A 55713-nucleotide genomic window follows, 5' to 3' on the forward strand; every position below is an offset into this window, starting at 1 on the left:
CAACCTCTGACTCGGGCGGCCTGACGCCTGAGAGATACAACCCGGTTAGAGCTTAAACCCCCTGTCAGGTGGTCCAGCAGATGGGGTCCACTTCAATGAGCTGGGTCGTGTTGCTGGCCATGGATGCCTTTTGGATGGATTCACTGCATTGGAATGGGGTCACGCAAGTGGTTGCCCGCGAGGGGTGCCCCTGCGGGCCAGGCTCCGCCACGGCCGGTTGCCCGGCGGTGGCAGACGCCCGGGGGCATCGGCCAGTCGGGGTCTGCCTGGCCGGCACCCCCGGGCCGCTTTGCCTCACCCGACGCGGGAGTGCACGCTCAGCGCCGTGACCGTGATCAGGATCAGCCCCATGCCCAGGATCTGCAGGGCGGCCAGGCTCTCCCCCAGGACCACGACGCCGAACAGGGACGCGGTGACCGGCTCCACCATGGCCACGATGGAGGCCACGGCCGGGGCGGTGTGGTTCAGGCCGACGATGTAGAAGATGAAGGACAGCCCCGCGCCCAGCACCCCCAGGATGACGAACAGCGGCCAGGTGGGGGCGCCCAGTACCGCCACGGCCTGGCCGGCATCCCCCGTCCAGATGAGGATGGTGACCAGGGCCGCGAAGGCGATCACGAGGATCGCCTGGGGGGTACCGTGGGGGGCCGCATACTTGAAGCCGAAGATGAACAGGGCATAGGACAGGCCGGAGAGCAGCCCGGCGGCGACCCCCAGGGGCGTGACACCGCCGGCCCCGGTCTCCAGGATGCGCGTGAGCAGCACGACGCCGATCATCACCATGACGATGGCGATCCACTTGAACAGGGTGGGCCGCTCCAGCCGGAGGGCAAAGGACACCAGGAAGACGAACACCGGCGCGCAGTACATCAGCGTCGCCGCCACCGCGACGCTGCCCTCGGCGATGCTGACGAAATAGAAGGCGAAGTTCCCGGCCACACCGAGACCGGCGATGGCCGACCAGAACCATAACCGGGGGTTGGACAGGCCGCTGCCCCGGGGGCGCAGGGCCAGCCAGACGAGCACGAACAACAGCCCGATGGCCCCCCGGTAGAACGACACCACCAGCGCATCCCAGCCGTCGGCCATGAGGATCCCGCCGATCCCCCCCGAAAGCCCCCAGCACAGGGCCGCCAGGATCACCATGGCGGTACTCACGCCCGCCGCCTTTTCCGTTTGAATGGTATTCAAACCAGACCTTTATGGGTTCATGGGTTTCTTGCCCCACCACGCGCCGGGCGCGCGGTGTGGTTGCGCAGGCGAGCCTACCGCATTCCGGTGCCGGTTGCAGTGACGGGCCGGGGCGGGACCGGATGCGGTATGATCCGGCCGTCATCCAGTGTATTCCCCGCAATGCCCCCCGAACCCTACGACGTCCTGGTCATCGGCGGCGGCCTGGCCGCCCTGTGTGCCGCCCTCGCGGCCCGCGAGGCCGGGGCCTCGGCGCTGCTGGTGGACCGGGCCCCCAAGGCCCTGCGCGGCGGCAACGCCCGCCATTCCCGCAACCTGCGCATCGCCCACGATGCCCCCTCGCCCCTGTTTCCAGGGCAATACGGCGTGGAGGAGTTCATTGCCGATCTGGAGACGGCCCACGGGGGCCACGGCGACCCGGAGCTGGTGCGCATCCTGGCCCAGGGCTCGGCGGAACTGCCCGGGTGGCTTCAGGCCCGGGGCGTGCGCTTCCAGCTGCCGGAGCGCGGTGCCCTGCCCTGGTCGCGCAAGACCGCCTTCTTCCTGGGGGGCGGGCGCACCCTCATGAACGCCCTGTATGCCGCCGCCGAGGACCGGGGGGTGGCGATCCGCTACGACACCCACGTGACGCATCTGGAGCTGGAGGATGCCCGGGTGCACACGCTCCCCTGCCGGGGGCCGGAGGGGGAGGGCCTCCTGCGGGCCCGGCGCGTGGTCTGCTGCAGCGGCGGCTACCAGGCGGACCGCCGCGCCCTGGCCGCCGCCGGTTGCCCCGGGGCCTTGCACTACATCAACCGCGGCAGCCCCCATGTCACCGGCGACCTGCTGCTGCAGTTGCTGGACCAGGGGGCCGCCCCGTCCGGGGTGCCCGGCACCTGCCACCGGGTGGCGGTGCATGCCTGCTCGCCGCCGGAGGACGGGGGCATCGTCACCCGTGTGGACGGCATGCCCTGGGGGCTGGTGGTGGACACCCAAGGCCGGCGCTTCCAGGACGAGGGGGAGGTGATCACGCCGCGGCGCTATTCCGCCTGGGGCCGCTGGGTGTCGGACACCCCCGGGGCCCGGGCCCACCTGATCCTGGATGACGCCGGCCTGCGGCGGGCGCCGCCCTCCCTGTACCCGCCGCTGACGGCCCAGACCCTGGAGGACCTGGGCCGCAGGCTCCAACTCCCCCCCGGGGCCCTGGAGCGGACCGTACAGCGCTACCACGCCGCCCGGGTGGACGGCGGCGACGACCCCCTGGCCCATTACACCACCGGCCTGACGCCCCCCAAGAGCCACTGCGCCCTGCCCCTGGAGCGCCCGCCCTTCCACGCCTGGACCCTGGCCCCGGGGGTCACCTTCACCGGCCATGGCCTGGCGGTGGACCCCCGGGGGCGCATCCGCCGGCGCCACGCCCCCCCTTGCCAGACCCTGTACGCCGCCGGGATGATCATGTCCCCGGCGGTGCTGGGCCCCGGCTACGTGGCCGGGGCCGCCCTGACCCTGTGCGCCGTGTTCGGCCGCATCGCCGGCGAGGCGGCTGCCCGGGGATGATCGGGACCGCAAGTCACCCCGCCCAAATCCCCGGCGGCGGAACCGTCCGCCCCCGGCGGGTTCCCAATCCAGGACCGCCCCCCATGCCTTCTCTGCCATGACTCAGCCCAAAGCCCCCAACGCAACGGAAACGGAGACGGAGACGCAGACGGACGCCGAGACCCGCCGCACCCTGCACCTGTGCAACATCTGCGGCTTCTGCACCGGCCTGTGCGCGGTCTTTCGCAGTGCCGAGCGGCGCCCGGCCCTGACCCAGGCGGACCTGGACCACCTGGCCCATCTCTGCCACAACTGCCGGGCCTGCTGGTACGCCTGCCAGTACGCCCCGCCCCATGCCTTCGCCATCAATGTCCCCGCCACCCTGGCCCGCCACCGCGCCCGCAGCTACCGGCGCTACGCCTGGCCCCGGCCCCTGGCGGGGCTGCTGGCCCGCAGCGGCACCGCCACCACGGCGGTGGCCCTTTTCACCACCTTGCTGGTGCCCCTGCTCACCCTGCTGTGGGTACCCGGTGAGGTGCTCTTCGCCGCCCACCGGGCCGAGGGGGCGTTCTATCAAGTGATCCCCTGGGGGCTGATGAGCGCGGTGGCGGGCCTTACCCTGGGTTTCTCCCTGCTGGCGGTGGCGGTGGGCCTGGCCCGTTACTGGCGGGACATCGGCCGCGGCGGCCCGCCGGCCGTCTCCGTCTGGCGGGCCCTGCCGGCGGCAGCCCGGGACCTGTTCACCCTGCGCAACCTGGAGGGCGGGGGCGGCGGCTGCAACGACCGCGGCGAGCGCCCCGGTCACGCCCGGCGGCGCCTGCATCACGCCCTGTTCTACGGCTTTTTGCTGTGTCTGGCCGCCACCACCGTGGCCGCCGGCTATCACCACTTCCTGCACTGGCAGGCCCCCTACCCCTTCTTCAGCCTGCCCACCCTGCTGGGCACCGTGGGCGGCCTGTCCATGGTCACGGGGGCGGCGGGGCTGATCCGGCTCAAGCGCGGCGCCGACCCGGCCCCCACCGCCGCCGAGACCCTGCCCGCGGACTACGCCCTGCTGGGCCTGCTGCTGGCCACCGCCGCCACCGGCCTGCTGCTGCTGGCCCTGCGCCAGACCCCGGCCATGGGGCTGCTCCTGGCCCTGCACCTGGGCACGGTGCTGGGGTTTTTCGTGATGATCCCCTACAGCAAGTTCGTCCATGGCGCCTACCGCGCCGCGTCCCTGCTACGGGCCGCCATGGAACGCCCCACCGATCGGCCCACGGGCCTGGATCTGACTTGAGCCAAACCCCTCAGACGGAAGCGGCCTCCTCCGTAGCCGCCAGCCGCTGCCGCAGCCGCTGGGCCAGGCGGGCCGCCGGCTCCGTGGGACGCCCCGGGGCACGGTGCAGGGCGATGTCCACCCAAGGCAGGGGGGGCAACCCCTCCGCCTCCCCCAGGGGGCGCAGCCCCGCAGCCATCATGGAAGGGGTCAGCACCGTCACCGCCAGACCGGCCCGGACCGCCGCCAGCAGACCGGCCAGGCCATTGCCCGTGTAGGCCACTCGCCAGGATCGGTCCGCCGCCTCCAGGGCCTCCAGGGCTTGTTCCCGGAAGATGCAGGTCCCCCGGCGGGAAAGGGCCAGAGGCAAGGGATCCCGCCGGTGCGCGGCGTGATCCGAGGCCCCGGTCCACCACAGTGGCTCCCGGCGCAGGGTCTCCCCTCCGGGGCTGCCGGGCTGTCGGGTCACCACCGCCAGATCCAATCCCCCGGCGCGTACCTTGCGCACCAGATCCATGCTCAGACCGCACTCAACCGTCAACTCCACGCCGGGGAAACGTTCCTCGAATTCCGTCAGCAGGGGCGGGATGAAACCCAGATAGTCATCGGGGATACCGAGCCGCAGCCGTCCCCCCAGACGGGCGGCGCGCAGTTCCTGCCAGGCCAGGGCGTGATGGCGCAACATCTCCCGGGCATGGGCCAGCAGCCGCTCCCCCTCCGGGGTCGGGGTCAAGGTGGTCCGCTCCAGAAGACGGTGACCGGTGCGCCGCTCCAGCCGCGCCAGATGGGCGCTCACCGTGGACTGGGCCCGGTGCAGCCGTCTGCCGGCGGCGGTGAACCCGCCGCTGTCCACCACCGCCACCAGGGACTGTAATTGTTCCAGATCGAGGGGATGCCCCTCACCCATCATGCTTTGTGATTCTTCCATCTCAAAAATTCGTTTCCGTCATGTGTTTTGCATCCCTATCTTCGCCCCCGAAACGGCATATTTCCAGGCATGAGGAGGCAGATGACATGCAGCACGGATCGGAAACCATAAGCGGTATCCTCGGGGGTGTTTTCAGCGTGATTCTCTGGAGCGGCCTGCCGGTGCTGCGGGGGATGACGGACCTGCCCCCCCTGCAAGTGGCCGCCGTCGCCTTGGGAGTGGCGGCCCTGATGAGTGGGGGGGTGACGCGGCTGGCTTCCGCATCCCGCCCCGGGCGCCCCGCGGCCGGTGGGGCCATGTACTGGATCGCCGGCGTGGGTGGCCTGGCGGGGGCGTTGTATTTCTATTTCCTCGCCCTGGGGCTGGGGGACCCGGCCGTGGTGACCCTGATCACCTACACCTGGCCCCTGGGCTTTGTCCTGGCCGCCGAACTCCGCACCGGTCGCCGGCCGCGGCCGGCCATACTCACCGGGGCAACCATCGCCTTTGCCGGCATCGCGCCACTACTGGCTGCAGGGGGCGGCGGCCCAACCCCCGCGGCCGCCTGGCTGGCGGGACTGGCCAGCGGTGGCGCATGGATCGCCTTCTCCCTCTATTTACGTGATGCGGGATCACTGCCCTTCGGTGCCTGGGCAGGCCTGTTCGGTCGCGCCGCCGGGGTGGTGCTGTTCCTCCACCTGGCCCTGGAAACCACCTTCTGGGGAGATGCAGGAGACTGGCTCGCCGCCGCCGCCATCGGCATCGGGCCCTATGGCCTCGCCTTCATGACCTGGGGATACGCCCTGCGCCACGGGCCCGCCGGTCTGTTGGGCACCCTGACCTATGCCGTGCCGGTCCTCGCCAGTGCCGCCCTGGTGGCCCTGGGCCGGAGCCCGGCGGACCCACGTCTGGCCCTGGCTGCGGCGGCAGTGGTGGGCGGCGCCCTGATCGCCTCCGGTGGACCGGGTCCGTTTCGTCCGAGACGCCGCTGGCCGCAGCAGCGGACGAACGCTTGACCCCCGCCCGATCATGGCCCCCGACCCGGCCATGGGGCTATGATCCGGGGATGGACACCTTAAACCTGCCCGCGCCGCCCGACTACGGCGGGCGCAGCCTGGCCAACCTCATGGCCTCCCTGTCGGCGGGCCTGGGCGGCCCCCTGCCGCCCCAGGGGCCGCTGGCGGCGCTGCCGCCGGAGGCGGTGGGTGGCCATCGCCACGTGGTGCTGGTGCTGGTGGACGGCCTGGGGGATGCCTTCCTCCAGGGCCAGCCCGCCCCCTTCCTCAACGGCCACCGCCTGGCGGGGATCGAATCGGTCTTCCCCACCACCACCGCCTCCGGCATCACCACGGTGCTCACGGGGGACACCCCCGCGGTCCACGGCCTCACCGGCTGGCACGTGCACTTTCGCGAACTGGGGGCCGTGCTGGCGGTGCTGCCGGGGGTGCCCCGCTACGGCGGCGTGGGCTATGACCAGGCGCAGGTGGACCTGGGGCGGCTGCTGGGGCACCACAGCCTGTTCGACCGCCTGCCGGTGGCCTCGGCCCTGGTGACGCCGGAGCACATCGCCCGCACCCCCTTCAACGCGGCCCATCAGGGCCGGGCGCGGCTGTACCCCTTCAAGGGGCTGGATCACATGGTGGAGCAGGTGGTGACGGCGGTGCGGGGCGGCGACACCCCCCGCTTCGTCTACGCCTACTGGCCGGATCTGGACGCCCGCGGCCACGAGCACGGCCCCGATGGCGCCGAGACCCGCCGCCACCTGCAGCAAGTGGACACGGCCCTGGCGGCCCTGGCCCGCCGTCTGGCGGGCACCGACACCCTGCTGCTGGTGACCGCCGACCACGGCATGGTGGCGGCACGCCACCGGGCGGACCTGGCGGACCACCCCGGCATCGCCCGCTGCCTGGCCCTGCCCCTGTGCGGCGAGCCGCGGGTGGCCTTCGCCTACGTGCGCCACGGCTGGCACGAGACCTTCGCCCGGCGGGTGCGGGAGGAACTGGGCCATGCCTGTACCCTGGTGCCCAGCCACCGGCTGTTGGAGCGGGGCTGGTTCGGGCCGGGACGGCACCACCCGGAACTGGAGACGCGCATCGGGGACTTCGCCCTGGTCATGCACCCGGGCTGGGTGCTGCAGGACCGCATCCTCGGGCGCGAACCCCACCCCATGGCGGGGGTGCACGGCGGCCTGGACCGGCGCGAGGTGGAGATCCCGCTGGTGCGCGCCCTGTGCTGACCGGGGGCCGCGGCGGCGGGGAGGCCGGCGCGGCGTCGTGTTACCATGGTGGGCCACTCAAGCGGAACAGGAACCCGCCATGTCCGACGCCGATGCCCTGTTCGACCGTGCCGCGAGCCAGACCGTGGAGCTGGCCAACCGCCTGAGCGAGTCCGATCCCAAGGCGGATCTGTGGGATATCGCCGACGGCCTCCTGGCCGGTGCGGTGCACTACTGGCTGTACACCCGCCAGCCCTGCGGCGACCCCCGCTGCGAGCAGTGCGCCCCCATCAGCACCGCCGAGGAGCGCCTGGCCCTGCTGCTGCAGGACGTGGAGCAGTACGCCCGCGACAGCGACTACTACCACGCCCCCACCGACCTCAACGTGGGCCGCGCCTGAGGCCTCAGCCCGGCAGGCGCAGCACCCACGCCGCCCCCCCCCCACTCCGGGCTCCTGTCCAGTTGCAGACGCCCGCCGTAGGCCTGGACGATCTCGCTCACCACCGCCATGCCGATGCCCAGGCTCCCTCTTTGACCCCCTCCCCACGGCTCACGCCGGGGGATTCCTCGTGCGAAACGCGGGTTTTCAGGCGTGAGAGGATTTCATTCGGCAGTGAACTTCTGTTTCCCCATGGTGCCAATAGTGATACCGTTTTGGCATGGCGTCCGTGGGTAAGATCCTTGATCAGATGCGGCGCGAACCGGCTCATGTGCGGTTCGCGGATCTGATCAAGGTATGCGAGGCGTATTTCGGGCAACCCCGTCAGCATGGCACCAGCCATGCCATTTTCAAGACCCCTTGGGCGGGTGATCCTCGAATCAATATCCAGAATGCCAAAGGGGGTGCCAAGCCCTACCAGGTGAGGCAAGTATTGCTCGCCATCGAGAAACTGGAGAGCATGGACAATGCAGAGTGATCACTATACCTACCGCGTTACCTGGTCCCCCGAAGATGGCGAATACGTCGGCCTGTGCACCGAGTTCCCTTCGCTGTCCTGGTTGGCCGACTCCCCGGATGCGGCCTTGCAGGGTGTGCGACGTTTGGTGGCCGATGCGGTAGCCGATATGGAGGCCGCCGGCGAGGATGTTCCCGTGCCATTGGCGGAAAAACACTACACCGGTGAGTTCCGCGTCCGCATCCCCCCTGAACTCCACCGCGACTTGGCGATCCAGGCCGCGGAACAGCGCGTAAGCCTGAACCGGCTGGTGAGTGCCAAGCTTGCGTCCACGCCGAAATAAAATCCCTACAACGCGCTTGGGATATCCAAAGGACGACTACCACGCCCCCACCGACCTCAACGTGGGCCGCGCCTGAGGCCTCAGCCGGGCAGGCGCAGCACCCACGCCGCACCCCCCCACTCCGGGCTCCTGTCCAGCTGCAGACGCCCGCCGTAGGCCTGGACGATCTCGCTCACCACCGCCATGCCGATGCCCTGGCCCGGGACCCCCTCGTCCAGGCGGCCGCCCCGGGCCAGGATCGCCGGCACCTGTGCCGGGTCGATGCCCGGCCCGTCGTCCTCCACCCGTACCTCCAGCCCGCCATCGTCGCCTTCCCGGGCCCGCACCCGCACGCGGCGGCGGCAGAACTTCCAGGCGTTGTCCATGAGGTTGCCCAGCAGTTCCATGAGATCCCCCTCGCTGCCGCGGAATCGTACCGCCTCCGGCACCTCCAGGGTGCATTCCACCCCGCGCCCGGCATAGACCTTGGCCAGGGAATCCGCCAGGCGGCGCACCACCGGCGCCACCGCCTGGGGGGCCGCCAGGGGGCTGCGGCCCGCGGTGCCGGCCCGCTGCAACTGGTAGGCGATGATACGGTCCATGCGCTCCAGTTGCTCCAGGGCCTGCCGGCCCGCCGCTTCCCCGGCCGTGCCCAGGGTCCCCCGCAGCACCGCCAGGGGCGTCTTCAGGCTGTGGGCCAGGTCCGCCAGGCCGTCCCGGTAACGGGCCTGGCGCGCCCGCTCCGCATGGATGAGGGCGTTGAGGTTGTCCGTCAGGGCGCGCAGCTCCAGGGGATACCCCCCGGCAAGACGGGACTGCTCCCCCCGCTCCATGGCCCGCAGCTCCCGGGCCACCCGCCGCAGGGGCTTCAGGCCCAGGTAGAGGGCCAGGGACTGGGCCGCCAGCAGCAGCACCGCCAGGGCCGCCAGCCAGCCCCAGAGGCTGCGGCGGTAGGAACGCAGCTGGGCCTCCAGGGCGGTACGATCCTCCGCCACGGTGAAGGTGAGGGGGACGTTGCCCTCACCGGTCTCCCAGGTCACCGTCATGCGGGCCATGAAGGGCGCCTCCCCGGCGGTGTCCGCGGCCTCCCCCAGGGACGAGGGGGAACGCCACAGCACATCCCCGTCACCGCCGGTGATGCGCGCATAGAGCCCCGAATCGGGCAGGTTCAGACGGGCCTCCGGCAGGCGCTCGGGCAGGCGCACGTCACCATCGGCGTCCACCTCCACCGCCCCCATGAGCAGGTAGAGCTGGCCCTGCAGGCGCTGCATCACCGCCTGGGTGGCGCTGTCGCGGAAGGCCCGCTCCAGGGCCAGGGCCGTGAGCCCGGCGAACACCGCCACCACCAGGGCGGCGATGAGGCCCACGCGCAGGGTGAGGGAGTTCATTGCGCCCCGCCGGGGACCAGGGTGAGGCGGTAGCCGCGGCCGCGCAGGGTCTCGATGGGGGCGAGTTGCCCGTCCGGGTCCAGCTTGCGCCGCAACCGGGCGATGAGCACCTCCAGCACGTTGCTGTCCCGGTCCTCGTCGTGGGGGTAGAGATAGTCCGCCAGGGACTGGCGCGAGAGCACCTGTCCGGCATGGCGCGCCAGGTGCTCCAGCAGGCGGTACTCGAAGGTGGTGAGGGCCACGGGCCGGCCGTGCACCGTCACCTGCTGGGCGGCGGTGTCCAGCACCAGGGGACCCAGCACCAGGCGCCCGTCGGTGCTGCCGGCGGCGCGCCGGGCCAGGGCCTTGAGACGGGCCACCAGTTCCTCCATGTGGAAGGGCTTGACCAGGTAGTCGTCCGCCCCCGCCTCCAGGCCCTGCACCTTCTCCTGCCACTGCCCCCGGGCGGTGAGGATGAGCACGGGCAGGTCCCGCCCCGCGGCGCGCACCTGGAGGATCACCTCCAGCCCCGGCATCCCCGGCAGCCCCAGGTCCACCACGGCCACGTCGGCGGGGTATTCCATGAGCTGGAAGAGGCCGTCGCGGCCATCCCCGCTGGTGTCCACCATCCAGCCCTCGTCCTCCAGGCGCTGGCGCAGCTGCGCCAGCAGGGCGGGCTCGTCCTCGATCACCACCACGCGCATGGCGTCACTGCCACTGGCCCGTGGCGGCGTCCACGCGGATATCCCGCACCCGCTGATCCTGCAGCAGCACGCGGATGCGATGCACCCGCTGGCCCTCCTCCTCCAGGGTCTCCGCCGAGAGCACGCGCCCGCCGGTGCGCGCCTGCACCTGCGCCACCGCCTCGTCCAGGGTCACCGGAGCCACCTCTGCGCCCTGCGGGGACCCGGCCTGGGCCAGGTGCGGTCCGGGGACCGGCTGGGCGGGGACGGCGCCGGCCCAAAGGCACAGGCACAGCAACAGACACAACATGCGCAACGGCGGGCGCGGAAAACGGCATGGGGAAGCGGGGCGTTTCATGGTCTCCAAGTCTAGCAGCAGGCATCCCCGAGGGCAGCGTGTCCGTGCCTCCCCGCCCCGGGAAGGCGGCTCAGAACCAGTGGCGATCGTTCAGGTTCAGATCCACCCGTGTGCGTGACCCGGCGCGGTGCAGATCCCCCCCGGTGTCGCGGCGGGGCGGCCGCATACGGCTGTCGCAGCCTTGGCGGTGCGGTCCGGCACAGGGATCCCGCTGCGCACCGGCACGGTGGCCGTGGGCCGGTGCCCACGGGGGCGGACCGGCGTGGGCGCCGGGATGTCCCCGGTCCCGGCCATGGCCGGGGGGATCGGCCAGGGCGGTGGAGGCGCCGAGGGCGGTCACCAGGGCCAGCCCCAGGGCGGCGAGGATGGGATGCTTGGAAGGGTGCATGGTCGGATCTCCTGCGCAATCGTGTACAAGGCGAACCGGCCCCGATGTATGGCACCATGGGGCCTGTGACGGGTATACCGCCATCGGCATGAACCCGGGCTGAACCGCGCCCCCTGCAGTGGAGGCCCCATGGACAAGACGGCATGGCTGGTCATCAGCGGCATCGGCCTGTTCCTGGTGGGGCAGTTCGCCCTCCTCTACCACACCCGGGGCATGCAGGGGCGGATGCGCCGCCCGCAGACACCCCCCCATGAACCCCGGCAGGACCGATCCGCCATGAGCGAGACCCCTGAAAGCAGCGAAGACCTCCGCAACCGCCTCCGGCAGGAGACAGGGCCCATCGGCTGGGAGGAACTGCAACGGCACTTCGCCCGCGGCGCCGTGCTGCGGGTGGATGCCAGCCTGGACCTTTTGGACGCCGCCGAGGCCCTGGTGCGGGATGACCGCGACGCAGTGGCGGCCTACCTGGAGGCGGGCCGGCTGCTCCGGGCCACCACAGAGCACGCCCGCGACTGGGCCGCGCGCCAGGCCCGTTTCGAGGCCGTGGTGGTGGCCCCCTGGGTGCTGGTGCGGGAGCACTGAGCCCCTGGTCTTCCCTTCGGCGCGCCCGGTATCATCGCGCTACACTCGGTCAGACATCCGCCGGGCCGACCCGCCGCGCCCCGGCCGGCGGTGCGCAGCAACGCCCCGGCGGCGCGGTATGCGGGGTGACATCATGATGCAGCTCAATCCCAGCTTCGTGTGCTGGTTCATCGAGCACACCCGGGAGTTCCATGCCCAAGAGGATGTCCTGCTGCCGGAGGAGCCCGACGAGGGGGACGAGGACTGGATCGACGAGGCCCTGGCGGAACACGGGGAAAACGTCCTCTATCTGGAACTGAAGAACGCCGTGGATGACCTGGATCCCGGCTTCCAGGCCGAACTGGTGGCCCTCATGTGGCTCGGCCGCGGCGACTATGGGGCGGAGGAATGGAATGCCGCCCTGGTGGAGGCCCGCGCCGGCTGGAACCCGCGCACGGCGGACTACCTGCTGGCCACCCCCATGGCGGCCGACTACCTGGCCGAGGGGCTGGCCATGCTGGGGCACGACTGCGAAGACGAGACATAGGAGACACCCGCAGCCGATGGATGTGCTCTACACCCTGCGTGTCCAGGCCCGCTACAGCCGCTGGGCCAACGCCCAGTTGCTGGGGTTTTGCGACACCCTGGAAGATGACGTGCGCAAGCGCCGCTGGATGGGGCCGCAGGGCTCCATCCACGGCCTGTTCAACCGCATGCTGCTGCTGGACCGTATCTGGCTGGGGCGCATGCTGGGCAAGCCCTACGGCCACCGGGACACCGACCAGATCCTGTACAACGACTACGGCCTGCTGCGGGCCGAGCGCATGCGCACGGACACGGAGATCATGAACTTCGTGCAGAACCTGGCGGAACCCAACCTGGACCGTCAGGTGACCTTCACCCTGGAATACGAACCCCGGGAGTGCACCCTGCAGTTGGGGGAATGCCTCATGAACCTGCTGCACCGGCAGAGCACCCAGCGCGGCCAGATCATGGCCCTGCTGCAGCAGTCGGACGTGGAACCCCCCACCCTGGACATCGTCACCATGCCCGGCATGGCCGACTGAGCCCCCCACCCTTTGCGAAGATCCCCATGAAGCACCCCACCGCCCTGCGCTCCATCACCTACCACGGCCTGGAGGACGGGCCGCGGCTCATCGTCCTGGGCGCCGTGCACGGCAACGAGACCTGCGGCACCCAGGCCATCGGGCGCGTGCTGGCGGATCTGGACGCGGGGCGGCTGGAGCTGGCCCGGGGCCAGCTCACCTTCGTGCCCGTGGCCAATCCCCTGGCCCACGCCCTGGGGCAGCGCTCGGGGGAGCGCAACCTCAACCGCAACTTTCGCATCAGCGCGCGCCCCGAGGACTTCGAGGACCGGGTGGCCAACCGCCTCGGCCCCCTGCTGCGGGACCACGACGTCCTCCTGGACCTGCACTCCTTCCACACCGCGGGCGAGCCCTTCGTCATGCTGGGCCCCCGGGACAACGACGGCGAACTGGAACCCTTTGACGGCGCCCGGGAGGAGGAGGCCCTGGCCCTGCGCCTGGGGGCGCGGCGCTTCGTGGAGGGCTGGCTGGACACCTACGCCCGCGGCGTGGCGCGGCGGCTGCGCAATCCCAACGCCTCCCTGCGGGCACAGATGCTGAGCACCGATCCCGCCTACGGCGTGGGCACCACCGAGTTCATGCGCGCCCATGGCGGCCGTGCCCTCACCCTGGAATGCGGCCAGCACGACGACCCCAAGGCCCCCGAGGTGGCCCATCGCGCCATCCTCAACACCCTGGCCCACCTGAAGCTCCTGGACCGGCCCGATCCCCAGCCGGTGCGGGATGCCCAGGTGCTGCGGCTGGTGGAGGTGGTGGACCGGGAGCACCCGGAGGACACCTTCGCGCGGCCCTGGAAGAGCTTCGACCCCGTGGCCGCCGGCGAGGTCATCGGCCGGCGCGCCGGCGGCGAACCCGTCACCGCCCCCACCGAGGGCTTCATCGTCTTCCCCAATCCCAACGCCCAGCCGGGCAACGAATGGTTCTACCGGGCGGAGTTCAGCGACCGCTTCCAGGGCCGCTAACGGACCCCCGGTTCCTACCCCCCGGTCCCTCCCGGGGCCGCATCCTGGCGGCGCCGCGCCACCCGGCGGGCGTGCTCCACCACCTTGAGCTGGGCCAGGGCGCGCAGCAGTTCGGCGTGGGCGGCGTCGCGGTCGCTGAACAGCACGCTCTCCTCCATGATCTCCCGGGCGCGGCGCTCCGCGGCCCGGGCGGCTGCCTCGTCGATCTCCTCACTGCGCAGGGCGGTGTCCGCCAGGACGATGGTGCGATCCGGCTGCACCTCCACCATGCCGCCGGAGACATAGAGGAAGTCCTCCTCCTGCCGTCCCTCGGGCAGGAAGCGGGCCACCCCGGGGAGCACGGGGGTGAGCAGGGGGGAATGCCCCGGCAGGATCCCCAGTTCCCCATCGACCCCTTTCAGGGTCACGCGGTGCACGGGGCCGCTGAAGAGCGCGGCCTCGGCGCTGACGATCTCCAGTTGCAGGGTGGCCTGCCGGGGTGCCCGGGCGGCAGCGTGGCTCATGCCCGCCCCTCCCCGTGAAGGGCCCCATGGGGCAGCGGCACACCGGCGTCGGCCATGGCCTGCAGGATCAATCGTGCCACCCGCTCCCAGTCGTGCAGCCGGTCGGTGTTGATGGTGAGGTCGAACTGGGTGGCGTCGTTGGTGCGCCGGCGCACCAGGTCCCAGAGGAACTGCTGGCGCTGGTGGTTGATGGTCTCCACCTTCTCCCGGGCCTCCGCCTCCGCCAGGCCCTCGGCGGCGGCCACCCGCGGGGCGCAGTAGCGGGGGGAACCGGCGATGCGCACACGAAAGGCGCCCCGGTCCCGCAGGAAGACATGGGCCCCCCGGCCCACGATCACCCCGCCCTCGGCGCTGAGGGCCAGCAGCACGTCCACCAGGGCCCGGCGGTAGGCGGTGAGGTGATACACATCCCCCGAGAGCACGGAATAGATCCAGTGGGTCTTCCACGCCGAGACCTTCTCGTCCAGTTCCGCCAGCAGGGCGCGGTCCTGCTCCGCGTGCTTGGCCACCCGGTCCAGGATGGTCTCGTCGAAGGACGAGACCCCCAGGCGCCGGGCCAGGATGCGCGCCACCTCTTCGCCGCCGGCACCGTAGTCCCGGGAGAGGGTCACCAGGGGCTTGGCGGGGGATCCGCCGCCCTGGCGGCCGCGGATCTCGGTGCGGATGTAGCGTTGGATGAGGTCATTGACGTCGTGCATGGGCCCCCCTGGCGCATGGAATGGGTCTGCCATGGTACAACGGCAGGACCGGCCCAACGACCGCCCGGAGGGAATCATGCACGAGGAGATGCCCTATTTCCGTCCCGTGGGGGAGATCTGCCAGCGGCAGGTGATCACCTGCCTGCCCGGCGAAAACCTCGTGGATGTGGTAAAAAACATGAAGGCGCACAACATCTCCAGCGTCGTGGCCCTGGACGAGGGGGGCCGCCCCGCGGGCATCCTCACGGACCGGGATCTGCGCAACAAGGTGATCCCCTCGGGGCGCGATCCCGCCGCCTTCCGGGTGGAGGAGGTGATGTCCCGGCCGCTGGTGAGCATCGGCGAAACCGATGTCCTCTACGAGGCCCTGTACCGCATGTCCACCCGGGGGATCCACCGGCTGGTGGTGACGGACGCGCAGGGGGAGCTCAAGGGCATCCTCACCGACACGGATATCCTGCGTATGCAGAGCCATTCCCCACACCAACTGGTCCGGGACATTGAGCGCTCCAACAGCGTCGAGGACCTGCGGGCGATGCACACGCGCATCCAGGACCTGATCCTCCACCTGAGCGGAACCACCACCCCGGTGGCGGAGATGGTGCGGCTCATCGCCCGTCTCAACGATCACATCCTCATGCGCCTGATCCAGCTCCTGGTGAAGCGGGATTTCCGCGACCTGCCCCGGGGGCTGGCCTTCGTGGTCATGGGCAGCGAGGGGCGCATGGAGCAGACCCTGTCCACGGACCAGGACAACGCCATCCTCTACGCCGACGGTCTGGACGACCACCAGGTGGACCGCATCCGCGCCTTCTCCGAGGCCCTCATCGCCGCCCTGGTGGAGATCGGTGTGCCCCCCTGCCCCGGCGGCATCATGGCCCGCAACGCCGCTTGGCGGCGCAGCCTCTCGGACTGGACCCACGAGCTGGACCGCTGGCTCACCACCCCCAGCCCGAAGAACATCCCCAACGCCTCCATGTTCACGGACCTGCGCACCCTCTACGGCGATGCCTCCCTGGAACGCCGGCTCAAGGCCCACATCTACCGCCGCCTGGACGAGAACAAGCTCTTTGTCATGCGCATGGCCGAGAACATGCAGCGCTTCGCCCCGCCCCTGGGCTGGCGCGGCCGCATCAAGACCGGCAGCGGCGGCGAGGTGGACCTGAAGAAGGCCGGCATCTTCGCCCTCACCGACGGCATCAAGGCCCTGGCCCTGGAGGCCCACGCCCTGGACGGCGACACCCACCAGCGGGTGCAGACCCTGGTGAAGCAGGGCGTCCTGGAACGGGACCAGGCGGGGGACCTGCTGGAGAGCTTCGACTTCCTCGTGCTCATGCGCCTGCGCGGCCAGGTGCGGGCCATCCAGCGGGGGCGCAAGCCCGGCAACAGCGTGCGCCTCTCGGACCTCAGCCAGATGGAACAGGGCAAGCTGCGCATCGCCCTGGAGGACGTGGCCCGCTTCCAGCGCTTCGTTGCCAGCCATTTCAACCTGGGTCTGCTGCGCTAGCCCGGGAATGACCGCCATGACCCGCCCCCTCCCCACCCCCCCGGTGGCCACCTATTCCATCGTCGCACGCGATCCCGAAAGCGGCTTTTTGGGGGTGGCGGTGCAGTCGCACCATTTCGCCGTGGGCAGCGTCGCCCCCTTCGCCCAGGCCGGCGTGGGCGCCGGCACCATCCAGTCCTTCGCCCGGCGCATCTACGCCAGCGAGGGGCTGCGCCTCATGGAGGAAGGGGCCAGCGCCGGCGACGCACTGCGGCGCCTGCTGGCCCGTGATCACCACATGGATTACCGCCAGGCGGCCATGGTGGACACCGGGGGGCGCGTGGTGGCCCATACGGGCCAGGCCTGCATCCCAGAGGCCGGCCATCACCTGGGGGAGGAGTATGTCTGCCTGGGCAACATGCTCCTGCGGGAGGGCACCTGGGAGGCCATGGGCGAGGCCTTCGAGGCGGCCGGCGGGGATCTGCCCCTGCGCCTGCTGGCGGCCCTGGAGGCGGCCCAGGCCCAGGGCGGCGATCTGCGGGGGCGGCGCTCGGCCGCCATGCGGGTGGTGGCCCCCGCCCCCACCGGCGACCCCGGCGAGGACACCCCCCTGGACCTGCGGGTGGAGGATCACCCCCACCCGGTGAGCGAGCTGCGCCGCCTGGTGGACCTGTGGGCCGCCTACGACCACAACACCCGCGGCGGCCATCACCTGCGCCATGGGGACTACGAACGGGCCGTGGCGGAATTCGAACGCGCCGAGGCCCTGGCCCCCGAGGAATCGGAACTGGTCTTCTGGCGCGGCGTGGCCCTGGTGAACGCCGGCCACGCGCAAGAGGCCCGGGTCCTGTTCCGGTGCCTGTTCCGCGAATCGGACCACTGGGCCCTGATGCTGACGCGGTTGGCCCGAAGCGGTTTCCTGCCGGACACCCCCGGTCTGCTGGGCGGGCTCATCCCGAAGCAGTACCGCAACACCCCCGAGGTGCGCTCGGCCATTCAGGCAGACGGGGCATGAAACCTCCCGGCGGCGGATCCAGCCATTGACCCCGGTGCCCGAGATCCTGCCCCTGGCCCTGGGAGTATGTCTCGCCGCGGGCCTGGTGCACGGGGCCTTCGGTCTGGGTTTCCCTTTGGTGGCCACGCCGATGCTGGCCCTGGGGACGGACGTGCGCACCGCCGTGCTGCTCACCCTGGTGCCCAACCTCGGGGTCAATCTCTGGAGTCTGGTGCACGGCGGGGGCTGGCGGGAGAGCGTTGCCCGCTACTGGCCCGTGGCCCTTTGGATGCTCCTGGGCTCCGCCGTCGGCACCCTGCTCCTGGTGGTCATGGACCCGAACCCCTTCCGCCTGCTGCTGGCGGCCACGATGGTGCTCTATCTCCTCTCCCACCGCCTGGAGCGGGTGGACTGGAGCCGCATCCGCCGCCATCCCGCCGGCAGCGGGGCCTGGGCCGGCTTCATCGGCGGGGTGCTGGGGGGGACGGTGAACGTGGGCGGACCGGTCCTGATGATCTATTTCCTGGAGCTGCGGGTGCCCCCCCTGGTGTTGGTGCAGGCCATCAACCTCTGCTTCCTCCTGGGCAAGGGTACCCAGGCCGCCACCTTCGCTGCCCTGGGTCTCTTCGACCTGGCGCTGTTCAAGGCCTCCCTCCCCCTGCTGATCGCCGCCCTGGCGGGCCTGAGGGCCGGCATGTGGATCCGGGAGCGAGTGGATGCCTTCACCTACCGGGGCTGGCTTCGCGGCCTGCTGTGGCTGCTCTGCGGGCTTCTGGTGGTGCAGTTCATCCGCGATCTCTGATCCCTTCAGTCCGGGGACGCGCCCGACCCGGTCGACCCCTTGCCGGCGGGCTTCCCCTCCCCCGGGGAAGCGGACATGCCCCGCAGCTCCTGCAGGCTGTCGCGAAAGCGGGCATCCAGCTGCGTCATGGTGGCCTCCTGGGTGCGCAGCACCTGCTGGGAGGCCTCCCGCAGATGGCCGCTCAGGTGGTCGTAGATGCGCCCCACCATATCCATCTGGCGGGCGGCCCGCTGCGCCGGGTCCTCGTCCGCCGAAAGCTGTCCCGCACTGCGATTCATCTCCTCGAAGACCTCCCGCATCAGATCCGCCTGGTGGCGCATCAGGGCCTCCGTCCCTTCCAGGAGGGTGCGGTTGGCGGCCACCACCGCCTCCATATTGCGGCGCTGGGCCTCCATCAGGACCTGTGGGTCCATGGAAGGCAGGCCGTACTGCTGCATGAGACGGCGCACCTGTTCCATGTAACGGTTGGGATCGAACAGGTACATCAGCTCGGACACATCGAAGGGATTGCTCTGTTCGGCCATGACCCTCTCCTCCACGTTGCCGGGCGATCTCCACCGCCCATCAAGGGAAGCGTAGTGCAAAAAGGGCCCCGGCGCGGGACGGGAGACCGCATCCGCGGGCACAACCCTGTGGATAAGCTGTACAAAACCAGTAGACAGCCCGACGGGATGGCTTTATCCACAATCCGCACACAGGCTATCCGGACCTTGCCCAAGGGGACACACACACCACAGGAGACCTATAAACCGTTGAATTTATTAGTTATTTAAAAGGTTATCCAGGGCCTATGCCGGTCCTAATTATTACTATGATCTTTTCAATACAAAAAATAGTTACAGACCCTGCGCTGCACCGAAGCCCCCCAAAGACCCCCCGAAGCGATCCAGGAAATGCGGCTATTCAATCCCCACGGCGAAGATAAGCCAGGGCCGCGGCCTCGTCGGCCACGGTCTGCAGATCCTGATGAAAAACGCTGGGGATCTCCCGGGGCCGACCGCTGCCCGCATCCACGAAGACCCACTGGGTGCGGGCCCGCACCACCGGTTTCAGGTCACGGGCGCGGACGAAGCAATAGCCCCGGGGGGATTGCCGCCGGCCCAGGGCCTCCACCCAGGTGAGCAGCAGCAACTCATCCCCGGCATGGGTGGGCCGCAGGTATTCGATGTGGTGGGCGCGCACCACCCAGGTGGCCCCCAGGGACCGGTAGCGTTCCAGGGTCCAGCCCCGGGCGGCGGAATGGGCCAGGGCGATCTCCTGCATCCAGCGGAGGTATTCCAGGTTGTTGGTGTGCCCGTTGAGGTCGATGGCCTCGGCGGGGACCTGGATTCGACGCACATAGACGGGCCCCACGGGACCCTGTTCCTGGACTTCTGGAAAATGGGATGTCTGCTTCATGGGGTATCTGCTGTGATGGGGATCCGATCCATGAGGAGGGGAATGGATGTGGACGGGGTCGATTTTCCGCTATGATCCCTCCAGTTACACAGTGAACCAATGTCATGGCACCGTGCAAACCGTCCCTTGATAAAGACCACTTCAGGATGCCATTCCAATGGAACGTTTCATCGAAAGACTGATCTATGCATCCCGCTGGCTCATGGCACCGATTTACTTCGTTCTAAGCTTTGTTTTGATCGCCCTGGGCATCAATTTTTTCCAGGAGATTTTCATATCCTGCCCAATATCTTGAGCATGAAAGAGGCGGATCTGATCCTCGTCACCTTGTCCCTGATCGATATTGCGCTGGTGGGGGGATTGATCGTGATGGTGATGTTCTCCGGCTACGAGAATTTCGTTTCCCGTCTTGATCTTGAAGCCAATGCCGACAAGCTTTCCTGGCTGGGGAAACTGGATGCAGGTTCGCTGAAGAACAAGGTCGCCGCATCCATCGTGGCCATCTCCTCGATCCATCTGCTCAAGGTCTTTATGAATACGGAGAATATCGAGAACGACAAGATCCAATGGTACCTGCTGCTGCATATCACCTTCGTGGTGTCAGCATTCGCCATGGGTTATCTGGATCGGCTCACCCGGGAAAAATAGTGCCCTGGGATTACAGCAAGCCCCGGCTGTTCTGGGGCATGTAGGCCGGCCGCATGAAAGGCGATTTCACCCTTGCGGACATCCTGAAATGTATCCTTTCCCGGGCGGGATGTCCTGTGGGGGAAGCCGTCCAGTAGCTGTTACCCCCTAATTTCCCAATGTCTTCAGCAGGGGATTGCATCGGTGTGCAATTCGTCTGCGTTGTGGCCGCTTTCTGCTTATTGGGCTGGTCGGTCGTAACCGGCAAGATGTTGATCCAGCGACCAGATGGTGACACGGCGCTGCGGGTTCTGATTACAGAGCCGCTGCCAGTCGTGGATGATGGAGAGGTCACCCAGGCCGCTCCCTCGGCTGGCGTGGTCCGGAAATTCCGACAGCCATGCCTGCAGGTGTTCGGCCTCCAGGAAATTGATTGGTTTAAAGGGACTCTGGCCTTTCAATGCCATTTCGACCTGGTGCACGAAGCGTTGAGCACAAGCTCGGCGCTCGCGGCCGTCGCCTTGCTGTCCGATATGGTTGCCGGTCTCCAGGATCGTCGCCATGGGTAAAAACATAGATTCTTCCCGGGTGACCCGAGCTTCCAGCTCCGCGATGATATCAATATGAAGGCTGTCCATCCCGGGCACGTTGAGGATCTCCACGAATACCGATGTATCAACGAGACAGATGGCGCTCATCCCCGAGACTCCGTGTCCTGCTTGAGCTCCTCCAGCCAGGCCAGGGCCGCGGCACGGCGCTGCTCCGGGGAGGTGTCGTCCTTAAGGAAGCGCTCCAGCACCTTGCGGGTCATCAGTTGGCCTAGCGGCCCTTGGGCAACGAGCTCGCTATAGCGTTCCATGTCGCCCAGGCGTACCAGGCGGCTATCCCCATGCTGCGGGTCGCGGTAGCAACACAGCACATCGGCCAGGGCGGCATCAGGCAGGGCATCCAGCAGGGCCGGGTTGTGGGAGGTCATCAGTACCCGCAGCTGCCGTTGGCTGGCTACCTCCCGAATCTGCCTCACCAGCACATGGGCCCGGCTGGAGTGAACCCCATTGTCTACCTCCTCAATGATCAACAACGCGCCCTCGGGTGCTGACAAGAGCGCAGCGCCCACGGCCAGAACGCGCAATGTGCCATCGGAAAGCAACGGGGCATCCACGAAGCGCTGTTGTTCGCCGAAGGTCTCTTCCAAGCTGACCATGACGTCCTGACGAGGTGTTTCGATGAACCGGATATCGGTGATGTCCTGTTCAGGCAATGATTGGATCAATTCGAGTAGGGCCTGCTTACCAGTCGGGTTCTGACAAAGCTGGTAGAGCACCGCGGAGAGGTTGCGGCCGTCCTCCTTAAGGTGCTTGTCTCCGGCGTACTCGTAGTCGCGCATCTGCGCTGGACGCGGGTCGAGGAAGACGATATTCCGCAGCGTCTCGCGCAGTGTACGGGCCACTTCAGGAATCAGCTCTTGTGCCTCGGCGTGGGATTGTTGGAAACGGCCGGGCGTCTCCAGCTGATAGAACACCGCTTGGCGATTGGAGCAGGGGATATGCGGCTTGATGCGCCCGCGGCGAAAGTTGTTATAGGCGACGCTGATCTCGTCGCTGTGCTCGTTGGGTTCGCTGTCCACCCGGTAGAGTGGAACTTTCTCGTCGGGGTGAGTGATCTGTTCGCCCGCCACCACCAGCTGCTCGCTAAGCTGATCGATGGTGATGGAGAAGTCGCCCCAGCCCTCAGGGGCATCGGCCAGGTGCGCCTCCAGGGTAAACGGCTCGCCATCCTCTCTGAACAGATCACGGGCCTGGCCACGCACCACGGTATCGCCCCCCTGGATATCGCGTTCGATATCGTCCAGGCGCTTCCCCTTGGCCAGCCAGTTGAGTAAGCGAATACCCTCCAGGGCGTTGCTCTTGCCCGAGGCGTTGGGGCCGATCAGGAAGGTCAGCGGTGCCAGGTCCAGCCTGGCCTGTCGATAGCTCTTGAAGTTGGTCAGCTGAATGGAGGTCAGCATGGCATAGCCCTCGGTTACTGGGTAATCACCGGGCCGTCCTGCAGGGCTTCGCGCAGCTCATGGCGAACGTTTTCCAGCCAGGCGTCGATTCCAGAAGGGTATCAGACCGTGAGGGTCTAGGAACCAGGAGCGAAAGCAGGTCTCACTTGCCGATACAGAAATCGGCGAAGATGCGGCCCAGCAGGTCCTCGTTGGTGACGCGGCCGGTGATCTCCCCCAGGGCCTCCTGGGCCAGGCGCAACTCCTCGGCCAGCAGCTCCGGGGCCACGCCTGCCTGCAGGTGGCCGCGGGCGGCCTCCAGGTGGGTCTGCATGCGTTCCAGGGCGTCCAGGTGGCGGCGGCGGGCGGTGAACAGGCCTTCCTCCTTACCGTGGTAGTGCAACAGGTCCCGGATGCGGGCCTTGAGACGGTCCATGCCCTCTCCGGTGAGGGCGGAAATCGGGATGCGGTCTTCGCCGTACTCCCGTGGCGGGTCGGGAAGGCGGTCGATCTTGTTGAGCAGGGTGATCACGGGCAGGGCGGGGTCCAGACGCGCCCGGATGGCCGCCTCCGCCTCGCCCTCCCCCGCCGTGGCGTCCACCACCAGGAGGATGACATCGGCGCGCTCCATCTCTGTCCAGGCGCGGCGCATCCCCTCCTGCTCCACCGGGTCCTCGGAGGCATGCAGGCCGGCGGTGTCCACCAGGTGCAGGGGCAGGCCGTCCAGGCTCAGGTGCTCCCGCAGGACGTCCCGGGTGGTGCCGGGGATGGCGGTGACGATGGCCGTCTCCCGGTCCGCCAGGCGGTTGAGCAGGCTGGATTTGCCGGCGTTGGGGCGGCCGGCGATGACCAGGTGGGCCCCCTCCTGCAGCAGGCGCCCCTGCCCCGCCCCTTCCAGGAGTTGTTGCAATTCCTCCCGCAAATGCTCCAGCCGGTCCCCCACGGCGGTATCGGCCAGCAGGTCCAGCTCCTCCTCGGGGAAGTCCAGGGCGGCCTCCACGTGGCTGCGCAAGACGGTGAGGGCCTCGGCCAGGGCCTCGGTGCGACGGGAAAGGGCCCCTTCCAGGGTGCGCAAGGCGCCGCGGGCGGCGGCGGCGGAACCGGCGTCGATGAGGTCCGCCACCGCCTCGGCCTGGGCCAGGTCCATGCGGTCGTTGAGGAAGGCCCGCTGGGTGAATTCCCCGGGCCGGGCCAGGCGGCAGCCGTGGCCCAGGCAGGCGGTGAGCACCCGGTCCATGACCACCGGGCCGCCATGGCCCTGGAACTCCAGCAGGTCCTCGCCGGTATAGGAACGGGGTCCGGGGAAGAACAGGGCCAGGCCCTGGTCCACGGGCTGTCCCTGGGGATCGCGGAAGGTGGCCAGGGTGGCCATGCGGGGCTCCGGCACCCGCCCCAGGGCGGACCGGGCGATTCCGGCGGCCCCGGGGCCGGAGATGCGCACGATCCCCACCCCGCCCCGCCCCGGCGGGGTAGCGATGGCGGCGATGGTGTCTCCAGCCGGGGCGCTCATGGCCGTGCCGGGATCAGTCCCCCTTGGCTGCTTTCTTGCCAGTATTCTTGCCGGTATCGTAGCCCTCGGCCTGCAGCCTGCGGGTGATGTAATACTGCTGAGCGATGGACAGGAGGTTGTTCACCAGCCAGTAGAGCACCAAGCCCGCGGGGAAGAAGGCGAAGAACACCGTGAAGATGGGCGGCAGGGCCATCATGACCTTCTGCTGCACCGGGTCCATGGGGGCGGGATTGAGCTTCTGCTGAGCCAGCATGCTCACCCCCATGAGGATGGGCAACACGAAGAAGGGATCCCGCACCGAAAGATCCTGGATCCACAGGATCCACGGCGCCTGGCGCAGCTCCACGCTTTCCAGCAGCACCCAGTACAGGGCGATGAACACGGGGATCTGTACCAGGATGGGCAGACAACCCCCCAGGGGATTGATCTTCTCCTTCTTGTACAGCTCCATGAGGGCCTGGTTCATGCGCTGCTTGTCATCCCCGAAGCGTTCCTTCAGGGCCATCATCTTGGGCTGCACCGCGCGCATCTTGGCCATGGAACGGTAGCTGGTGGCCGAGAGCTTGTAGAAGGCCAGCTTGATGAGCAGGGTCAGGAAGATAATGGACCAGCCCCAGTTGCCCACCAGGCTGTGGATCAGGTCCAGCATCCAGAACAGCGGCTTGGACAGGAAGGTGAACAAGCCGTAGTCCACCGTCAGTTCCAGGCCCTCGGCGATTTCGGAGAGGGGTTCCTGCAGCTTGGGCCCGATCCAGAGACGGGTTTCGAACGCCCCGCTCCCGCCGGGGGCCACCGTCTGGGCCTCGGAGCGCAGCCCGATGATGTAGCGCGGTTCGTCGGGAGTGCCCACCTCCCGGGTGTAGAGCAGGTTCTCCTCCCCGGCCTCGGGCACCCAGGCGCTCAGGAAGTAGTGCTCGATGAGGGCGATCCACCCCCCCTGGAGCTCCTTGGAATCCACCTTCTCTGCCAGGCTCTCCAGTTCCTCCTTGCGGTAGCCGCCGTCGTAGTAGGCAGCGCCGGTGAAGGTGTACAGGAACCAGGAGTCCCGATCGGGGGTGGGTCCGTGGCGCAGCTGGCGGTACTGGCGTCCGGTCCAGGCCGCGTCGCTGCCGTTTTCCACCCGGTGGCTCACGTCCACGAGGAATTCCCCGCGGCGGAAGGTGTAGGTCTTGGTGACGCGGATGCCCTCGTCGTTCTCCCAGGTGAGGGGCACCTGCAGGACATCCTGGCCATCCTGGAGGCGGAATTCCGTGGCCGGTGCCTCATACACCGCATGGTGCGTGGGCGCCCGGTCCCCATGGTCGATACCGGAGACGCGGTCGTGGATCAGGCCCGACTGGGCCACGTAGGCCCGTTCCTGTTCATTCAGGATGGTGGTGGGCTCATCCGGCTGGTTCAGACTGACGGGATAGGTGGGCAAGTCCGCGCGCACGATGTCGCCGCCGCGGGTATCGATGTACAGGTCCAGGGTATCGGTCACCACATGGATGCGCCGGCCCGCACCGGCCCCTTCGGAGGCCTCCGTGTTCGGGGCCTCCCCGGCCTCGGACAGGGCGGCGTCGGGGAGATCGTCCCGGTTGGCGGCGCCATCTCCGCCGGCGACCTCCTGGGTCTCCTGGGCCGTTTGCGGCTGCGGGCCATAATCCACGTTCCAGGTCTGCCAGACCAGGAACAGCAGGAAAACGAAACTGAGGTAGAGGACGGGGCGCAGGTTATCCATGGTCTCGGGGGGCTCGCTGGGGGCCTTGGACGGGATCGGGTACGGGATCGTAGCCGCCTTCGCACCAGGGATGGCAACGGGCGAGGCGGCGCAGGGTCAGCCAGGAGCCGCGCAGGGCCCCGTGTCGCTGGATGGCCTCGATGCCATAGCAGGAACAGGTGGGCACGAAGCGGCAGTGCTGTCCGATAAACGGGCTTAGGGTATAGCGGTAGGCCTGGATCAGCAGGATGAGGAGTTTTTGCATTGGCGGACCACCCGGTTCCAGAGACGCTCGAGGATCTGGTAGAGATCCTGGTTCGTGTACTCCTCGGCCCCGCGCCGGCACATGATCACCACGTCCACCGGGGGTAGTTGGCTGCGCCGGTGGCGGAAGGACTCCCGCACCAGGCGCTTGATCCGCTGCCTCTGACTGGCCCGGCGCAGGTTGCGCTTGGAGATGGCCAGCCCGAGGCGGGCGCTGTCTTCCTGCGTCGGCCGGCAAACGGCGGTGAAGGGATGCAGGTTGATGCGCCGCCCCCCCTGGAAGACACCCCGGTATTCTGCGGCTCGGGTGAGCCGTACCGTCCTGGGGAAACGCCGGTCCCCGGAAACGGTCAATCGCTCAGGGACACAGACGTGCACGGCCCTTGGCGCGGCGCGCGGACAGGACCTTGCGGCCGCCACGGGTGGCCATGCGGGCCCGGAAGCCGTGGGTGCGCTTGCGGTGCAGGTTACTGGGCTGAAATGTTCTTTTCATGACGGCGGACCCTGTGTCGTGGGGTTGCGCGGGCATCGGGCACCCGATCAAGGCGCGTAAAATTACCCGCGATCGCCATGGGTGTCAATCTCGGCGGCTGGGGATCTGTGGAAAAAGATGTGGATAACCTGGAAGCCCGGCAGTTAGACTTGAGGGTTTCCCCCACCCTTTTCCGCCAGGAGATCCGCCTTGGTCAGCAGCGCCTTGTGGCAACAGTGCGTGGCACGCCTCGAGAGCGAACTCTCGGAACAGCAGCTCAACACCTGGATCCGCCCCCTGCATGCCGTGGAGGAGGAAGGGGTGTTGCGGCTGCTGGCGCCGAACCGTTTCGTGCTGGACTGGGTGAAGGATCATTTCTTCCAGCGCATCGGCCAGGTGGTGACCGAGACCGCGGGGCATGACGACGTGCGCGTGAGCCTGGAGGTGGGCAGCGGCCGCAAGACCGCCTCCAGCCCACGGGCCCCGGAACGCCCCGATGCCGGTGCAACCCGTAGCGCCGAGGCCACGCGGGAGGCCGCCGATCCCCGGCCAGCGGCCAGTTCACCGCAGTTCACCAATAATCTCAATCCCAACTTCACCTTCGTGAACTTCGTCGAGGGCAAGTCCAACCAGCTGGCCCGGGCCGCCAGCCTGCAGGTGGCCAGTAATGTGGGCAAGGCCTACAACCCGCTGTTCCTCTATGGCGGTACGGGCCTGGGCAAGACCCACCTGATGCACGCCATCGGCAATGCCATGCTGGATCAGAACCCCGCCGCCAAGGTGGTGTATCTGCATTCCGAGCGCTTCGTGGCGGACATGATCAAGGCCTTGCAACACAACTCCATCGACGAGTTCAAGCGCTACTACCGTTCGGTGGATGCCCTGCTCATCGACGATATCCAGTTCTTCGCCGGCAAGGAGCGCTCCCAGGAGGAATTCTTCCACACCTTCAACGCCCTGCTGGAGAGCCAGCAGCAGGTGATCCTCACCTGTGACCGTTACCCCCGGGAGGTGGACGGCCTGGAGGACCGGCTCAAGTCCCGTTTCGGCTGGGGGCTGACCGTGGCCATCGAACCGGCGGAACTGGAGACACGGGTGGCCATCCTGCACCGCAAGGCGGAGGAATCGGGGGTGGAACTGCCCAATGAGGTGGCCTTCTTCGTGGCCAAGCGCATCCGCTCCAACATCCGCGAACTGGAGGGGGCCCTGCGCCGGGTGATCGCCAACGCCCATTTCACCGGCCGTCCCATCACCCTGGACTTCGCCAAGGAGGCCCTGCACGACCTGCTGGCCCTGCAGGACAAGCTGGTGACCATCGACAACATCCAGAAGACGGTGGCGGAGTACTACAAGATCCGGGTCTCGGACCTGCACTCCACCCGCCGCAGCCGCTCCATCACCCGCCCCAGACAGGTGGCCATGGCCCTGGCCAAGGAGCTCACCAGCCACAGCCTGCCCGAGATCGGCAAGGCCTTCGGCGGCCGGGACCACACCACGGTGATCCATGCCTGCCGTAAGGTGGAGGAATTGCGCGAATCCGATGCCCGCATCAACGAGGACTTCGTGAATCTGCTGCGCACGCTCACCAGCTGACGTGGGCAAGGCTGGGGATAACCTGTGACTGGGCGGAGGACGGGAAATGCGGGGTGGTGTTGTCCACAACCCACCCACAGCCTTTCGACTCCCTTCCCGACAGCCGGCGCACAGGGAAATTCACCTGCAAGTCATTGAAATAAAAAGGTAATTCAGGGATACCCACAACATGGGGACTGCCCTTATTACTATCATTGAAAAGATCAATACCTAATTAAAGACCAACACGGGGTGAAGCCGATGAGATTCAGCATCCAGAGGGAGACCCTCCTCAAGCCGCTGCAGCAGGTGATTGGGGCGGTGGAAAAGCGCCAGACCATGCCCATCCTGGGCAACGTCCTCCTCCGGGCCGGGGAGGACGGGTTGAGCCTGGTGGCCACGGACCTGGAAGTGGAATGGCTCGCCCATTGGGAACACGATGTGGAGGCCCCGGGGCAGACCACGGTTTCGGCGCGCAAGCTCCTGGACATCTGCCGCGCCCTGCCGGACGAGGCCAGTATCCAGTTGCGCCAGGAGGAGGACCGCCTGCTGGTGCAATCGGGCCGATCCCGTTTCCAACTGAGCACCCTGCCCGCGGAGGACTTTCCGGAACTGGAAGGGGTGAAGGGGGGGCTGACCCTGGAGCTTCCCCAACGGGATCTCCTGGAGCTGATGGATCGCACCTCCTTTGCCATGGCGATGCAGGATGTGCGCTACTACCTCAACGGTCTGATGCTGGAACTGGAGCGGGGCCGGGTCCGCTGCGTGGCCACCGACGGCCACCGGCTTTCCCTGTATGAGGTGGAGGCCGTCGTGGAGACGGAGCAGCCCCGTCAGGTGATCCTGCCCCGCAAGGGGGTAATGGAGCTCAGCCGCCTGTTGGAGCGGGTGGATGATCCGGTGCGCCTGGAGGTGGGCAGCAATCATCTGCGCGCCCACTTCTCCGGGGTACGCTTCACCTCCAAACTCATCGATGGCCGCTTCCCGGATTACCGGCGCGTGATCCCCCAGGAGGAGGGGCAGGTGATGAAGGTGGAGCGTGAGGTACTGCGCCAGGCCCTGAGCCGCACCGCCATCCTCTCCAACGAGAAGTACCGCGGCGTACGCATGGAGCTGACCCGGGATCGACTGGTACTCCAGGCCCACAATCCCGAACAGGAAGAGGCGGAGGAGGAACTGGAGGTGGAATACCAGGGCCCGGACCTGGAGATCGGTTTCAACGTCGGTTACCTCACCGATGTCATGGCCCACCTGGGAGGCGATGACGTCCGTATGGGCCTTCGGGATGCCGGTTCTTCTGTCCTGGTGAGGGACAGCGATTCCGAGCGGGCCCTCTACGTGGTCATGCCCATCCGGTTGTGATGTCGCGGCGGGTCGCGGTGCCGGTTGCCTGAGATGATCCTGCGCCGCCTGGATCTGCTGCACCTGCGCATCTTCGAACGGGTCCGCCTGGAGCCTTGCGCGGGGCTGAACGTGATCACCGGTCCCAACGCCTCCGGCAAGACCAGCCTGCTGGAGGGGATCCATCTCCTGGCCACGGGTCGTTCCTTTCGCACCGCCCGCATCGGCCCCGTGATCCGCCGGGGGGCCTCGGGGGTGATGGTGACAGGGCGTCTGGAGGGGGAGCGCGGTGAGTTGGTCCATCTGGGCATCCGCAAGGGGGAGCGGGGCACCCAGGCCCGTGTCCAGGGGCGCCGGGTGCGGGCCCAGACGGAGTTGGCCCGGCTCTTCCCCGTCCAGGCCATCCATCCCGACAGCCACGAACTCCTGGCCGGTCCCCCGGGGGAGCGCCGGGGGTTCCTGGATTGGGGCCTGTTCCATTCCGAGGAGGAGTACCTGCCCGTGCTGCAGGGCTACCGCCGCGCCCTGCAGCAGCGCAACGAGGCCCTGCGCCTCGGTTCACCGGACCGGGCCCTTTCGGCCTGGGAGCGGGAGATGGACCGCCATGGCCGGCAACTGGACGCCTTTCGACGCGATTATCTACTGGCCCTGGGAGAGACGGTCACCGACCTGCGCTCGCGTCTGCCCGTGGAGGGGGCATTGGAATGGCAGTACCGCCGCGGCTGGCGGGAGGAGGAATCCCTGGAAGAGGTCCTGGCCCGCGGCCGGGAACGGGAAAGGGAGATGGGCTATACCCTGTGGGGACCCCATCGCGCGGAGGTGATCTTTCGTCACGAGGGAGTCTCCCTCTCCCAGGAGGCCTCCCGGGGGCAGCAGAAGACGGCGGTACTGCTGCTGCGCCTGGCCCAGGTGGCCCTGCACCGCAGACGCACCACACGACCCGTGGTGGTCCTGGTGGACGATCTCGCCTCGGAACTGGACCCGGCCCGCTGTGCCGGTGCCCTGGATCTGCTGCGCCACCTGGGCTGCCAGGTCTTTGTCACCGCCATCCAGGGGGATTCCCTGGAGGTTTCCGGCTGGGAGGAGATCCGGATGTTCCACGTGGAACATGGGCAGCTCCGGGGGGCATGAGCCCTCATCCCATGCCATGGTCTGAGGGTCCACTACCCAGACCCCGGTCTGATCGGGCACCCGGAACCACCGCCTACCCTGCCCTGGATGCCTTGGGTTCCTCCCTTGTTCGGTCACCCCTTCCAGCCTCTGAAATCAGACTTCAAGGCAAGACTGGTGAATACATCCATGATCCTTTCGAGCCAGCGGCTAAAACCACGCCCCGATCAAAACCAAAGCAGCCGGTTGGGCGCAGGAAGGGCACTACTCGGTGAAAATGACCTCCAAAGAGGAACCCGGCAGGACAGCTGAGTGTGGGGGATGGGAGAGATGGGGCATATTTTACAATCGCGGCCCTGAATCCGGCGTATCGGAATCAGGATCCAGGAGATCCTTCTCTGTGGATTCCACTTTTAATTCATGGACTTGATGACGATCTGAATCCGTATCGCAAACCCGGTCGAAGATGATGGTTGCGAGACGCGAACAGGTGGCTTTAACCGCCTGCCAGTCATGCCAGCGAGGATCGAGGTTCTTGTACTCGCTGAGTTCGGTTTCTTCCAAGTCGTAGGGCAGCGCGTTGCCAAGTTGCACCTGCAACTGCTGTAGCGGCGATTCCCCGTTGTCCTGCTGGTAGAGCCTGTCGAACGATTGCAGCGCATTAGCAACGTTTTCATCGCCCATGTGATTGGCCAAGGCCACGAAGTCGAGGTAGTCTCGCGTGGCATTGCGCTTGAGGATCAGCACGCCCTTGATGCGCAGAATCTCACCTTCGGTTGGAACGGTGATTCGCGCACCGTGATAGTCCACCACCGCCGTTTCCAGCGGTTCGTCGCGGATAAGCTGACGAACGCCCGTCTCGATACCGTCGAGACTGCCAAGGATTTGCACGGGGCGCTGCACGCGAGCCGTTTTCCAGCCTGCGACCGACTCAAGCTCAGCCAGCACTTCATCGAAACGATGGCGCAGATCGGTCAGCACATGGTCGGCGTCACGGGAGAAACGATGCTCTGCATGGATTGCTGAGGCGGTTCCTCCGACCAGCACAGCATCCGGTAGGATGCGCTGGAGCCGTGCGGCAGAGGACAAAACGAGTTCCCAATCAGGCAGTGGCGCGGTGTGCTTCGACATAATGCATCCAGAAGTGATAGCGCTGCGCATAGGGATCGCTGAGATGAGGACGGCAAACCCGCTCCACCTTGTCCAGCAGTGCTGGATCGGACAGGACGGCCCGGCGCAGTTCTGCCCAGTCATCCCACCGCCCGCGTGAGATCACATCGTCGATGGCGGCGAGGGTGAATCGCTGATGGTTGAGGTGGCGATGGTGCATGGCGCCTTGGAATGCCTGAATCCGACCCAGGGAGACTGGATCTTTGGATTTTGGCACGTCCCGCCCAGCACGACCAGGGACGCACCCCGGGACTCCCGGACGATGGCTGGACCGGCTATACTCGAAACGACCGACGCGCCCATAAGGAACCACAAGAACCACGATCGAGGAGAATGCAACCATGGCTGGAGACACCCTGTTCTACGCCGGTCTGGCCGGTGCCCGGCAGGATCGGATCGACCGCCTGAAGCGGTACAACCGGGAACTGCAAGGCTACGTGGATTCTCTGGACGCACAAGTCCAGCAGTTGAATCAAGCATTGCAGAGTTGGCAGGAGGAGGCGGTGGAAGGAAGAGCCAGTGCTGGGGTTGCCCTTAAAGCATTCAAAGAAGTCACAGGGAAAACCGTACGGGAACACTTTGGCGATGCCGAAACCGATCGAAGGGTTGCCCTCGAAAGAGAAGATTACAAGAAATTTCAGGGGTTGAGATAATACTAGCGATGCTATTTGTCGCTGACGAACAGCATCAAGCATCACGCCCAATATTCCGCTGCGCCATCTGATTCCCCCCAGCCTGCGTCGGCACATGGGGGCCACCGCCCCCACCGCCTGAGCCGCCCCCGTTTCCACCACCACCGCTGCCCCCAGGCTTACGCGGGGAGGTGTCATCCTTATCACCCCCCAACCGGCCCATGGCCGCGCCGGTGAGGCGTTCGGTGGTGCTCCCGGCATGCTGAGCCATGCTGCGCACCTCGCCCTCGGCGCGGGTCGAACCCAGCGGGGAGACCCCAAACCCGATCCACTTCATCACATCATCGGCGGTATCGAAGATCAATTCGTGGGCCTTGTGGGAGATGATGATCACGAAGATGATCATAATGGTGTTGGTGAACAAAAAGCCCAGGATGGAGATCCACGAGGTGGAGTTCACCATGGCCTGATTGAAGGTGTCATACCCCTCCAGGATGAAGAAGGCCATGGCATGCATGAGCAGCATGGACGCGATCAGGCCGATGGTGAGCAGGATGGGCCGCAGCATCACGTTCAGCAGCAGCTGCCACCCCTGAAGGGCCCAGCGGCCCGCGAAGCCATCCTCCGTGGCATCCGCTGCATGGGCCGCCGCCCATAGCGGCGCGGCCAGAAGCGACTGGATCACCATCACCGCCCACCCCAGCACGGCCAGGGACCAGTACACGAACGGGATCACCGGGATGTAATAGGCCAGGGTGCCCCCCAGGCCAATGAGCCAAGCCGCCATGGCGATCAGGGCGCCCGCCGCGAAGCCAATCAAAGACCCCAATCCCGACACGGCGCCGGTGACCTTGTCCGCCACCCAACCCCAAACACTGCCTTTGGCGAACTCCGTGCCCGCCTTGAGCAAGGCACTCCCGACAATGACGCCGGTCCCCGCGCCGATCATCCACTGGCCGTAGGTCGCCAGGGACCGGATGGGGTCGTTTGCATGGGTGAGCGCCCCGGTGATGGTGTGGGCTTGGCTGCCGATGGAGTCGAACCAGACCTTCTCCACCAAGCCTTGGATTCTGCTCTCCCCGGGGGGGGGGGGAGCATTCCACCCCTACTTCAGAAGAATCCGTGAGCCCATGGACCGATTGCAGTCAGGGGATGTTCCACGTGGAACATCCCCCGCTAGCCCCCGTCCTTGCCGATCCCAACCCCCGCGGGGCGGGGCCCTGAAGTGATATAATGCGTCCTTTCACGTCAGGTCCAGCAGGTGTCCCATGACCGATCAGCCTTCCCGGTTATACGATTCTTCCAGCATCAAGGTCCTCAAGGGTCTGGATGCCGTGCGCAAGCGCCCCGGGATGTACATCGGGGACACCGATGACGGCACGGGGCTGCACCACATGGTCTTCGAGGTGGTGGACAACGCCATCGACGAGGCCCTGGCCGGCTACTGCAGCCGGATCCTGGTCACCATCCACAGCGACGGGTCCGTCAGCGTACGGGACGACGGCCGCGGCATCCCGGTGGATCTCCACGAGGAAGAGGGCCGTTCCGCCGCGGAGGTGATCATGACCGTGCTCCACGCCGGCGGGAAATTCGACGACAACTCCTACAAGGTGTCCGGCGGGCTCCATGGGGTGGGCGTGTCCGTGGTCAACGCCCTCTCCGAGACCCTGGAGATGACCATCTACCGCAACGGCAAGACCCACCGCCAGGTCTATCATATGGGGGTCCCGGAGGCGCCGCTGGCGGTGGTGGGGGAGACCGGGCAGACCGGGACCCTGATCCGCTTCAAGCCCAGCGAAGAGATCTTCAGCGACACGGAGTTCCACTACGATATCCTCTCCCGCCGGCTGCGGGAGCTCTCCTTCCTCAATTCCGGGGTGCGCATCGAGCTCTGCGACGAACGCGAGGAAGGTCGCCGGGACGTGTTCGAATACCAGGGGGGTATCCGCGCCTTCGTGGAGCACCTGAACCGCAACAAGAGCCCGCTGCACGGCAATGTCATCTACATGAACGCCGACCGGGATGGCATCGGGGTGGAGATCGCCCTGCAATGGAACGATGCCTACCAGGAGAACATCTTCTGCTACACCAACAACATCCCGCAGCGGGATGGCGGCACCCACCTGGCCGGCTTCCGCGCCGCCCTCACCCGCACCATGAATCAGTACATGGAGGCGGAGGGCATCCTCAAGCGGCAGAAGGTGGCCCCCACAGGGGATGACGCCCGGGAGGGGCTCACCGCCGTGCTCTCGGTGAAGGTGCCGGATCCCAAGTTCTCCTCCCAAACCAAGGACAAGCTGGTGTCCTCCGAGGTGAAGGGGGTGGTGGAATCGGTGATGGCCGAGGCGGTGCATGACTTCCTGCTGGAAAACCCCAACGAGGCCCGCATCATCACCGGCAAGATCACCGAGGCCGCCCGCGCCCGGGACGCCGCCCGCAAGGCGCGGGAGATGACCCGCCGCAAGGGGGCCCTGGATATCGCCGGGCTGCCGGGGAAGCTGGCGGACTGCCAGGAAAAGGATCCATCCCTGTCCGAACTGTTCATCGTGGAGGGAGATTCCGCGGGCGGGTCCGCCAAACAGGGCCGGGACCGGCGCACCCAGGCGGTGCTGCCTTTGAAGGGCAAGATCCTCAACGTGGAGAAGGCCCGCTTCGATAAGATGCTCTCCTCCGCCGAGGTGGGCACGCTCATCACCGCCCTGGGCTGCGGGATCGGCAAGGACGAGTTCGACCCGGACAAGCTGCGTTATCACCGCATCATCATCATGACCGACGCGGACGTGGACGGCTCCCATATCCGCACCCTGCTGCTCACCTTCTTCTACCGGCAGATGCCGGAGCTGGTGGCCCGGGGGCACATCTACATCGCCCAGCCGCCGCTGTACAAGATCCGCCGCGGCAAGCAGGAGTTCTACGTCAAGGATGAGCTGGAGATGACCAATCTCCTCCTCTCCCATGCCCTGGACGACGCCCGTCTGGTGGTGAGCCCGGATACCCCGCCCGTCAGCGGCCAGGCCCTGGAGGAACTGGCACGGCGCTACAACGGCGTCATGGCCGCCGTGGAGCGCCTGGGCCGCCGCTACGATCCCGTGCTGCTGGAGCGCATGGTGTTCGCCCGCCCCCTCACAGATGTGGCGCGCCAGGACCGCCAGGCCCTGGAGACCTGGTTCGGGGAGATCATGGCGGGACTGGACAGCGATGCCGCGGGTGCCACCCGCTACCGCATGGAGACCGCCGAGGACGAACGCGGCGGATTCCAGGTGGTGGTGACCCGCCTCATCCACGGCGCCGAGATCCGGGATGTCTTCGGCGGTGAATTCTTTGAATCCCCGGAGTTCCGCCTCATCCGCAGCCTTGCCGAGCGTCTGGACGGCCTGCTGGATGCGGGGGCCTATATCCAGCGGGGCGAGCGCCGCCACGAGGTGTCCAATTTCCAGGATGTGATGCAATGGCTGCTGGCGGAGGCCCGGCGCGGCCTCTCCATCCAGCGCTATAAGGGTCTGGGGGAGATGAACCCGGAACAGCTCTGGGAGACCACCATGAACGCCGAGAGCCGCCGCCTGCTGCAGGTGCAGGTGGAGGACGCCGTGCGCGCCGACGAGGTCTTCACCACCCTCATGGGGGATCACGTGGAGCCCCGGCGGGAGTTCATCGAGACCAACGCCCTCACCGCCTCCAACCTGGATATCTGACGGCTTGTCTTTGTAGTTTTATACAGTATCTGCCCCCGGCAGCGCGGTCCGGGGGCGGGGTCTCCCCTTCCCGCGCCACCTGGGGCACAATGGCCATGTACCCCACCCGGAGACTTCCCTGATGGATATCGGCGGTTACGTGATGCTCGGCCTGCTCGTGCTCATCGCCCTCTATGCCGTGCTCATCTACAACAACCTGGTGCAGCTCAAGCACGCCGTTTCCAAGGCCTGGTCCAACATCGAGGTGCTGCTCAAGCAGCGTCATGACGAACTGCCCAAGCTGGTGGAGGTCTGCCGCCAGTACATGGCCTACGAGAAGGAGACCCTGGACAGGGTCATGCGCGCCCGGGGCAGCGTCGCCCGGGCGCAGCAGCAGGGGGATCTGGCCTCCCTGGGGCGTGCCGAGGATGGCCTGCGCGCTGGCCTCGGCCAGCTCTTCGCCGTGGCCGAGGCCTATCCGGAACTGAAGGCGGATGGCCGCTTCCAGCACCTGGAGTCGCGTATCAGCGGCCTGGAGAACGCCATCGCCGACCGGCGCGAGTTCTACAACGAGTGCGTCAACCGCAACAACGTGCGCATCGAGCAGTTCCCGGACCTAGTGGTGGCCCACCTGCTGCGTTTCGGACCCTTCCAGCTCCTGGACTTCCCCGCCCACCAGACCCGGGATCCGGACATCCGCGCCCTGTTCGGCTAGGTCGCGCGGCGTGTCCGGGGAGCTCCTGGCGCTGGAGGCGCTGCTGGTGGCACTGATCCTCGGGTCCCTGGTTGCCTTTGTCACCGGCGCCCGGCGGTTGCGTCTGGTCGCCGACACCCCCACGGCACGCATCCGATCCGCTGCCCAGGGGCCCGTGGAACTCACGGGTCAGGCCGCCCTGCTCCCCGGCCCGCCCATCATCGCCCCGCTTTCCGGAACCCCTTGCGCCTGGTACGAATATCGTGTGGAACGTCGTCACCGGGGGAACAACGGCAACACCCGCTGGCGCACCGTCCATTCCGGACGTAGCAGCGATCTCTTCGCCCTGGACGATGATACCGGCCGCTGCGTGGTGGACCCGGAAGGGGCCCGGGTCCATACCCCCCACCGGGAACGCTGGCACGGCCACCGCGCGAATCCCCAGGCCGCCCCCCTCCCCGCCGCTCTGCTGGACGGGGGTCATTACCGCTATCTGGAGCGGCGCATCCACCCTGGCGATCCCCTCTACGCCCTGGGCCATTTCCGCAGCCATGGGGGGGCCGACCCCGGGCCATTGAAAGACGAGGTCACCGCCCTGCTGCGGGAGTGGAAGCGGGATGCCCGCCGCATGGCGGCCATCGACACGGACGGCGATGGGCAGGTGGACCTGGCGGAATGGGACCGGGCCCGGGAGATGGCCCAACGCCAGGCCCTGGAGGCCCGGGCCCAGCGCGCCCGGGAGCCCCAGGTGCATCTGCTCGGGCGTGGTCCCCAGCGGGGTATGCCCTACCTGCTCTCGGTATACCCGGAATCCCGGCTGCTGCGGGGTCTGCGCTGGCGTGCCCGCCTGGGGGCCGTGGGTTTTCTCAGCGGTATCGGCGGCCTGGCCTGGCTGTTGCTGGGCGGGGCCCAGGGTCTGGGGCTGCAGTGACCCAAGGCCAGGGTCCGGGCCGTCCTCCGGGCCGCGGCGCCGTGTTACATTAGCTGCACACTCAGGAACACCGATCCCGAACCGCGCCCATGACCAACCCCCTTCTCGAGATGCAGGACCTGCCCCCCTTCGGGGACATCCGTCCGGAACACGTGGAACCGGCCATCGACCGGGTGCTGGCGGACAACCGCGCCGCCATCCAGCGCCTCCTGGATCAGCCCGGCCCCTTCACCTGGGAGAACCTGGTGCATCACCTGGACCTGCTGGAGGACCGCCTGGAGCGCATCTGGTCCCCGGTGCGCCACATGAACGCCGTGGTCAACAGCGAGGCCCTGCGCGAAGCCTACAACCGCTGCCTGCCCAAGCTCTCGGACTACGCCACCGAGATGGGCCAGAATACCCGTCTGTTCCAGGCCTTCCAGTCCATTGCCCAGGGGCCGGAATTCCCCCGCCTGGAGCCTGCACAGCAGCGGGTGATCACCAACGCGCTGCGGGACTTCCACCTCAGCGGCGTGGATCTGCCCGAGGACAAGAAGGCCCGCTACAAGGCCATCGCCCAGGAGCTGTCCGCCCTCACCGCCCGTTTCGAGGAGAACGTCCTGGACGCCACCCAGGGCTGGCAACTGCGAATCACCGATCCCGGGCGCCTCTCGGGGCTGCCGGAATCGGCCCTGGACATGCTGCGCCAGAACGCCCGCCAGCGGGACCTGGAGGGGCATCTCGTCACCCTGGAGTTCCCCTCCTACTACGCGGTGATGACCTTCGCCGAGGACCGGGAACTGCGCCGCGAGGTGTACACCGCCTACGTCACCCGGGCCTCCGACCAGGGCCCCCACGACCGGCGCTTCGACAACTCCGAGGTGATGGAGCGTATCCTCGCCCTGCGCCACGAGGAGGCCCAGCTCCTGGGCTATCCCAGCTATGCCCACCTCTCCCTGGCCACCAAGATGGCCGACTCCCCGCAGGGGGTGGTCGCCTTCCTGGAGGACCTGGCCCGGCGCGCCGTGCCCGCGGCCCGGGGCGAACTGGATTCCCTGCAGGCCTTCGCCCGCACCCATCTGGGGCTGGACACCCTGGAGGCCTGGGACCTGTCCTTCGCCTCGGAGCGGCTGCGCCAGCACCTCTTCCAGCTCTCCCAGGAGGACCTGAAGCCCTACTTCCCGGTGGACCGGGTGCTGCAGGGCCTGTTCGACCTGGTGGAGCGCCTCTACCAGGTGCACATCCGCCCCGCCGACGGCGCCCCGGTATGGCATCCGGACGTGCGCTTCTTCGAGATCCAGGACCCGGACGGCCGGCCCCGGGCCTGGTTCTACCTGGACCTCTACGCCCGCAGCCACAAGCGGGGCGGGGCCTGGATGGATGACTGCCGCGGCCGCCTGCGGGATGGCGATCGCCTGCAGCTGCCCGTGGCCTACATGACCTGCAACTCCACGCCGCCGGTGGACGGCAAGCCGGCCCTGTTCACCCACGACGAGGTGCTCACCCTCTTCCACGAGTTCGGCCACGGCCTGCACCACATGCTCACCCGCGTGGACCATCCCGGCGTGGCCGGCATCAACGGCGTGGAATGGGATGCCGTGGAGCTGCCCAGCCAGTTCATGGAGAACTGGTGCTGGGAGCGGGAGGCCCTGGATCTCATCTCCGGCCACCACGAGACGGGGGAGCCCCTGCCCGCGGAACTGTTTGACAAGCTCACCGCCTCGCGTCACTTCCAGGCGGCCATGCAGATGGTGCGCCAGCTGGAATTCTCCCTGTTCGACATGCGCCTGCACGCGGAATACGACCCCGCCCTTGGCGGGCGCATCCAGGAGATCCTGGATGAGGTGCGCGAACAGGTGGCGGTGCTGCGGCCGCCGCAGTTCAACCGCTTTCAGCACGGCTTCTCCCATATCTTCGCCGGCGGCTATGCCGCCGGCTACTACAGCTACAAATGGGCCGAGGTGCTCTCCGCCGACGCCTTCGCCCGCTTCGAGGAGGAGGGCCTGTTCAATGGGCAGACGGGCCGGGATTTCCTCACCGGGATCCTGGAACAGGGGGGATCGCGTCCCGCCCTGGAGCTGTTCAAGGCCTTCCGCGGCCGGGAGCCGGAGATCGACGCGCTGCTGCGCCATTCGGGATTGGAAGCGGCATGAGGATCGCCACCTGGAACGTCAACTCCCTGAAGGTGCGCCTGCCCCAGGTGCTGGACTGGCTGGGGGAGCAGCAGCCGGACATCCTGGCGCTGCAGGAGACCAAGATGAAGGACGAGGCCTTCCCCGCCGGGGTCTTCCGGGAGATGGGCTACCATGCCCTGCACAGCGGCCAGCCCACCTACAACGGTGTCGCCCTCCTCTCCCGGGAGGCCCCCTTGGATGCGGTCACCGATCCCCCGGGGCTGGACTGCACCCAGCGCCGCCTGTTGGCGGCCAGCATCCAAGGGGTGCGGGTGGTGAACCTGTATGTGGTCAACGGCGCCGAGGTGGGATCGGAGAAGTACGCCTTCAAGCTGGACTGGCTGCGCCGGGTCCGGGACTTCCTGGAGGCGGAGCGGGAACGGCATGGGTCCCTGGTGGTGCTGGGGGACTTCAACATCGCCCCGGAAGACCGGGACGTGCACGATCCCGAGGCCTGGCATGAGCGCATCCTCTGCTCCACACCGGAGCGCCAGGCCCTGAAGGCGATCCAGGACCTGGGGTTGAGCGACGTCTTCCGCCGCTTCCAGCAGCCCGAGGGGCAGTACAGCTGGTGGGACTACCGCGCCGCCGGCTTCCGGCGCAACCGCGGCCTGCGCATCGACCTGATCCTGGCCAGCGAGCCCCTGGCCATGCGCTGCACCCGTGCCTGGATCGACGTGGCGCCGCGGCGTCTGGAACGGCCCTCGGACCATGCCCCCGTGGTGGCAGAATTCCAGGAGTGAGCCCGGCGCCATGAAATACCGTGACCTGCGCGAATTCATCCGGGGGCTGGAGGAGCGGGGCGAGTTGCGGCGCATCGCCGTGCCGGTGGATCCCCATCTGGAGATGACGGAGGTCTGTGACCGGGTGCTGCGGGCCGGCGGTCCCGCCCTGCTCTTCGAGCGTCCCAAGGGCCACCACATCCCCGTGCTGGCCAACCTGTTCGGCACCCCGCAGCGGGTGGCCCTGGGCATGGGGGAGGAATCCACCGAGGCCCTGCGGGAGGTGGGCCGGTTGCTGGCCTTCCTCAAGGAACCCGATCCGCCCCGGGGCCTGAAGGCCGCGTGGGACACCCTGCCGGTGCTGCGCAAGGTGCTGGACATGGCCCCCCGGCGGGTGCGTAACCCCGCCTGCCAGGAGGTGGTGCTGGAGGGGGATCAGGTGGACCTGGGGCGGCTGCCGGTGCAGCACTGCTGGCCCGGGGACGCCGCCCCCCTCATCACCTGGGGCCTGGTGGTGACCCGCGGCCCGCACCGGGAGCGGCAGAACATGGGCATCTACCGCCAGCAGGTGCTGGGGCCCGACCGGGTCATCATGCGCTGGCTCTCCCACCGCGGCGGGGCCCTGGATTTTCGCGACTGGCAGCAGGCCCGCCCCGGCGAGCCCTTCCCCGTGGCCGTGGTGCTGGGGGCCGATCCGGCCACCTTGCTCGCCGCCGTCACCCCCGTCCCCGACACCCTGTCGGAACACGCCTTCGCCGGCCTGCTGCGGGGCTCGCGCACCCACTTGGCCCGCTGCCTCGGCAATGACCTGCAGGTGCCGGCCACGGCGGAGATGGTCCTGGAGGGGGTGATCCATCCCGGGGATACCGCACCCGAGGGGCCCTTCGGCGATCACACCGGCTATTACAACGAGGTGGACCGCTTCCCGGTGTTCACGGTGGAGCGCATCACCCACCGCCGCGATCCCGTCTACCACAGCACCTACACCGGTCGCCCGCCGGACGAGCCGGCCATCCTGGGCATGGCCCTGAACGAGGTCTTCGTGCCCATCCTGGCCAAGCAGTTCCCGGAGATCATCGACTTCTACCTGCCGCCGGAGGGCTGCTCCTACCGCATGGCGGTGGTGCGCATGCGCAAGCAGTACCCCGGACACGCCCGCCGGGTGATGATGGGGATCTGGTCCTTCCTGCGCCAGTTCATGTACACCAAGTTCATCATCGTGGTGGACGAGGACATCGACGCCCGGGACTGGAAGGACGTCATCTGGGCCATGACCACCCGCATGGACCCGGCCCGGGACACCGTCACCGTGGAGCGCACCCCCATCGACTACCTGGACTTCGCCTCCCCCGTCTCCGGCCTGGGCTCGAAGATGGGCTTTGACGCTACCAACAAGTGGCCCGGGGAGACCGACCGGGAATGGGGCCGACCCATCGCCATGACCCCCGAGGTGAAGGCCCGGGTGGACGCCCTCTGGGGCGAACTGGGGCTCTGACCGCCGGATGCCCCGGCGCCGCCTTTGGGCGTGCCCGCCGATCAGCAGAAGGCCCAGCGTGTCGGCACATACCCCGTTTCTCGATCCCGCGCGGTACACTAAGGTTTACATGTATACCACACGGGGTGAGGTGGATGACCAAGCAAACAGCGGTACGGATCCCGGATGAGACCTATCAGCGGTTGCAGACGCTGGCGGCACGAACGGGGCGCACAGTGACCTACTACATCCGCGAGGCCATCGAGGAGCACTTGGAGGACCTGGAGGACATCTATCTGGCCGAGCAGACATTGGAGCGGCTGCGCCGGGGCGAGGAGCGTACCTATACGCTAGACGAGGTGGAGCGCGATCTTGGCTTGGCGGATTGAGCTCACGGAAGAGGCCAGGAAGCAGCTGCAGAAGCTGGGCCACGCGGAGGCGAAGCGGATCCGCGACTACCTGCGCCAGCGCATCGAGCCCCTGGACGATCCACGCCAGCTCGGCAAGGGGCTCAAGGGCCACCTGTCGGAGCTATGGCGCTACCGGGTGGGGGATTATCGCCTGATCTGCGAACTGCGCCAGGATGTGCTGGTGGTGCTGGTCGTGCGAATCGGACATCGCAAAGAAGTCTACCGATAAGAGGACGTATCCATGGGCACCCACTTGGTTTCAGTCCAAAGGAAGCGAAGGCGAGCATGTCCGGTGTGAAGAGACAACGAATCCTGCGGGAGGCCGCCTTCCTTCTGGCGGCCCTGCCCCCGGCCCTGATCCCGGCCTGGTTCCTGGGGCCTGGAACGGTGTCGTCCCTGGTATCCGCCCTGGTGGCGGCGGGCATCGTCCTACTGGCGGCCGACCGCCTGTTGCTGGCCCCCAGGGAGCGGGATCTGGAATGCCTGGCGCGGCGCGCCCGGGGGGAACACACCGGGACCGATCCGGCGGATCCGCGGGCGCAGGCGGTGCTTTTGCACCTGGACGGCTTTCGGGACATGACCCGGCGCCTGTCCCGCACCGGGACCCGCATCGCCGTCTCCGCCGCCGAGGTGGCCCATGCCTCCGCCAGCCTGGAGAAGCGCATGCATGCCCAGGTCTCCACCGTCAACGGCATCGCCGACGCCTCCTCGGAGATCTCCAGCACCCTGCACACCTCCGTGGAGAGCTCCGAGGCGGCGGCCCGTAGCGCCCGGCTCACCAACGACGCCAGCCAGGCCGGTCACGAGTGCGTTGAGGATGCCCAGCGCCACATGGAGGAGATGATGACCCGCATGGCGGAGGCCAGCCGTACCATGTCGGACCTGGAGGGCCGGGCCGCCGACATCCAGCGCATCACCGAGGTCATCAGCGGCATCGCCGAACAGACCAACCTGCTGGCCCTGAACGCGGCCATCGAGGCCGCCCGGGCCGGCAGCCAGGGCCGCGGCTTCGCCGTGGTGGCCGAGGAGGTGCGCAACCTGGCCAACCGCACCTCCTCGGCCACCGCCGAGATCGGCGAGATGGTCACCGTGATCCACGATCAGACCCACCAGGCCGCCGGCACCATCCAGCAACTGGTGGAGGCGGTGGAGGGCAGCGCCGGACGGGTGGCCTCGGTGGATGAACATCTGTCGGCCATCCTCGACCATTCCTCCGGCGCCGACAGCTGCATCCGCACGGTGGTGGAGGGGGCCGAGCAGAACCACGGCCATCTGGACGAGGTCACCCGTTCCATCCAGACCGTCAGCGGCCACCTGAAGGAGACGGAGAATGACATCGCCCATCTCAGCACCCAGGCGGACCACCTGGCCGAGCGGGCGGAGACCATCTACGAGCTTTTGGGGGACGTGGGCCTCGGATCGGTCCACGATGACGTGCGCCGGGAGGCGGAGGCGGCGGCCGCCGCCGTGGGCCGCGCCTTCGAGGAGGCCTGCGATCAGGGCCGCATCACCCTGGAGGATCTGTTCGACCGCGATTACCGGCCCATCCCCGATACCGACCCGGTGAAGTACAAGACGCGCTTTGACGACTTCACCGACCGCGTCCTGCCCCCCATCCAGGAGCCCATCCTGGAGCGCAACCCCTTCGTGGCCTTCGCCGGGGCGGTGGACGACCATGGCTACTTCCCCACCCACAACCGCCGCTACAGTCAGCCCCTCACCGGCGACTACCGCAAGGACCTGGCGGGCAACCGCACCAAGCGCATCTTCAGCGACCGCACCGGTTCGCGCTGCGGCAGCCACGAGAAGCCCTACCTGCTGCAGACCTACAAGCGCGACACCGGCGAGGTGATGCACGACCTGTCCGTGCCCATCTATGTGAAGGGCAGGCATTGGGGCGGCTTCAGGATCGGTTATCATGCCAGCGAGGACGACCACAGCGCCTGAGATCGTGGCCGCCCTCCTCCGACCCGACCCGGAAGCGGACCGATCATGTATTTCCCCAGCCTGGAATCCATCGCCACCCGGCAGGTGATCACCCTGCGGGGGGACTGCAGTGTGCACGAGGGGGCCCGTGCCATGGCCCGCTACGGCGTGCGCAACGTGGTCGTCCTTAGCGGGGACGGCGCATACCGGATCCTGGGCGCCGCGGACCTGGTGGCCCTGAAGACGGACGGCACCCCCTTCGACACCCCCCTGGCGTCCCTGGATCTGCCCCGGGTCCCCACCCTGCCCCCGGATGCGGACGTCCTGCAGGGCATCGCACACATGGGGGAGGGGGTGGGCTGTCTTTGCCTCACCGATGAACGGGGCACCCTGGTGGGCATCGTCAGCCGCACCGATCTGCTGTCGGGGATCGATCCGCAACTGCTCACCGAGAGCCAGGCCCTGTGGGAACTCATGGCCGGGACCCGCTTCCTGCAGGTGGCGGCGGGGGATCCGGTGCGCCACGTCTTTGCCCGCATGCGCGCCGGCGGTCACGATGCCGCCCTGGTCCTGCAGGGGGAAGAGCCCGCCGGCATCCTCACCCGTGGTGACACGGTGCGCCTGCTGGCAGAGGACGCCAGTCTGGATGAGCCCGTGTCCGGCGTCATGTCCACCCCCCTGCACACGGTGCCGGAATCGTTCACCATCCAGGAGGCCCTGGCCTTTGCCCGGGAGCATGGGCACAAACGCATCGTCGTGCGCCGCCGGGATGGCAGCCTGCTGGGGGTGGTGACCCAGAAATACCTCCTGGCCCTCTTCTATAACCGTTGGATCGGCTGGTTCCAGGCGCAGAACGAGGAGTTGCTGCACGCGCAGCGCGCCCTGCGGGCCGAGCGGGACCGCCTGGCCCTGGTGGCCGGGGCCCTGGCCGAGGGCCTGGTGGTGACCGATCCCGGCGGCTGCATCGAGCGCATCAATCCCGCCGCCGCCGCGCTCCTTGGGGTGGACGCTGGCGACCTGGTGGGCCGTCCCCTGGCCCAACTCGTTCCCGGGCTGTCCCACTGTGTCCAGGAATGCCCCGGTGGTCCCCACCACCCCCGATGCCCCAGCGGCCCCCTGGAGCTGCGCCGTGCCGACGCCTCGTGCATCCGCGTTCACCTGCGCTGCCGGCCCCTGATGGAGGCGGGGCGCTATGCCGGTGCCGTGGTCTTCCTGGACCGGGCCGGGGACGGGCCGCAGGCGTCGCCGTGAGGGGATGGCCGATGATCCATGCCCGGGCCTACAGCCTGCGCACCGCGGTCCTGGGCTTTGTCCTCGCCCCCCTGCTGGTGGTGATCCTGGCGGCCGGATGGTCCGGCCTGCGCACCCTGGAGGCGGGGATGGAGGCCCGCATGGAACAGGATATCGAACTGGTAGCCCGGTCCATCCATCTGCCCCTGCGGGAGGCCATGGCCCAGGGCCAGCGCGGGGACATCCAGCAGGCCCTGGATTCGGCCTTTCGCATCGATCAGGTCTACGGCGCCTATGTCTACGACGAGAACGGCGAGCTGGTGGCCGCCAGCGGTCCCCGCAGCCCCTCCATGGACCGGCGCCGGGAGGCGCGCGAGGCCACCGTCACCGGGACCCATGGGGCCTATGACGATCGGGACGGCGAGGAGCTCTACTCCTTCTTCATGCCGCTCATCGACGTGGGGGGCCGCATCCGTGGCCTGCTGCAGGTCACCCGCCAGGGCAGCGATTTCCATGCCGACCTGGCCCGGGTGCGTTTTCGCGCCCTGGTGGCCCTGGGTACGGTGACCCTCCTGCTGGTGGCCGTGGTGGTGGTGGGCCATCATCGCGCCGTGGGGCGGCATGTGGACCGCCTCGCCGCCGCCATGGTGCGTGTGGGCCGCGGCGAACGGGACCTGCGGGTCAGCGGCCGGGGCCCGCGGGAGCTGCAGGAACTGGCCCGGGCCCTGAACCGTATGCTGGAGGACATGCAGCGCTCCGCCACCGAACTGGAGGCCCGGCGGGCCGAGCAGGTGGCCCTCAGGGAGCGCCTGCGCCAGTCGGAGAAGCTGGCGGCCATTGGCCGCCTGGCGGCGGGTGTGGCCCACGAACTGGGCACCCCCCTGGGGGTGGTGGACGGCCAGGCGCAGCGGGCCCTGCGCCACGTGGAACCGCAGAGCCCGCCGCAGCGTGCCCTGGTGAAGATCCGCCGGGAGGTGGCGCGCATGGATGGCATCGTCCGCCAGCTCATGGACTTCGGACGCCACAATCCCCTGCGCAAGCGCCCGGAGGCCCTGGGGCGCCTGATCCAGGCCGCCGTTGCCCAGGTGCGGGCCGATCTGGAACAGAGCGGAACCCGGTTGGAGGGGGAGGATGCCCCCCCGGGACCGGTGATCCCCATGGACCGGGCCCGCCTGGAACAGGCCCTGGTCAACCTCCTGCGCAACGCCGTGCAGGCCACCCCCGGCGGCCGCGTGCGCCTCTCCTGGCGGGAGCGGGAGGATCGCGTCCTGGAGTTGCGGGTGGAAGACGATGGGCCCGGTATCGACCCGGATCACCGCAACCGCCTGTTCGAGCCGTTCTTCACCACCAAGTCCGTGGGCCAGGGCACCGGCCTGGGGCTGTCCGTGGCCCATGGCGCGGTCACGGAACATGGCGGTGAGATCTCCGTGGAGGACAGCCCCCTGGGAGGGGCATGCTTTGTGCTTGAGATCCCCATGGACCCGGCCTGATCCCCCGCCGTAGGAGGTCCCCGGCGGCGTCCAGGCCGTTCCCCAACCCAGGAGACCCCCGGAGGCCATGAACGAGAACCCGCACGCAACGATCCTGGTGGTGGAGGACGATCCCTCCCACCGGGACCTGGTGTCCGAGGAACTGCAGGATGCCGGCTGGACCGTACTCACCGCGGGCGATGTCCCGGATGCCCGCCATCTGTTGCAGGGTGGGGGCGTGGATCTGGTGCTGAGCGACCTGCGCCTGCCCGGGGAGGACGGCCTGGCCCTGTTGGAGGACTGCCGCCTGCACGCCCTGCCCCCGGCCTTCATCATGCTCACCGCCTTTGGCACCATCGCCCAGGCGGTGGAGGCCCTGAAGCAGGGGGCGGACGATTTTCTCACCAAGCCGGTGGACCTGGATCATCTGGTGATCGCCGTGCGCCGGGCCCTGCGCAACCGGCGGCTGCAGGCGGAGGTGGCCCGCTACCGGGAGATGCTCCAGGGGGATGACTTCCACGGTCTCATCGGCAGCAGTCCACCCATGCAGGCCCTCTACACCCGCATCCGTCAGCTGGCCGGGGCCGTGGGACCGGTGCTGGTCACCGGCGAGTCCGGCACCGGCAAGGAGCTGGTGGCTCGGGCCATCCATGCCGAGAGCCCTAGGGCCGAGGGCCCCTTTGTGGCCATCAACTGCGCCGGCATCCCCGGCGAACTCATGGAGAGCGAGCTCTTCGGCCACGCCGCCGGGGCCTTCAGCGGGGCGCGTCAGGCCCGCCGCGGGTTGTTCCAGGAGGCCCATGGCGGGACGCTGCTCCTGGATGAGATCGGTGAGATGCCCATGGCCATGCAGGCCAAGCTGCTGCGCCTGCTCCAGGACGGCCGGGTGCGTCCCGTGGGGAGCAACCGGGAGGTGGAGACGGACGTGCGCGTGGTGGCCGCCACCCACCGGGATCCCGCCGTCCTGATCCGGGAACAGTCCTTCCGCGAGGACCTGTATTACCGCCTGGAGACCTTTCGTCTGCACGTGCCGCCCCTGCGGCAGCGGGGGGACGACATCGAGCGCCTGGCGGCCCGCTTCCTGGCCCGCTTCGGTGCCGCCATGGACCGGCGCGTGGACGGCATCAGCCCGGAGGCCCTGCGGGCCCTGCATGCCTATGCCTTCCCCGGCAATGTGCGCGAGCTGACCAATCTCATCGAGCGGGCGGTCACCTTCTGCCGGGGGGATCAGATCCAGCTGCGGGACCTGCCCGATGCCGTCACCCGGCGGCCCCGGGACGGGGGCGCGGCGGCCTTCCCCTGGTCGCCGCAGGAGGATGCCCCCATGCCCACCCTGGCGGAGGTGGAGGATCGCTACATCCGCTGGGTGCTGCACCGCCTGGAGGGCAACAAGCGCCAGGCGGCGCGGGTGCTGGGGATCGGACGGCGCACCCTCTACCGTCGCCTGGAGGGGAGCGATCCGGAGGCGGACCCGGAGGACCCATCCTGAAAGGCGGGTCCCTGTGCCTTGAGCGCACGGGGTGAGATGGCGCATGTGCCTTAACGGCACAGCAGAATCCCCCCTGCGCGGGCCGCCAACGCCGCCCGGGGGCGCCCTGGCGTGGTCGTGGCCTGCATCCAATCCATGGCATGGACGCTGCAAGGTGATACGGTACCATCCAACCATCGAGGAGCATCCCTCATGAAGCGTCGTATCCTCCAGACCCTGCCCGCCACGGCCCTGTGCCTTGCCCTGGCCGGCCTCACCACCCCCGCAGTCGCCCAGCAGGCCCAGCAAGGCCAGCAGCAGCCCGGCATGGGGCAGCAGCAGATGGAGGTGGATCCCAATACCCTGGACACCTTCGTGGACGCCTTCGTGGCCGTGCAGGAGATCCGGGACGACTTCGCCAGCCGCCTGGAAGGGGTGGAGGACCAGTCCAAGGCCCAGGAACTGCAGCAGGCGGCCCAGGAGGAGATGATCAGCGCCGTCAAGGACCAGGGCATGAGTGTCGAGGAATACAACCGGGTGGCCATGTCCCTGCAGAACGATCCCGAGATGCTGCAGAAGGTGCAGGAGATGGCCCAGGAACGGATGTAATCCCTCCCGCAAGCACCGCGGCGGCCGGGTCCCCGGCCGCCCACTCCCGACTTAGAGTTCGTTCTGAATGCGCTTGTAGCCGGCCACCAGTTGCCGGTTGGTGAGGGCCACATCCTCCGAGAAGCTGGAGGCGTCCGCCGTCACCGTCTCGATCCGCGACAGGTCCGTGGCGGAGTGGATGTTGCTGGTGGAGGGGATGTAGAAGCCCTCGGGCACCTGGCAGTCCTCCACCACCGAGTTGTGCCGGATCACCGATCCTGCCCCGACGGTGCAGTTGAACAGCACCGTGTTGAAACCGATGAAGACCCGGTGGCCCACATGACAGGGACCGTGGATGATGGAGCGGTGGGCGATGGAGGTGTGCTCGCCGATCTCCACGCGGGCGCCGGACTTGGAATGGATCACCACGCCGTCCTGGATGTTGGAGTTGTCCCCGATGACGATGGGTTCCAGGCCGCCGTCGGCGTCCAGTTCGTCGGCGCGGATGACCGCGTAGGGACCGATGAAGACATTCTCCCCCACCTGCACCTTGCCGCAGAGGATGGCGGTGGGGTCGATGAAGGCGGATTCCGCCACGACGGGCAGGTGGCCGGTGGGGTTCTTGCGGATCAAGGCAGGGTGTCCTTTGGTCGCTTCGCGAAGGGTGCGCCATCCTGCCATGCCCATTGCGATACGGCAATCGCTGGGCAATCCCGGGGCCGGGGGGATCGATTCAGCCCCCGCCGCCGGCCTCCTCCTCCAGGGAGGCGCGAATGCCCGCCTCCATGCGGGGGTAGCGCAGTTGCACCCCCAGGTCCGTCAGTACCCGGGCCGAGCGCACGCTGCGGGACTCCCGCAGGAAGGAGAGCATCATGGGGCTGAGGTGGCCCTCGGCCTCGGCCATGCCCATGCAGGGGGGATGGGGCAGGCCCGCGGCGTCCGCCACCGCCTGGAAGTAGGCGGTCATGGAACGGTGGTCGCCGTCCCCCACGTTGTAGGTCTCCCCGCCGGGGCCATGGTCCAGGGCCGCGGCGCACAGGGCCACCAGGTCGTCCACGTGGATGCGGTTGCCGGGTCCGGCCTCCTCGGGCCGGATCAGCGGCTGTTTGGCGCGAATGGCATGCAGCGGTAGCCGCCCGGGTCCGTAGATCCCGGGGACCCTCAGCACCACCACCGGCACCCCCGTCTCCCCTTCCAACGCCCGCAACTGCCCCTCTGCGTCCAGGCGGCGACGGGCCCGGTCCGTGGCCGGCGCCGGCGGCGTCAGGTCATCCACGCTGGCCCCTTCGCGGTCGCCGTAGACCCCGGTGGTGCTCAGGTAGACGATGCGCTCGGGCGGGTTGCGGCGGCAGGCCGCGGCAAGACCCTGGGTACGGGGATCCCTGTCGCCGTGGCTCGGGGGCGGCACGCTATGCAGCACCAGGGCCCCCATGAGGGGGATCGAGTCCAGACCCTCCCCCGTGTCCAGATCCGCTTGCAGGGTCTCGATCCCCCGGGTGCGCAGTGCCTCGGCGCGGTGGGCGCTGCGCACCACCGCCAGGACCCGCCGTCCCCCGGCCTGCAGGGTCCGGGCCAGACGTTCCCCCACATAGCCGCAACCCATGATGACCACCGGTGTCATGCCCGCATCTCCTGAAGGTTCGTGAAACCCCACTCTAGAAGGCCGGGCCCTTTGCCGGCAAGGCGGGCGGACACCAGGGGGGGGGCGGAAAAAAGAAAAGCCCCCGGGGTGAGCCGGGGGCTTTTCGTCGTGCGGGCCGCGGGACCCGGCCGTGGCCGGGTCCTGTGCCCGGACCTCAGGCGCCGGAGAGCCGGGGCTGGGTCAGCTTGCCGCGGGTGCGGACCTTGCCCTTGCGGCCGCTCTGGGCCGGAAGGCTCTGGGCCTGTTCCTCCTCGGCCTTGGGGGCCGAGGGGATGGCGGGTTCCCGCACGCCGCCGTCCACGGCCACCTGCAGACCCTTGCGGTAGGCGTCCTGGGCCAGCTTTTCCTCACCCAGCTGCTCCAGCAGCTCGCCCAGCTCGCGGTAGGCCTCGGCGTTGGGACGTGCCGCCACACTGGACTCCAGGTAGCCCCGGGCCTTGCCCCAGGCCTTGGCCAGCTTGCACAGGCGGCCGAGGGTGAGCAACAGCACGGGATCGCGGCGGTGATCCCGCAGCCAGCCCTCCGCCACGCCGATGGCGCGGTTGGCGTCGTTCACCGACAGCAGGCCGTAGAGGTAGACCAGCTTCTCGTTCCAGCGCCCCTTGATGGCGGTGCGCAGGACGGCCTCGGCGCGGTCGTGCTCGTTGAGCCGGATGAGGGCGCGGGCATAGGGCTCCACCAGTTCGTGGCGGTTGCGGGAGGTCTTGGGCAGGTTCACCCACAGGCCCTCCAGCTTGGCCAGTTCGCCGGCCTCGGCCAGTTCCTGGGCACGGCTGGCGAAGGCCTCCGTCTCCATCCGGTCCAGGGTCTCGTTGTCCAAGGCGCGGGCCTTGCGCAGGTCCGGCAGGACCGCCAGCAGGGAAGCGCTGTCTCCGGTCTCCTGGTACAGGCGGGCGCGCAGGCGCAGGAGCTGGGGATGGTTGGGGGCGATGTCGGTCAGGTGGCGCAGGGCGCTGGTGGCCTGGGGGTATTCTCCATTATCCAGCTGCAGTTCCGCCTGGGTGAGTCCCACGGCCACGTCGGACCCGGTCTCCGACTGGGCGGCCTGACGCAGGTAGTCATCGCGGCGGTCGGTGGCCCCCTGCATCTGCGCGGCGCGGGCCGCGGACAGGTAGTTGAGCATGGGGGAGTCCCCGCGGCGGGCGGATTGCACCAGCAGCTTTTCGGCCTTGTTCCAGCGGCCTTCGGTCATCTCCGCCATCCCCAGGGCCAGGCCCCGCTGGCAGACCATGGCCTTCTTCTGCTGACGCCGGGCGCTCATGGTGCTGGGCAGGCCGAACAGCCCCACCAGGAAACGGATGATGCCGTAGGCCAGCAGCAGCACCACCACCATGGCGGCGATATAGAAGGCCAGGCTGGTCTCGAGGCTCATGTCGCCGTAGGCGAACAGGACATAGCCGGGCTCTTCCATGAACATGAGGGTGCCCACCGCCGATGCGATGAGGACCAGGAAGATCACGATCAACGATTTCATGGCTTATCCCTCCACCTGAACGAGCAGTTCGTAGGACTTGCCAATATCCGGCTGCTCGGCCCGCAGTTCACGCTTCTGCAGGTCTTCCAGGCGCTTCATCAGCGGGGCCACCGGTTCGGAGGCAAAGTATTCCACCAGCAGTTCCCGGGCGCTTTCCAGGTTGTCGCGGTAGTCCTCCTGGTCGTAGCGCAGGGCCGCCAGACGGGCCGACTCGATGCGCAGGGCCAGGACCTGGCGCATGAACAGTTCGGTGTCGGCATCGGGCATGGAACGCACCACCTGCTGGTGCTGGCGCACGGTGATGTGCTCGTTCAGCTCGTTGAGCACCTGGTAGTAGGCGCGCTCCCACCAGGCGGCATCGCCTCCGGGTTCGCCCAGGGCCACCATCTGGCTGCCCTGGTCGTTGTCGGGCTGCTTCAGGGGCAGGGGTTTGAGTTCGGCGGAGACCTCCTCCAGGGCCTGGACGATTTCGTCCACCTGGTTGCCTTCATAGGCTTTGAGGGCCTGCCGTTCCCGGGCGATGGCGTCGCGCACGTCACCGAAGCGCGGATCGCCCATCTCCTTGAGCATCTCGTCGGCGGCGGCCAGGGCGGCCATGGCCCCTTCAGCATCGTTCATGAAGTCCATGCGGTGCTGGGCGATGCGCAGCAGGTAGCCCACCTCGGAGACCTTCCACTCCCGTTCGGGGCGGTCGGTCTGGTTCTGCAGCGAGGCGAGCCCTTGCTCCAGGGTCTCCAGGCGGCGCGCCTGGCTCTCGTTCATGCTCTGCAGCTCGGCGCGGGCCTCTTCGATGGCCGTTTCCACCTCGCTGCGCAGGTCGCGCTCCAGCTGATTCACCTGCTCCGGCAGGGCGGCGGTGCGCTCCTGCATCTCGGAGAGGTCCTTGAGGGCGCTGCTGAGGCGGTCATTGGCCTCCTCGGCCATCTGCAGGGCGTCCTTGGCGGTGGAGGAGGCGTTCATGGCCACCCCCAGGGCGAGGACCACGGCAACGCCCCCCACCACCAGCGGCAGCTTGCCGCCGCGGCCGTTGCCGGAACCGCCGCCTGCCGGCGGGGTGCGGCCGGCGCCACCGCCGCCGCCCTGGCCGGAGGTGGCCGCCTTGGGCGCAGCGGCCGGCTTGGCGGACCCGGCACCGCTGCCGGCGGCGGCCTTCGGGGGGGTTGCCCCCTTGGCCGGTTCGTTGCTGCCGGACCCGCTCTTGGCCGGCTCGGTCTTCGAAGTCTCAGCTTTGTTGTCCACGGGATTAGATGCCTCGGGCTTTGGGGTTTGGGATGGACCGGCCCCGGCCGCGGGCGCGTTGCTCGTGCTGCCCCCGGCCGCGGCCTTTTCGGATGAGGAGGATTCGCTTGCACCGGAGGCGGGCTTGGTGCCGATCTGCCCGGAGAGCGCATCGCGATCCTTGGGATCGGCGTTGTAGGCGGCCGTGTCCTGAGCCGGAGCAGAACCCAGCGCGTCCTCGACCGGGCGCCCGCCCCCGACAGGCGCCTTGTCCTGGTTTACCGGGCCCGTGCCGGTCACCCGGGTCGCCTTCGGCTTGTTGCCGCCTTTGGCTCTTTGATTGGATTTCTGTCTACTCATGAGTTTGCTTCCTCTTTTCAGCCCATTTCTGCACGGCCTCCAGCATGGCCTCGTCGCTGGGGTCATCGGCCACCACTGGGGTCTGTTTGAAGCCCATCTCCCGGGCCGTGTCCACCATGCGCCCGCAGCCCACCACCAGGGGCGTGCTGCATAGCCGTTGCCGCCCCGCCTCGCCCATCATCTCGTACAGGTTGCGCAGGGCCTCGCTGCTCGTGATGGCGATCACATGCCCGTCTCCCTGCGACCACAGCCGCAGCACAGGACCGGGGTCGACGTCGGGCCGTCCGCGCCGGTAGGCCTCGGCGTAGGTCACCTTGGCCCCACGAGCAGTGAGTGTAGCACCTAGCAATTCCCGTCCCCCCTCACCCCGGAAGATGACGACCGGACGGTCCGCCACGTCCTGCAGTTGTGGCTGTTCCAGCAGGGCCTCGCTGTCGAAGCGGGCCGGCGGACAGATGTCCGCACGGTAGCCCAGTCTCTCCAGGGCCAGGGCCGTCTTGCGGCCCACGGTGGCCAGTTTCAGGCCCGGCGGCAGCTTGCCCCGCCGGGCATGGATGCGGCCGATGGCACGGTGGACCGCATTGGGACTGATGAAGATGGCGATCCTGTAGCCATCCAGACGGTCGATGACGGCATCCAGGGCTGCAAGGTCCGCGGGGTCCTGGATCTCCAGGGCGGGGAAGCGCAGCGCCCGCCCCCCGGCCGTCTCCACCAGACGGCAGAAGCCCTCCGCCTGGTGCGCCGGGCGCGTGACCAGGACCGTCACCCCCTGCAATGGGGCGGGGGCCGCCTGTCCGTGGATTGTCGCCCTGGATCCCGCAGCACTCATGGCATCGTTCAGTCGCCTGAAGGCGGTTGTACCGGATTGAGTCCCAGGTCGCGGAGGATGCGGTCCGCCCCTTCGCGCAAGAGCTGTTCCGCCAGGGCCACGCCGATCTCGGCGGCCTGTTCCTGCGGCCCCTCCAGGCTGGCGCGATGCACCAGGGAACCGTCCGGCTCGCCCACCAGGCCGCGCATGTACAGGCTGCCGTCCTCACGCAGCACGGCGTAGCCGCCGATGGGCACCTGGCAGCCGCCGTTGAGGCGGGCGTTGAAGGCGCGCTCGGCGGTGACGCGCACGAGGGTGTCCGGGTCGTTGAGGGGCGAGATGAGTTCCATGACCTCGGGGTCGTTGGCGCGGCACTCGATGCCGATGGCCCCCTGGCCGATGGCGGGCAGGCTCTCGTCCGCGTCCAGCACGCGGGTGATGCGCTCGCCGAAACCCAGGCGCTTGAGCCCGGCCGAGGCCAGCAGGATGGCGTCGTAGACGCCGTTGTCCAGCTTGGACAGACGCGTGTTCACGTTGCCGCGCAGGTCCAGTACCTGGAAGCCGGGGAAGCGGGCGCGCAACTGGCTCTGGCGGCGCAGGCTGGAGGTGCCCACACGGGCGTTCTCCGGCAGGTCCTCCAGGCAGCTGTACTGATTGGAGACGAAGGCGTCGTGGGGATCCTCCCGGTCCAGGACCACCGGCAGTTCCAGGCCCTCGGGCAGTTCCATGGGCACGTCCTTCATGGAATGCACGGCGATGTCCGCGGTGCCGTCCATGAGGGCGGTCTCCAGTTCCTTCACGAACAGGCCCTTGCCGCCCACCTTGGCCAGGGGGGTGTCCAGCATCACGTCCCCCTGGGTGGTCATCTTCACCAGGGTGATCTGTACGTCGGGGAACAGGGCCTTGACCCGGCGGGCCACCTCCTCGGTCTGCCATACGGCGAGGGGGCTCTTGCGGGTGGCGATCTTCAATTCAGTCTTGGGCATGGGCGGGTGATGGCTCGTGAAAGAATGACCCTATTGGGGATTCGCGGTATCGTACAACGCAACCATACATTATGTCTGCCTTTCAACACACGGGGCAGACGGGGCTGTGTCAACTTTTGTTGACCCAGGCCGGGTCTCCGGCCTTCGGTCGGGTTCCCTTGCCGGGGATCAGAGGCTCTTGAGGAAGCGGCGCACCTCGGCCACGTGGCGGCGGCTCACCTCCAGGCGCTCTTCGCTGCCCTTGAGCACCACCTCGAACCCCCCGTGGTCCCGCCTCTCCATGCCGCTGAAGCGGTCGCGGGCCACCAGGGCATTGCGGTGGATGCGCAGAAAACGGTCGCCGAACTCCTCCTCCAGGGCCTTGAGGGGCTCCTCGATGAGCACCTCGCCGCCGTCGTGGCGCACCGTGACGTATTTCTGGTCGGCCTGGAAGTAGTGCACGCTCTCCACCGGGATCAGCTCCAGGTTGCCCCGCACCCGGGCGCAGATGTGGCT

At 68.1% G+C, this 55713-nt stretch carries 58 protein-coding genes and 1 pseudogene (1 of these 59 only partly in view); 32 read left to right on the forward strand and 27 right to left on the reverse strand.

The window, feature by feature from the left end; genetic code table 11:
• Window positions 1-294 precede the first annotated feature (294 nt).
• Window positions 295-1146, reverse strand: a complete 852-nt coding sequence (locus BM214_RS05880; RefSeq protein ID WP_090484488.1) for a DMT family transporter — start codon at window positions 1144-1146, stop codon at window positions 295-297.
• Between the two features lie 207 nt (window positions 1147-1353).
• Between BM214_RS05880 and tcuA the strand changes: the two genes are divergently transcribed.
• Together tcuA and tcuB are read left to right on the forward strand one after the other, a co-directional pair.
• Entirely contained in the window at window positions 1354-2727 is a 1374-nt protein-coding gene (tcuA, locus tag BM214_RS05885) for an FAD-dependent tricarballylate dehydrogenase TcuA (RefSeq protein WP_218149037.1), read from the forward strand.
• Between the two features lie 97 nt (window positions 2728-2824).
• Window positions 2825-3985 (forward strand): tricarballylate utilization 4Fe-4S protein TcuB, encoded by a 1161-nt coding sequence (gene tcuB, locus BM214_RS05890; RefSeq protein ID WP_090484492.1) that lies wholly within the window; start codon window positions 2825-2827, stop codon window positions 3983-3985.
• Window positions 3986-3995: 10 nt separating this feature from the next.
• Here tcuB and BM214_RS05895 read toward each other — a convergent pair whose 3' ends face one another.
• Window positions 3996-4892, reverse strand: a complete 897-nt coding sequence (locus BM214_RS05895) for a LysR family transcriptional regulator (RefSeq protein WP_244887866.1) — start codon at window positions 4890-4892, stop codon at window positions 3996-3998.
• A gap of 86 nt (window positions 4893-4978) precedes the next feature.
• Between BM214_RS05895 and BM214_RS05900 the strand changes: the two genes are divergently transcribed.
• The 5 genes from BM214_RS05900 (at window position 4979) to BM214_RS05920 (ending at window position 8325) form a co-directional block, all read left to right on the forward strand.
• The gene (locus BM214_RS05900; protein ID WP_280521885.1) at window positions 4979-5887 is read left to right on the forward strand and encodes a DMT family transporter; all 909 of its coding nucleotides are present in this window, start codon (window positions 4979-4981) and stop codon (window positions 5885-5887) included.
• Between the two features lie 50 nt (window positions 5888-5937).
• Window positions 5938-7107, forward strand: coding sequence for an alkaline phosphatase family protein (locus BM214_RS05905; RefSeq protein WP_090484496.1), 1170 nt, complete (start codon window positions 5938-5940; stop codon window positions 7105-7107).
• 79 nt (window positions 7108-7186) lie between these two features.
• On the forward strand, window positions 7187-7486 hold the full coding sequence (locus tag BM214_RS05910) for a hypothetical protein (protein WP_090484498.1): 300 nt from the start codon (window positions 7187-7189) through the stop codon (window positions 7484-7486).
• 259 nt (window positions 7487-7745) lie between these two features.
• Window positions 7746-8003: a toxin HicA gene (locus tag BM214_RS05915; protein WP_090484500.1), complete on the forward strand. Its 258-nt coding sequence runs from the start codon at window positions 7746-7748 to the stop codon at window positions 8001-8003.
• A complete protein-coding gene (locus tag BM214_RS05920) occupies window positions 7993-8325 on the forward strand; it encodes a type II toxin-antitoxin system HicB family antitoxin (protein WP_090484502.1) in 333 nt (110 codons plus the stop codon). The genes BM214_RS05915 and BM214_RS05920 overlap by 11 nt, the downstream gene beginning before the upstream one ends.
• Window positions 8326-8405: 80 nt before the next feature.
• Here the strand turns inward: BM214_RS05920 and BM214_RS05925 are convergent, their stop codons facing one another.
• From BM214_RS05925 to BM214_RS05940, 4 genes are all read right to left on the reverse strand, one after another.
• Window positions 8406-9692 carry an ATP-binding protein gene (locus BM214_RS05925; protein ID WP_090484504.1) on the reverse strand — a complete coding sequence of 429 codons (1287 nt, stop codon included), beginning with the start codon at window positions 9690-9692 and terminating at the stop codon, window positions 8406-8408.
• Window positions 9689-10375 (reverse strand): response regulator transcription factor, encoded by a 687-nt coding sequence (locus BM214_RS05930; RefSeq protein ID WP_090484506.1) that lies wholly within the window; start codon window positions 10373-10375, stop codon window positions 9689-9691. Before BM214_RS05930 ends, BM214_RS05925 begins: the two co-directional genes overlap by 4 nt.
• A 4-nt stretch (window positions 10376-10379) precedes the next feature.
• Window positions 10380-10559, reverse strand: a complete 180-nt coding sequence (locus BM214_RS05935; protein WP_244887867.1) for a PepSY domain-containing protein — start codon at window positions 10557-10559, stop codon at window positions 10380-10382.
• A 223-nt stretch (window positions 10560-10782) separates the two neighbouring features.
• Window positions 10783-11100, reverse strand: coding sequence for a hypothetical protein (locus BM214_RS05940; protein ID WP_090484508.1), 318 nt, complete (start codon window positions 11098-11100; stop codon window positions 10783-10785).
• Between the two features lie 129 nt (window positions 11101-11229).
• On the opposite strand from BM214_RS05940, the gene BM214_RS05945 reads away from it, so the two are divergent.
• The 4 genes from BM214_RS05945 to BM214_RS05960 all read left to right on the forward strand — a co-directional run bounded on the left by BM214_RS05945 (window position 11230) and on the right by BM214_RS05960 (window position 13729).
• On the forward strand, window positions 11230-11682 hold the full coding sequence (locus BM214_RS05945) for a DUF2288 domain-containing protein (RefSeq protein WP_342351306.1): 453 nt from the start codon (window positions 11230-11232) through the stop codon (window positions 11680-11682).
• A 133-nt stretch (window positions 11683-11815) separates the two neighbouring features.
• Window positions 11816-12208: a DUF3775 domain-containing protein gene (locus BM214_RS05950; protein ID WP_090484828.1), complete on the forward strand. Its 393-nt coding sequence runs from the start codon at window positions 11816-11818 to the stop codon at window positions 12206-12208.
• Between the two features lie 16 nt (window positions 12209-12224).
• Window positions 12225-12728, forward strand: a complete 504-nt coding sequence (locus tag BM214_RS05955) for a DinB family protein (protein WP_090484510.1) — start codon at window positions 12225-12227, stop codon at window positions 12726-12728.
• A 26-nt stretch (window positions 12729-12754) separates the two neighbouring features.
• Window positions 12755-13729: a M14 family metallopeptidase gene (locus BM214_RS05960; RefSeq protein WP_090484512.1), complete on the forward strand. Its 975-nt coding sequence runs from the start codon at window positions 12755-12757 to the stop codon at window positions 13727-13729.
• A gap of 14 nt (window positions 13730-13743) precedes the next feature.
• Here the strand turns inward: BM214_RS05960 and BM214_RS05965 are convergent, their stop codons facing one another.
• Window positions 13744-14232 carry a F0F1 ATP synthase subunit epsilon gene (locus BM214_RS05965; RefSeq protein WP_090484514.1) on the reverse strand — a complete coding sequence of 163 codons (489 nt, stop codon included), beginning with the start codon at window positions 14230-14232 and terminating at the stop codon, window positions 13744-13746.
• A complete protein-coding gene (locus tag BM214_RS05970; protein ID WP_177217597.1) occupies window positions 14229-14930 on the reverse strand; it encodes a cytidylate kinase-like family protein in 702 nt (233 codons plus the stop codon). The genes BM214_RS05965 and BM214_RS05970 overlap by 4 nt, the downstream gene beginning before the upstream one ends.
• 76 nt (window positions 14931-15006) lie before the next feature.
• On the opposite strand from BM214_RS05970, the gene BM214_RS05975 reads away from it, so the two are divergent.
• The 3 genes from BM214_RS05975 to BM214_RS05985 are packed head-to-tail and all read left to right on the forward strand — an operon-like array spanning window position 15007 to window position 18212.
• Window positions 15007-16437 (forward strand): DUF294 nucleotidyltransferase-like domain-containing protein, encoded by a 1431-nt coding sequence (locus BM214_RS05975; RefSeq protein WP_090484518.1) that lies wholly within the window; start codon window positions 15007-15009, stop codon window positions 16435-16437.
• 16 nt (window positions 16438-16453) lie between these two features.
• Entirely contained in the window at window positions 16454-17431 is a 978-nt protein-coding gene (locus BM214_RS05980) for a DUF1028 domain-containing protein (protein WP_090484520.1), read from the forward strand.
• A gap of 25 nt (window positions 17432-17456) precedes the next feature.
• A complete protein-coding gene (locus BM214_RS05985; protein ID WP_090484522.1) occupies window positions 17457-18212 on the forward strand; it encodes a sulfite exporter TauE/SafE family protein in 756 nt (251 codons plus the stop codon).
• A 5-nt stretch (window positions 18213-18217) separates the two neighbouring features.
• On the opposite strand, the gene BM214_RS05990 is transcribed toward BM214_RS05985, so the two are convergent.
• Both BM214_RS05990 and BM214_RS05995 read right to left on the reverse strand, forming a co-directional pair.
• Entirely contained in the window at window positions 18218-18736 is a 519-nt protein-coding gene (locus tag BM214_RS05990; protein WP_090484524.1) for a phasin family protein, read from the reverse strand.
• Window positions 18737-19115: 379 nt separating this feature from the next.
• The gene (locus BM214_RS05995; RefSeq protein ID WP_090484526.1) at window positions 19116-19610 is read right to left on the reverse strand and encodes an acyl-CoA thioesterase; all 495 of its coding nucleotides are present in this window, start codon (window positions 19608-19610) and stop codon (window positions 19116-19118) included.
• A gap of 157 nt (window positions 19611-19767) precedes the next feature.
• Here BM214_RS05995 and BM214_RS06000 point away from each other — a divergent pair.
• Window positions 19768-20258, forward strand: a pseudogene (locus tag BM214_RS06000) (TIGR00645 family protein).
• Window positions 20259-20476: 218 nt separating this feature from the next.
• On the opposite strand, the gene BM214_RS06005 reads toward BM214_RS06000, so the two are convergent.
• The 7 genes from BM214_RS06005 to rpmH form a co-directional block, all read right to left on the reverse strand.
• Window positions 20477-20935, reverse strand: coding sequence for a hypothetical protein (locus BM214_RS06005; protein ID WP_090484529.1), 459 nt, complete (start codon window positions 20933-20935; stop codon window positions 20477-20479).
• Entirely contained in the window at window positions 20932-22245 is a 1314-nt protein-coding gene (locus BM214_RS06010; protein ID WP_090484531.1) for an AAA family ATPase, read from the reverse strand. Before BM214_RS06010 ends, BM214_RS06005 begins: the two co-directional genes overlap by 4 nt.
• Before the next feature lie 142 nt (window positions 22246-22387).
• Window positions 22388-23734 (reverse strand): tRNA uridine-5-carboxymethylaminomethyl(34) synthesis GTPase MnmE, encoded by a 1347-nt coding sequence (gene mnmE / locus BM214_RS06015; RefSeq protein ID WP_090484533.1) that lies wholly within the window; start codon window positions 23732-23734, stop codon window positions 22388-22390.
• Between the two features lie 13 nt (window positions 23735-23747).
• On the reverse strand, window positions 23748-25454 hold the full coding sequence (gene yidC, locus BM214_RS06020) for a membrane protein insertase YidC (RefSeq protein WP_090484535.1): 1707 nt from the start codon (window positions 25452-25454) through the stop codon (window positions 23748-23750).
• Window positions 25447-25698, reverse strand: coding sequence for a membrane protein insertion efficiency factor YidD (yidD, locus tag BM214_RS06025; protein WP_090484536.1), 252 nt, complete (start codon window positions 25696-25698; stop codon window positions 25447-25449). Before yidD ends, yidC begins: the two co-directional genes overlap by 8 nt.
• Window positions 25674-26051, reverse strand: coding sequence for a ribonuclease P protein component (gene rnpA / locus BM214_RS06030; protein ID WP_090484538.1), 378 nt, complete (start codon window positions 26049-26051; stop codon window positions 25674-25676). The genes yidD and rnpA overlap by 25 nt, the downstream gene beginning before the upstream one ends.
• A 4-nt stretch (window positions 26052-26055) precedes the next feature.
• Window positions 26056-26190, reverse strand: a complete 135-nt coding sequence (rpmH, locus tag BM214_RS06035) for a 50S ribosomal protein L34 (RefSeq protein WP_090484540.1) — start codon at window positions 26188-26190, stop codon at window positions 26056-26058.
• Window positions 26191-26379: 189 nt separating this feature from the next.
• Between rpmH and dnaA the strand changes: the two genes are divergently transcribed.
• From dnaA to recF, 3 genes are all read left to right on the forward strand, one after another.
• Complete coding sequence (gene dnaA, locus BM214_RS06040) at window positions 26380-27762, forward strand: chromosomal replication initiator protein DnaA (protein ID WP_090484543.1); 1383 nt, start codon at window positions 26380-26382, stop codon at window positions 27760-27762.
• 240 nt (window positions 27763-28002) lie between these two features.
• Window positions 28003-29103 carry a DNA polymerase III subunit beta gene (gene dnaN / locus BM214_RS06045; RefSeq protein WP_090484545.1) on the forward strand — a complete coding sequence of 367 codons (1101 nt, stop codon included), beginning with the start codon at window positions 28003-28005 and terminating at the stop codon, window positions 29101-29103.
• 33 nt (window positions 29104-29136) lie between these two features.
• On the forward strand, window positions 29137-30213 hold the full coding sequence (gene recF, locus BM214_RS06050) for a DNA replication/repair protein RecF (protein ID WP_090484546.1): 1077 nt from the start codon (window positions 29137-29139) through the stop codon (window positions 30211-30213).
• 321 nt (window positions 30214-30534) lie between these two features.
• On the opposite strand, the gene BM214_RS06055 is transcribed toward recF, so the two are convergent.
• Entirely contained in the window at window positions 30535-31323 is a 789-nt protein-coding gene (locus BM214_RS06055) for a nucleotidyl transferase AbiEii/AbiGii toxin family protein (protein ID WP_244887868.1), read from the reverse strand.
• Window positions 31295-31522: a hypothetical protein gene (locus BM214_RS06060; protein ID WP_090484550.1), complete on the reverse strand. Its 228-nt coding sequence runs from the start codon at window positions 31520-31522 to the stop codon at window positions 31295-31297. Before BM214_RS06060 ends, BM214_RS06055 begins: the two co-directional genes overlap by 29 nt.
• A 181-nt stretch (window positions 31523-31703) precedes the next feature.
• Between BM214_RS06060 and BM214_RS06065 the strand changes: the two genes are divergently transcribed.
• Window positions 31704-32015, forward strand: coding sequence for a hypothetical protein (locus tag BM214_RS06065; protein WP_090484552.1), 312 nt, complete (start codon window positions 31704-31706; stop codon window positions 32013-32015).
• 34 nt (window positions 32016-32049) lie between these two features.
• Here BM214_RS06065 and BM214_RS06070 read toward each other — a convergent pair whose 3' ends face one another.
• The gene (locus BM214_RS06070) at window positions 32050-33051 is read right to left on the reverse strand and encodes a DotA/TraY family protein (RefSeq protein WP_244887882.1); all 1002 of its coding nucleotides are present in this window, start codon (window positions 33049-33051) and stop codon (window positions 32050-32052) included.
• A gap of 211 nt (window positions 33052-33262) precedes the next feature.
• On the opposite strand from BM214_RS06070, the gene gyrB reads away from it, so the two are divergent.
• From gyrB to BM214_RS06135, 13 genes are all read left to right on the forward strand, one after another.
• The gene (gene gyrB, locus BM214_RS06075; RefSeq protein WP_090484556.1) at window positions 33263-35686 is read left to right on the forward strand and encodes a DNA topoisomerase (ATP-hydrolyzing) subunit B; all 2424 of its coding nucleotides are present in this window, start codon (window positions 33263-33265) and stop codon (window positions 35684-35686) included.
• A 121-nt stretch (window positions 35687-35807) separates the two neighbouring features.
• Window positions 35808-36380, forward strand: a complete 573-nt coding sequence (locus tag BM214_RS06080; RefSeq protein ID WP_090484558.1) for a LemA family protein — start codon at window positions 35808-35810, stop codon at window positions 36378-36380.
• Between the two features lie 10 nt (window positions 36381-36390).
• The gene (locus tag BM214_RS06085) at window positions 36391-37290 is read left to right on the forward strand and encodes a GIDE domain-containing protein (RefSeq protein ID WP_090484560.1); all 900 of its coding nucleotides are present in this window, start codon (window positions 36391-36393) and stop codon (window positions 37288-37290) included.
• An 89-nt stretch (window positions 37291-37379) separates the two neighbouring features.
• Window positions 37380-39422, forward strand: coding sequence for an oligopeptidase A (prlC, locus tag BM214_RS06090; protein ID WP_090484562.1), 2043 nt, complete (start codon window positions 37380-37382; stop codon window positions 39420-39422).
• Entirely contained in the window at window positions 39419-40186 is a 768-nt protein-coding gene (gene xth / locus BM214_RS06095) for an exodeoxyribonuclease III (protein ID WP_090484564.1), read from the forward strand. The genes prlC and xth overlap by 4 nt, the downstream gene beginning before the upstream one ends.
• Window positions 40187-40196: 10 nt before the next feature.
• Entirely contained in the window at window positions 40197-41660 is a 1464-nt protein-coding gene (gene ubiD / locus BM214_RS06100) for a 4-hydroxy-3-polyprenylbenzoate decarboxylase (RefSeq protein WP_090484566.1), read from the forward strand.
• A gap of 134 nt (window positions 41661-41794) precedes the next feature.
• Complete coding sequence (gene relB, locus BM214_RS06105; protein ID WP_090484568.1) at window positions 41795-42028, forward strand: type II toxin-antitoxin system RelB family antitoxin; 234 nt, start codon at window positions 41795-41797, stop codon at window positions 42026-42028.
• Window positions 42012-42278: a type II toxin-antitoxin system RelE family toxin gene (locus BM214_RS06110; protein WP_090484570.1), complete on the forward strand. Its 267-nt coding sequence runs from the start codon at window positions 42012-42014 to the stop codon at window positions 42276-42278. The genes relB and BM214_RS06110 overlap by 17 nt, the downstream gene beginning before the upstream one ends.
• Window positions 42279-42343: 65 nt before the next feature.
• Window positions 42344-43996 carry a methyl-accepting chemotaxis protein gene (locus BM214_RS06115; RefSeq protein ID WP_244887869.1) on the forward strand — a complete coding sequence of 551 codons (1653 nt, stop codon included), beginning with the start codon at window positions 42344-42346 and terminating at the stop codon, window positions 43994-43996.
• Between the two features lie 45 nt (window positions 43997-44041).
• Window positions 44042-45226 (forward strand): CBS domain-containing protein, encoded by a 1185-nt coding sequence (locus BM214_RS06120; protein WP_090484574.1) that lies wholly within the window; start codon window positions 44042-44044, stop codon window positions 45224-45226.
• Between the two features lie 11 nt (window positions 45227-45237).
• Complete coding sequence (locus BM214_RS06125; protein WP_090484576.1) at window positions 45238-46695, forward strand: ATP-binding protein; 1458 nt, start codon at window positions 45238-45240, stop codon at window positions 46693-46695.
• A 67-nt stretch (window positions 46696-46762) separates the two neighbouring features.
• Window positions 46763-48163 (forward strand): sigma-54-dependent transcriptional regulator, encoded by a 1401-nt coding sequence (locus BM214_RS06130; RefSeq protein WP_090484578.1) that lies wholly within the window; start codon window positions 46763-46765, stop codon window positions 48161-48163.
• Between the two features lie 192 nt (window positions 48164-48355).
• A complete protein-coding gene (locus BM214_RS06135; protein ID WP_177217598.1) occupies window positions 48356-48751 on the forward strand; it encodes a DUF4168 domain-containing protein in 396 nt (131 codons plus the stop codon).
• A 51-nt stretch (window positions 48752-48802) separates the two neighbouring features.
• On the opposite strand, the gene BM214_RS06140 is transcribed toward BM214_RS06135, so the two are convergent.
• The 7 genes from BM214_RS06140 to BM214_RS06170 form a co-directional block, all read right to left on the reverse strand.
• Window positions 48803-49363 carry an LbetaH domain-containing protein gene (locus tag BM214_RS06140; RefSeq protein WP_090484580.1) on the reverse strand — a complete coding sequence of 187 codons (561 nt, stop codon included), beginning with the start codon at window positions 49361-49363 and terminating at the stop codon, window positions 48803-48805.
• 100 nt (window positions 49364-49463) lie between these two features.
• Window positions 49464-50351: an SDR family oxidoreductase gene (locus BM214_RS06145; RefSeq protein WP_090484582.1), complete on the reverse strand. Its 888-nt coding sequence runs from the start codon at window positions 50349-50351 to the stop codon at window positions 49464-49466.
• A 175-nt stretch (window positions 50352-50526) separates the two neighbouring features.
• Window positions 50527-51846: a heme biosynthesis HemY N-terminal domain-containing protein gene (locus tag BM214_RS06150; RefSeq protein WP_090484584.1), complete on the reverse strand. Its 1320-nt coding sequence runs from the start codon at window positions 51844-51846 to the stop codon at window positions 50527-50529.
• A 3-nt stretch (window positions 51847-51849) separates the two neighbouring features.
• Window positions 51850-53085: a uroporphyrinogen-III C-methyltransferase gene (locus tag BM214_RS12380; RefSeq protein WP_177217599.1), complete on the reverse strand. Its 1236-nt coding sequence runs from the start codon at window positions 53083-53085 to the stop codon at window positions 51850-51852.
• Between the two features lie 331 nt (window positions 53086-53416).
• Window positions 53417-54253: a uroporphyrinogen-III synthase gene (locus tag BM214_RS06160; RefSeq protein WP_090484588.1), complete on the reverse strand. Its 837-nt coding sequence runs from the start codon at window positions 54251-54253 to the stop codon at window positions 53417-53419.
• A gap of 8 nt (window positions 54254-54261) precedes the next feature.
• Window positions 54262-55218, reverse strand: a complete 957-nt coding sequence (gene hemC, locus BM214_RS06165; RefSeq protein WP_090484590.1) for a hydroxymethylbilane synthase — start codon at window positions 55216-55218, stop codon at window positions 54262-54264.
• Window positions 55219-55386: 168 nt separating this feature from the next.
• Window positions 55387-55713, reverse strand: partial view of a LytR/AlgR family response regulator transcription factor gene (locus tag BM214_RS06170; RefSeq protein WP_090484592.1) — the 3' portion only. 408 nt of this gene lie beyond the right edge of the window; 327 of the gene's 735 nt are visible here — the last part of the coding sequence; its start codon lies beyond the right edge, outside the window — the gene reads right to left on this strand; it ends in the stop codon at window positions 55387-55389.

Source organism: Ectothiorhodospira mobilis (assembly GCF_900114895.1).
Taxonomy (GTDB): Bacteria; Pseudomonadota; Gammaproteobacteria; order Ectothiorhodospirales; family Ectothiorhodospiraceae; genus Ectothiorhodospira; species Ectothiorhodospira mobilis_A.

Bases quoted from the DNA above. Each gene is read 5' to 3' on its own strand.
- BM214_RS05930 (WP_090484506.1), bottom strand. From the start codon at position 10,375: ATGCGCGTGGTGGTGATCGAGGACGAGCCCGCCCTGCTGGCGCAGCTG.
- BM214_RS06010 (WP_090484531.1), bottom strand. From the start codon at position 22,245: ATGCTGACCTCCATTCAGCTGACCAACTTCAAGAGCTATCGACAGGCC.
- ubiD (WP_090484566.1), top strand. From the start codon at position 40,197: ATGAAATACCGTGACCTGCGCGAATTCATCCGGGGGCTGGAGGAGCGG.
- BM214_RS05905 (WP_090484496.1), top strand. From the start codon at position 5,938: ATGGACACCTTAAACCTGCCCGCGCCGCCCGACTACGGCGGGCGCAGC.
- recF (WP_090484546.1), top strand. From the start codon at position 29,137: ATGATCCTGCGCCGCCTGGATCTGCTGCACCTGCGCATCTTCGAACGG.
- BM214_RS05910 (WP_090484498.1), top strand. From the start codon at position 7,187: ATGTCCGACGCCGATGCCCTGTTCGACCGTGCCGCGAGCCAGACCGTG.
- BM214_RS05995 (WP_090484526.1), bottom strand. From the start codon at position 19,610: ATGAAGCAGACATCCCATTTTCCAGAAGTCCAGGAACAGGGTCCCGTG.
- BM214_RS05950 (WP_090484828.1), top strand. From the start codon at position 11,816: ATGATGCAGCTCAATCCCAGCTTCGTGTGCTGGTTCATCGAGCACACC.
- BM214_RS05960 (WP_090484512.1), top strand. From the start codon at position 12,755: ATGAAGCACCCCACCGCCCTGCGCTCCATCACCTACCACGGCCTGGAG.
- hemC (WP_090484590.1), bottom strand. From the start codon at position 55,218: ATGCCCAAGACTGAATTGAAGATCGCCACCCGCAAGAGCCCCCTCGCC.
- BM214_RS06120 (WP_090484574.1), top strand. From the start codon at position 44,042: ATGTATTTCCCCAGCCTGGAATCCATCGCCACCCGGCAGGTGATCACC.
- BM214_RS05925 (WP_090484504.1), bottom strand. From the start codon at position 9,692: ATGAACTCCCTCACCCTGCGCGTGGGCCTCATCGCCGCCCTGGTGGTG.
- prlC (WP_090484562.1), top strand. From the start codon at position 37,380: ATGACCAACCCCCTTCTCGAGATGCAGGACCTGCCCCCCTTCGGGGAC.
- BM214_RS06125 (WP_090484576.1), top strand. From the start codon at position 45,238: ATGATCCATGCCCGGGCCTACAGCCTGCGCACCGCGGTCCTGGGCTTT.
- BM214_RS05955 (WP_090484510.1), top strand. From the start codon at position 12,225: ATGGATGTGCTCTACACCCTGCGTGTCCAGGCCCGCTACAGCCGCTGG.
- dnaN (WP_090484545.1), top strand. From the start codon at position 28,003: ATGAGATTCAGCATCCAGAGGGAGACCCTCCTCAAGCCGCTGCAGCAG.
- BM214_RS06060 (WP_090484550.1), bottom strand. From the start codon at position 31,522: ATGCACCATCGCCACCTCAACCATCAGCGATTCACCCTCGCCGCCATC.
- gyrB (WP_090484556.1), top strand. From the start codon at position 33,263: ATGACCGATCAGCCTTCCCGGTTATACGATTCTTCCAGCATCAAGGTC.
- BM214_RS05915 (WP_090484500.1), top strand. From the start codon at position 7,746: ATGGCGTCCGTGGGTAAGATCCTTGATCAGATGCGGCGCGAACCGGCT.
- BM214_RS05990 (WP_090484524.1), bottom strand. From the start codon at position 18,736: ATGGCCGAACAGAGCAATCCCTTCGATGTGTCCGAGCTGATGTACCTG.
- BM214_RS06005 (WP_090484529.1), bottom strand. From the start codon at position 20,935: ATGAGCGCCATCTGTCTCGTTGATACATCGGTATTCGTGGAGATCCTC.
- BM214_RS06145 (WP_090484582.1), bottom strand. From the start codon at position 50,351: ATGACACCGGTGGTCATCATGGGTTGCGGCTATGTGGGGGAACGTCTG.
- BM214_RS05900 (WP_280521885.1), top strand. From the start codon at position 4,979: ATGCAGCACGGATCGGAAACCATAAGCGGTATCCTCGGGGGTGTTTTC.
- BM214_RS06135 (WP_177217598.1), top strand. From the start codon at position 48,356: ATGAAGCGTCGTATCCTCCAGACCCTGCCCGCCACGGCCCTGTGCCTT.
- BM214_RS06130 (WP_090484578.1), top strand. From the start codon at position 46,763: ATGAACGAGAACCCGCACGCAACGATCCTGGTGGTGGAGGACGATCCC.
- BM214_RS05895 (WP_244887866.1), bottom strand. From the start codon at position 4,892: ATGGAAGAATCACAAAGCATGATGGGTGAGGGGCATCCCCTCGATCTG.
- tcuB (WP_090484492.1), top strand. From the start codon at position 2,825: ATGACTCAGCCCAAAGCCCCCAACGCAACGGAAACGGAGACGGAGACG.
- BM214_RS05980 (WP_090484520.1), top strand. From the start codon at position 16,454: ATGACCCGCCCCCTCCCCACCCCCCCGGTGGCCACCTATTCCATCGTC.
- BM214_RS05970 (WP_177217597.1), bottom strand. From the start codon at position 14,930: ATGCACGACGTCAATGACCTCATCCAACGCTACATCCGCACCGAGATC.
- yidD (WP_090484536.1), bottom strand. From the start codon at position 25,698: ATGCAAAAACTCCTCATCCTGCTGATCCAGGCCTACCGCTATACCCTA.
- BM214_RS05965 (WP_090484514.1), bottom strand. From the start codon at position 14,232: ATGAGCCACGCTGCCGCCCGGGCACCCCGGCAGGCCACCCTGCAACTG.
- tcuA (WP_218149037.1), top strand. From the start codon at position 1,354: ATGCCCCCCGAACCCTACGACGTCCTGGTCATCGGCGGCGGCCTGGCC.
- xth (WP_090484564.1), top strand. From the start codon at position 39,419: ATGAGGATCGCCACCTGGAACGTCAACTCCCTGAAGGTGCGCCTGCCC.
- BM214_RS06160 (WP_090484588.1), bottom strand. From the start codon at position 54,253: ATGAGTGCTGCGGGATCCAGGGCGACAATCCACGGACAGGCGGCCCCC.
- yidC (WP_090484535.1), bottom strand. From the start codon at position 25,454: ATGGATAACCTGCGCCCCGTCCTCTACCTCAGTTTCGTTTTCCTGCTG.
- mnmE (WP_090484533.1), bottom strand. From the start codon at position 23,734: ATGAGCGCCCCGGCTGGAGACACCATCGCCGCCATCGCTACCCCGCCG.
- BM214_RS06150 (WP_090484584.1), bottom strand. From the start codon at position 51,846: ATGAAATCGTTGATCGTGATCTTCCTGGTCCTCATCGCATCGGCGGTG.
- BM214_RS06065 (WP_090484552.1), top strand. From the start codon at position 31,704: ATGGCTGGAGACACCCTGTTCTACGCCGGTCTGGCCGGTGCCCGGCAG.
- relB (WP_090484568.1), top strand. From the start codon at position 41,795: ATGACCAAGCAAACAGCGGTACGGATCCCGGATGAGACCTATCAGCGG.
- BM214_RS05940 (WP_090484508.1), bottom strand. From the start codon at position 11,100: ATGCACCCTTCCAAGCATCCCATCCTCGCCGCCCTGGGGCTGGCCCTG.
- BM214_RS06055 (WP_244887868.1), bottom strand. From the start codon at position 31,323: ATGTCGAAGCACACCGCGCCACTGCCTGATTGGGAACTCGTTTTGTCC.
- rpmH (WP_090484540.1), bottom strand. From the start codon at position 26,190: ATGAAAAGAACATTTCAGCCCAGTAACCTGCACCGCAAGCGCACCCAC.
- BM214_RS05920 (WP_090484502.1), top strand. From the start codon at position 7,993: ATGCAGAGTGATCACTATACCTACCGCGTTACCTGGTCCCCCGAAGAT.
- BM214_RS05945 (WP_342351306.1), top strand. From the start codon at position 11,230: ATGGACAAGACGGCATGGCTGGTCATCAGCGGCATCGGCCTGTTCCTG.
- BM214_RS05880 (WP_090484488.1), bottom strand. From the start codon at position 1,146: ATGGTGATCCTGGCGGCCCTGTGCTGGGGGCTTTCGGGGGGGATCGGC.
- BM214_RS05975 (WP_090484518.1), top strand. From the start codon at position 15,007: ATGCACGAGGAGATGCCCTATTTCCGTCCCGTGGGGGAGATCTGCCAG.
- BM214_RS06080 (WP_090484558.1), top strand. From the start codon at position 35,808: ATGGATATCGGCGGTTACGTGATGCTCGGCCTGCTCGTGCTCATCGCC.